At 71.6% G+C, this 57,113-nt stretch carries 48 protein-coding genes and 1 pseudogene (2 of these 49 cut by a window edge); 24 read left to right on the top strand and 25 right to left on the bottom strand.

The window, feature by feature from the left end; genetic code table 11:
* The 3 genes in view from ACZ7L0_RS33785 to ACZ7L0_RS33775 are tightly spaced (each overlapping or abutting the next) and all read right to left on the bottom strand, a layout consistent with a single transcriptional unit that may run on beyond the window.
* On the bottom strand, positions 1–1,586 hold the 5' portion of the coding sequence (locus ACZ7L0_RS33785) for an acyl-CoA carboxylase subunit beta (RefSeq protein WP_471246349.1). It extends 13 nt beyond the left edge of the window; the window shows 1,586 of its 1,599 coding nt (coding positions 1–1,586); it begins with the start codon at positions 1,584–1,586; its stop codon lies beyond the left edge, outside the window.
* Positions 1,583–3,262: an acyclic terpene utilization AtuA family protein gene (locus ACZ7L0_RS33780; protein ID WP_471246348.1), complete on the bottom strand. Its 1,680-nt coding sequence runs from the start codon at positions 3,260–3,262 to the stop codon at positions 1,583–1,585. Before ACZ7L0_RS33780 ends, ACZ7L0_RS33785 begins: the two co-directional genes overlap by 4 nt.
* On the bottom strand, positions 3,259–4,062 hold the full coding sequence (locus tag ACZ7L0_RS33775; RefSeq protein WP_471246347.1) for a TIGR03084 family metal-binding protein: 804 nt from the start codon (positions 4,060–4,062) through the stop codon (positions 3,259–3,261). Before ACZ7L0_RS33775 ends, ACZ7L0_RS33780 begins: the two co-directional genes overlap by 4 nt.
* A gap of 118 nt (positions 4,063–4,180) precedes the next feature.
* Between ACZ7L0_RS33775 and ACZ7L0_RS33770 the strand changes: the two genes are divergently transcribed.
* Together ACZ7L0_RS33770 and ACZ7L0_RS33765 are read left to right on the top strand one after the other, a co-directional pair.
* A complete protein-coding gene (locus ACZ7L0_RS33770; RefSeq protein ID WP_471246346.1) occupies positions 4,181–5,023 on the top strand; it encodes a helix-turn-helix domain-containing protein in 843 nt (280 codons plus the stop codon).
* Positions 4,986–5,186, top strand: coding sequence for a DUF397 domain-containing protein (locus tag ACZ7L0_RS33765; RefSeq protein ID WP_471246345.1), 201 nt, complete (start codon positions 4,986–4,988; stop codon positions 5,184–5,186). The genes ACZ7L0_RS33770 and ACZ7L0_RS33765 overlap by 38 nt, the downstream gene beginning before the upstream one ends.
* Here the strand turns inward: ACZ7L0_RS33765 and ACZ7L0_RS33760 are convergent.
* The 6 genes from ACZ7L0_RS33760 to ACZ7L0_RS33735 all read right to left on the bottom strand — a co-directional run bounded on the left by ACZ7L0_RS33760 (position 5,162) and on the right by ACZ7L0_RS33735 (position 14,551).
* The gene (locus ACZ7L0_RS33760; RefSeq protein ID WP_471246344.1) at positions 5,162–6,865 is read right to left on the bottom strand and encodes an NAD-dependent malic enzyme; all 1,704 of its coding nucleotides are present in this window, start codon (positions 6,863–6,865) and stop codon (positions 5,162–5,164) included. The two genes, ACZ7L0_RS33765 and ACZ7L0_RS33760, sit on opposite strands and share 25 nt — an antisense overlap.
* A 91-nt stretch (positions 6,866–6,956) precedes the next feature.
* Entirely contained in the window at positions 6,957–7,913 is a 957-nt protein-coding gene (locus tag ACZ7L0_RS33755; protein WP_471246343.1) for an EamA family transporter, read from the bottom strand.
* A 44-nt stretch (positions 7,914–7,957) separates the two neighbouring features.
* Positions 7,958–10,120: an ABC transporter ATP-binding protein gene (locus ACZ7L0_RS33750; protein ID WP_471246342.1), complete on the bottom strand. Its 2,163-nt coding sequence runs from the start codon at positions 10,118–10,120 to the stop codon at positions 7,958–7,960.
* Positions 10,121–10,240: 120 nt separating this feature from the next.
* A complete protein-coding gene (locus tag ACZ7L0_RS33745) occupies positions 10,241–10,369 on the bottom strand; it encodes a hypothetical protein (protein WP_471246341.1) in 129 nt (42 codons plus the stop codon).
* A gap of 190 nt (positions 10,370–10,559) precedes the next feature.
* Positions 10,560–11,681, bottom strand: coding sequence for a lipid II:glycine glycyltransferase FemX (locus tag ACZ7L0_RS33740; protein WP_471246340.1), 1,122 nt, complete (start codon positions 11,679–11,681; stop codon positions 10,560–10,562).
* 35 nt (positions 11,682–11,716) lie between these two features.
* On the bottom strand, positions 11,717–14,551 hold the full coding sequence (locus ACZ7L0_RS33735; RefSeq protein WP_471246339.1) for an FAD-binding and (Fe-S)-binding domain-containing protein: 2,835 nt from the start codon (positions 14,549–14,551) through the stop codon (positions 11,717–11,719).
* Between the two features lie 101 nt (positions 14,552–14,652).
* Between ACZ7L0_RS33735 and serC the strand changes: the two genes are divergently transcribed.
* Positions 14,653–15,771 (top strand): phosphoserine transaminase, encoded by a 1,119-nt coding sequence (gene serC / locus ACZ7L0_RS33730; protein ID WP_471246338.1) that lies wholly within the window; start codon positions 14,653–14,655, stop codon positions 15,769–15,771.
* Between the two features lie 10 nt (positions 15,772–15,781).
* Here serC and ACZ7L0_RS33725 read toward each other — a convergent pair whose 3' ends face one another.
* Complete coding sequence (locus tag ACZ7L0_RS33725) at positions 15,782–16,759, bottom strand: WD40 repeat domain-containing protein (RefSeq protein ID WP_471246337.1); 978 nt, start codon at positions 16,757–16,759, stop codon at positions 15,782–15,784.
* Between the two features lie 117 nt (positions 16,760–16,876).
* Between ACZ7L0_RS33725 and ACZ7L0_RS33720 the strand changes: the two genes are divergently transcribed.
* The 4 genes from ACZ7L0_RS33720 (at position 16,877) to ACZ7L0_RS33705 (ending at position 19,876) form a co-directional block, all read left to right on the top strand.
* Entirely contained in the window at positions 16,877–17,551 is a 675-nt protein-coding gene (locus ACZ7L0_RS33720; RefSeq protein WP_471246336.1) for an SGNH/GDSL hydrolase family protein, read from the top strand.
* 72 nt (positions 17,552–17,623) lie between these two features.
* Complete coding sequence (locus ACZ7L0_RS33715; protein ID WP_471246335.1) at positions 17,624–18,217, top strand: Uma2 family endonuclease; 594 nt, start codon at positions 17,624–17,626, stop codon at positions 18,215–18,217.
* Positions 18,218–18,244: 27 nt separating this feature from the next.
* Positions 18,245–18,832: a Uma2 family endonuclease gene (locus tag ACZ7L0_RS33710; RefSeq protein WP_471246334.1), complete on the top strand. Its 588-nt coding sequence runs from the start codon at positions 18,245–18,247 to the stop codon at positions 18,830–18,832.
* Between the two features lie 51 nt (positions 18,833–18,883).
* On the top strand, positions 18,884–19,876 hold the full coding sequence (locus ACZ7L0_RS33705; RefSeq protein WP_471246333.1) for an aldo/keto reductase: 993 nt from the start codon (positions 18,884–18,886) through the stop codon (positions 19,874–19,876).
* Between the two features lie 134 nt (positions 19,877–20,010).
* Here ACZ7L0_RS33705 and thpR read toward each other — a convergent pair whose 3' ends face one another.
* Positions 20,011–20,595 carry an RNA 2',3'-cyclic phosphodiesterase gene (thpR, locus tag ACZ7L0_RS33700; RefSeq protein ID WP_471246332.1) on the bottom strand — a complete coding sequence of 195 codons (585 nt, stop codon included), beginning with the start codon at positions 20,593–20,595 and terminating at the stop codon, positions 20,011–20,013.
* Positions 20,596–20,635: 40 nt separating this feature from the next.
* On the opposite strand from thpR, the gene ACZ7L0_RS33695 reads away from it, so the two are divergent.
* Positions 20,636–21,151 carry a GNAT family N-acetyltransferase gene (locus ACZ7L0_RS33695; protein ID WP_471246331.1) on the top strand — a complete coding sequence of 172 codons (516 nt, stop codon included), beginning with the start codon at positions 20,636–20,638 and terminating at the stop codon, positions 21,149–21,151.
* A gap of 35 nt (positions 21,152–21,186) precedes the next feature.
* Here the strand turns inward: ACZ7L0_RS33695 and ACZ7L0_RS33690 are convergent, their stop codons facing one another.
* Positions 21,187–22,542: an MFS transporter gene (locus tag ACZ7L0_RS33690; RefSeq protein WP_471246330.1), complete on the bottom strand. Its 1,356-nt coding sequence runs from the start codon at positions 22,540–22,542 to the stop codon at positions 21,187–21,189.
* A gap of 34 nt (positions 22,543–22,576) precedes the next feature.
* Complete coding sequence (locus ACZ7L0_RS33685; protein WP_471246329.1) at positions 22,577–23,014, bottom strand: MarR family winged helix-turn-helix transcriptional regulator; 438 nt, start codon at positions 23,012–23,014, stop codon at positions 22,577–22,579.
* A 154-nt stretch (positions 23,015–23,168) separates the two neighbouring features.
* Here ACZ7L0_RS33685 and ACZ7L0_RS33680 point away from each other — a divergent pair, with 154 nt between their 5' ends.
* Positions 23,169–23,351 carry a ribbon-helix-helix protein, CopG family gene (locus tag ACZ7L0_RS33680; protein ID WP_471246328.1) on the top strand — a complete coding sequence of 61 codons (183 nt, stop codon included), beginning with the start codon at positions 23,169–23,171 and terminating at the stop codon, positions 23,349–23,351.
* Positions 23,352–23,361: 10 nt separating this feature from the next.
* On the opposite strand, the gene ACZ7L0_RS33675 is transcribed toward ACZ7L0_RS33680, so the two are convergent.
* The gene (locus ACZ7L0_RS33675; RefSeq protein WP_471246327.1) at positions 23,362–24,813 is read right to left on the bottom strand and encodes an NCS2 family permease; all 1,452 of its coding nucleotides are present in this window, start codon (positions 24,811–24,813) and stop codon (positions 23,362–23,364) included.
* A 153-nt stretch (positions 24,814–24,966) separates the two neighbouring features.
* On the opposite strand from ACZ7L0_RS33675, the gene ACZ7L0_RS33670 reads away from it, so the two are divergent.
* Together ACZ7L0_RS33670 and ACZ7L0_RS33665 are read left to right on the top strand one after the other, a co-directional pair.
* Positions 24,967–25,233, top strand: coding sequence for a DUF2530 domain-containing protein (locus ACZ7L0_RS33670; protein ID WP_471246326.1), 267 nt, complete (start codon positions 24,967–24,969; stop codon positions 25,231–25,233).
* A 227-nt stretch (positions 25,234–25,460) separates the two neighbouring features.
* The gene (locus ACZ7L0_RS33665; RefSeq protein WP_471246325.1) at positions 25,461–27,836 is read left to right on the top strand and encodes an HAD-IC family P-type ATPase; all 2,376 of its coding nucleotides are present in this window, start codon (positions 25,461–25,463) and stop codon (positions 27,834–27,836) included.
* Between the two features lie 91 nt (positions 27,837–27,927).
* Here ACZ7L0_RS33665 and ACZ7L0_RS33660 read toward each other — a convergent pair whose 3' ends face one another.
* From ACZ7L0_RS33660 to ACZ7L0_RS33650, 3 genes are all read right to left on the bottom strand, one after another.
* The gene (locus tag ACZ7L0_RS33660; RefSeq protein WP_471246324.1) at positions 27,928–28,839 is read right to left on the bottom strand and encodes a hypothetical protein; all 912 of its coding nucleotides are present in this window, start codon (positions 28,837–28,839) and stop codon (positions 27,928–27,930) included.
* A gap of 188 nt (positions 28,840–29,027) precedes the next feature.
* Positions 29,028–32,189 (bottom strand): sacsin N-terminal ATP-binding-like domain-containing protein, encoded by a 3,162-nt coding sequence (locus tag ACZ7L0_RS33655; RefSeq protein ID WP_471246323.1) that lies wholly within the window; start codon positions 32,187–32,189, stop codon positions 29,028–29,030.
* A 76-nt stretch (positions 32,190–32,265) separates the two neighbouring features.
* Positions 32,266–33,192: a DUF3027 domain-containing protein gene (locus ACZ7L0_RS33650; RefSeq protein ID WP_471246322.1), complete on the bottom strand. Its 927-nt coding sequence runs from the start codon at positions 33,190–33,192 to the stop codon at positions 32,266–32,268.
* A 292-nt stretch (positions 33,193–33,484) separates the two neighbouring features.
* Here ACZ7L0_RS33650 and ACZ7L0_RS33645 point away from each other — a divergent pair, with 292 nt between their 5' ends.
* The 4 genes from ACZ7L0_RS33645 (at position 33,485) to ACZ7L0_RS33630 (ending at position 36,992) form a co-directional block, all read left to right on the top strand.
* Positions 33,485–34,909: an MFS transporter gene (locus tag ACZ7L0_RS33645; RefSeq protein WP_471246321.1), complete on the top strand. Its 1,425-nt coding sequence runs from the start codon at positions 33,485–33,487 to the stop codon at positions 34,907–34,909.
* Positions 34,910–34,970: 61 nt separating this feature from the next.
* Positions 34,971–35,471, top strand: coding sequence for a DUF2771 domain-containing protein (locus ACZ7L0_RS33640; RefSeq protein ID WP_471246320.1), 501 nt, complete (start codon positions 34,971–34,973; stop codon positions 35,469–35,471).
* Positions 35,441–36,154, top strand: a complete 714-nt coding sequence (locus ACZ7L0_RS33635) for a futalosine hydrolase (protein WP_471246319.1) — start codon at positions 35,441–35,443, stop codon at positions 36,152–36,154. The genes ACZ7L0_RS33640 and ACZ7L0_RS33635 overlap by 31 nt, the downstream gene beginning before the upstream one ends.
* Positions 36,135–36,992 carry a 1,4-dihydroxy-6-naphthoate synthase gene (locus ACZ7L0_RS33630; RefSeq protein ID WP_471246318.1) on the top strand — a complete coding sequence of 286 codons (858 nt, stop codon included), beginning with the start codon at positions 36,135–36,137 and terminating at the stop codon, positions 36,990–36,992. The genes ACZ7L0_RS33635 and ACZ7L0_RS33630 overlap by 20 nt, the downstream gene beginning before the upstream one ends.
* 9 nt (positions 36,993–37,001) lie before the next feature.
* Here the strand turns inward: ACZ7L0_RS33630 and ACZ7L0_RS33625 are convergent, their stop codons facing one another.
* Positions 37,002–37,385: a cold-shock protein gene (locus tag ACZ7L0_RS33625; protein WP_471246317.1), complete on the bottom strand. Its 384-nt coding sequence runs from the start codon at positions 37,383–37,385 to the stop codon at positions 37,002–37,004.
* A 176-nt stretch (positions 37,386–37,561) separates the two neighbouring features.
* Here ACZ7L0_RS33625 and ACZ7L0_RS33620 point away from each other — a divergent pair, with 176 nt between their 5' ends.
* Positions 37,562–37,816, top strand: coding sequence for a hypothetical protein (locus ACZ7L0_RS33620; protein WP_471246316.1), 255 nt, complete (start codon positions 37,562–37,564; stop codon positions 37,814–37,816).
* Positions 37,817–37,826: 10 nt separating this feature from the next.
* Here the strand turns inward: ACZ7L0_RS33620 and ACZ7L0_RS33615 are convergent, their stop codons facing one another.
* Complete coding sequence (locus ACZ7L0_RS33615) at positions 37,827–38,447, bottom strand: HAD family hydrolase (RefSeq protein ID WP_471246315.1); 621 nt, start codon at positions 38,445–38,447, stop codon at positions 37,827–37,829.
* A gap of 63 nt (positions 38,448–38,510) precedes the next feature.
* Entirely contained in the window at positions 38,511–39,491 is a 981-nt protein-coding gene (locus ACZ7L0_RS33610; protein ID WP_471246314.1) for a hypothetical protein, read from the bottom strand.
* 302 nt (positions 39,492–39,793) lie between these two features.
* On the opposite strand from ACZ7L0_RS33610, the gene ACZ7L0_RS33605 reads away from it, so the two are divergent.
* Positions 39,794–42,328 (top strand): helicase-associated domain-containing protein, encoded by a 2,535-nt coding sequence (locus ACZ7L0_RS33605; RefSeq protein WP_471246313.1) that lies wholly within the window; start codon positions 39,794–39,796, stop codon positions 42,326–42,328.
* A gap of 83 nt (positions 42,329–42,411) precedes the next feature.
* Positions 42,412–44,055: a DNA repair helicase XPB gene (locus ACZ7L0_RS33600; protein WP_471246312.1), complete on the top strand. Its 1,644-nt coding sequence runs from the start codon at positions 42,412–42,414 to the stop codon at positions 44,053–44,055.
* Between the two features lie 10 nt (positions 44,056–44,065).
* Here ACZ7L0_RS33600 and ACZ7L0_RS33595 read toward each other — a convergent pair.
* Together ACZ7L0_RS33595 and ACZ7L0_RS33590 are read right to left on the bottom strand one after the other, a co-directional pair.
* Positions 44,066–45,169: pseudogene (locus ACZ7L0_RS33595) on the bottom strand (glycosyltransferase 87 family protein); the annotation flags it as partial.
* Positions 45,170–45,187: 18 nt separating this feature from the next.
* Complete coding sequence (locus ACZ7L0_RS33590) at positions 45,188–45,367, bottom strand: hypothetical protein (RefSeq protein WP_471246311.1); 180 nt, start codon at positions 45,365–45,367, stop codon at positions 45,188–45,190.
* A gap of 280 nt (positions 45,368–45,647) precedes the next feature.
* Between ACZ7L0_RS33590 and ACZ7L0_RS33585 the strand changes: the two genes are divergently transcribed.
* Positions 45,648–47,687 (top strand): HelD family protein, encoded by a 2,040-nt coding sequence (locus ACZ7L0_RS33585; protein WP_471246310.1) that lies wholly within the window; start codon positions 45,648–45,650, stop codon positions 47,685–47,687.
* Here the strand turns inward: ACZ7L0_RS33585 and ACZ7L0_RS33580 are convergent.
* A complete protein-coding gene (locus ACZ7L0_RS33580) occupies positions 47,684–48,388 on the bottom strand; it encodes a copper homeostasis protein CutC (RefSeq protein ID WP_471246309.1) in 705 nt (234 codons plus the stop codon). The two genes, ACZ7L0_RS33585 and ACZ7L0_RS33580, sit on opposite strands and share 4 nt — an antisense overlap.
* A 130-nt stretch (positions 48,389–48,518) precedes the next feature.
* On the opposite strand from ACZ7L0_RS33580, the gene ACZ7L0_RS33575 reads away from it, so the two are divergent.
* Genes ACZ7L0_RS33575 through ACZ7L0_RS33555 form a run of 5 tightly spaced genes read left to right on the top strand, consistent with a single transcriptional unit; the run spans position 48,519 to position 56,566 of the window.
* Positions 48,519–50,030: a type I restriction-modification system subunit M gene (locus ACZ7L0_RS33575; RefSeq protein WP_471246308.1), complete on the top strand. Its 1,512-nt coding sequence runs from the start codon at positions 48,519–48,521 to the stop codon at positions 50,028–50,030.
* The gene (locus tag ACZ7L0_RS33570) at positions 50,027–51,205 is read left to right on the top strand and encodes a restriction endonuclease subunit S (RefSeq protein ID WP_471246307.1); all 1,179 of its coding nucleotides are present in this window, start codon (positions 50,027–50,029) and stop codon (positions 51,203–51,205) included. The genes ACZ7L0_RS33575 and ACZ7L0_RS33570 overlap by 4 nt, the downstream gene beginning before the upstream one ends.
* 32 nt (positions 51,206–51,237) lie before the next feature.
* Positions 51,238–54,753 (top strand): DEAD/DEAH box helicase family protein, encoded by a 3,516-nt coding sequence (locus ACZ7L0_RS33565; RefSeq protein ID WP_471246306.1) that lies wholly within the window; start codon positions 51,238–51,240, stop codon positions 54,751–54,753.
* Between the two features lie 36 nt (positions 54,754–54,789).
* Positions 54,790–55,434 carry an HD domain-containing protein gene (locus ACZ7L0_RS33560; RefSeq protein ID WP_471246305.1) on the top strand — a complete coding sequence of 215 codons (645 nt, stop codon included), beginning with the start codon at positions 54,790–54,792 and terminating at the stop codon, positions 55,432–55,434.
* A gap of 28 nt (positions 55,435–55,462) precedes the next feature.
* Positions 55,463–56,566, top strand: coding sequence for a GNAT family N-acetyltransferase (locus tag ACZ7L0_RS33555; RefSeq protein WP_471246304.1), 1,104 nt, complete (start codon positions 55,463–55,465; stop codon positions 56,564–56,566).
* Between the two features lie 12 nt (positions 56,567–56,578).
* Here ACZ7L0_RS33555 and ACZ7L0_RS33550 read toward each other — a convergent pair whose 3' ends face one another.
* On the bottom strand, positions 56,579–56,851 hold the full coding sequence (locus tag ACZ7L0_RS33550; RefSeq protein ID WP_471246303.1) for a DUF4031 domain-containing protein: 273 nt from the start codon (positions 56,849–56,851) through the stop codon (positions 56,579–56,581).
* Between the two features lie 7 nt (positions 56,852–56,858).
* A protein-coding gene (locus ACZ7L0_RS33545; protein WP_471246302.1) for a hypothetical protein crosses the window boundary here: on the bottom strand, positions 56,859–57,113 show its 3' portion. 129 nt of this gene lie beyond the right edge of the window; 255 of the gene's 384 nt are visible here — the last part of the coding sequence; its start codon lies beyond the right edge, outside the window — the gene reads right to left on this strand; the stop codon is at positions 56,859–56,861.

Below are 57,113 nucleotides of genomic sequence, written 5' to 3'. Positions count from 1 at the left end.
ACGCCGAACCCACCCCGCGCGCCCTCGTAGGGCGCCGTGTGGATCGCGGACAGGCAGAGGCCGAGGACGGTGCGGGTGTCGCGCGGGTCGATGACGCCGTCGTCGTACAGCCGCCCGGACAGGAACATCGGCAGCGACTCGGACTCGATCTGCTGCTCCACCATGGCGCGCAGGGCCGCGTCGGCGTCCTCGTCGTACGGCTGCCCCTTCGCGGCGGCCGACTGGCGGGCGACGATGGACAGCACGCCCGCGAGCTGCTGCGGGCCCATGACGGCCGACTTGGCGCTGGGCCAGGCGAAGAGGAAGCGCGGGTCGTAGGCGCGCCCGCACATGCCGTAGTGCCCGGCGCCGTACGAGGCCCCCATCAGCACGGAGAGATGGGGGACGCGGGAGTTGGAGACCGCGTTGATCATCATCGCGCCGTGCTTGATGATCCCGCCCTGCTCGTACTCCCGGCCGACCATGTAGCCGGTGGTGTTGTGCAGGAACAGCAGCGGGATGTCCCGCTGGTTGGCCAGCTGGATGAACTGGGCGGCCTTCTGCGACTCCTCGCTGAACAGCACGCCGCGCGCGTTGGCCAGGATGCCGACGGGGTAGCCGTGCAGCGCCGCCCAGCCGGTCGTCAGGCTCGTCCCGTACAGCGGCTTGAACTCGTCGAAGTCGGAGCCGTCGACGAGCCGGGCGACGACCTCGCGCGGATCGAAGGGGGTCTTGAGGTCGCCCGGGACGATGCCCAGCAGCTCCTCGGGGTCGTACTCGGGCGGCTCGGCGGGCCCGGGATCGGGCTGTGCCTTGCGGTGGTTGAGCCGGGCGACGACACGCCGGGCCTGGCGGAGCGCGTCGGGTTCGTCCACGGCGAGGTGGTCGGCCAGTCCCGACACGCGCGCGTGCATCTCCGCGCCGCCCAGGGACTCGTCGTCGCTCTCCTCCCCGGTCGCCATCTTCACCAGCGGCGGGCCGCCGAGGAACACCTTCGCCCGCTCCTTGACCATGATCACGTGGTCGGACATGCCGGGGATGTAGGCACCACCGGCGGTGGAATTGCCGAAGACGACGGCGACGGTGGGGATCCCGGCGGCGGAGAGGCGCGTGAGGTCGCGGAAGATCGCGCCGCCGGGGATGAAGATCTCCTTCTGGGAGGGCAGATCGGCGCCCCCGGACTCGACCAGGCTGATGCAGGGGAGCCGGTTGGCGAGCGCGATGTCGTTGGCGCGCAGGGCCTTCTTCAGGCTCCAGGGGTTGCTGGCGCCGCCGCGCACGGTCGGATCGTTGGCGGTGATCAGGCATTCCACCCCCTCGACGATCCCGATGCCGGTGACGAGGGAGGCGCCGACGGCGTAGTCGCTCCCCCACGCGGCCAGCGGCGACAGCTCCAGGAACGGCGTGTCCGGGTCCAGGAGCAGCTCGATCCGCTCCCGGGCGAGCAGCTTGCCGCGCCCCCGGTGCCGCTGCACGTACTTCTCGCCGCCGCCCGCGAGGGCCTTGGCGTGCTCTGCGTCCAGATCGGCGAGCTTGGCGAGCATGGCCTCGCGGTTCGCCGTGTAGTCGGGGTTGTCGGTGTCCAGGGCGGACGGGATGACCGTCACAGCAAGCCCTCCGGGATGTCCAGGTGCCGGGAGCGCAGCCACTCGCCGAGCGCCTTGGCCTGCGGATCGAAACGGTGCTGGGCGGCGACGCCCTCGCCGAGGAGTCCCTCGACGACGAAGTTCAGCGCGCGCAGACGGGGGAGCACGTGCCGGGTGACGGGCAGATCGCGGCTCTCGGGGATCAGCTCCCGGAACCGGTCGACCGTGAGCGTGTGCGCCAGCCAGCGCCAGGCGTCGTCCGTGCGCACCCACAGGCCGACGTTGGCGTTGCCGCCCTTGTCTCCGCTGCGGGCGCCGGCGACCTGCCCGAGGGGGGCGCGTCGGGTGGGGCTCGGTGGGAGGGGGGCAGGTGGGGGCGGGTGCGGTACGTCTTCGAGTACGAGGGTGTCGTGGGGCGGGGGCACAGGGACCCGGCGGCCGTCGTGGAGGACGGCCACATGGTCGACGGCGCCATGGGGGACGTACACATCCTCGAAGACCCCATACGGGGCGCCCTTTCCGGGTGGCGCGAGCACATGGAAGCCGGGGTAGCTGGCGAGGGCGAGCTCGATGGCGGCTCCGCTGAATGTCCGCCCGACGACCGCCTGGTCCGGGTCCCGTACGACGAGGCGGAGCAGCGCGCTGGCCGTCTCCTCGGTGTCGGCGTCAGGCCGGTCGGTGCGGACGAGATCCCACCGCACCTCGCCGGGCGGCGACTTGGCGAGCGCGTCGGTCATCTGCGCCCGCACGAGCTCGGCCTTGGCCTCGACATCGAGTCCCGTGAGCACGAAGACGACCTCGTTGCGGAAGCCGCCGAGCCGGTTGCGGCCGACCTTGAGGGCCGGGGGCGGGGCCTCCCCGCGCACGCCCTCGACACGGACGCGGTCGGGGCCGTCCTGGGTGAGCCGTACGGTGTCCAGCCGGGCGGTGACGTCGGGTCCCGCGTACCGGGCGCCGCCCGTCTCGTACAACAGCTGGGCGGTGACCGTGCCGACGTCGACGAAGCCGCCCGTGCCCGGGTGCTTGGTGATGACGCTGGTGCCGTCCGCGTGGATCTCGGCGAGCGGGAAACCGGGGCGGCGGACGTCCTTCCGGCCGTCCTGGAAGAAGGCGTAGTTCCCGCCGGTTGCCTGCGCCCCGCACTCCAGCACGTGTCCGGCGACCACGGCGCCCGCGAGACGGTCGTACTCCCCTGGCCCCCAGCCGAAGTGGGCGGCGGCGGGCCCGGTGACCAGCGCCGCGTCCGTCACCCGCCCGGTCACCACGATGTCCGCGCCCTCGCGCAGACAGGCGGCGATACCGAACCCGCCGAGGTAGGCGTGGGCGGCGAGGCTGCCCGGGTGGGCGGCGGTGAGGTCGTCGCCCTCGACGTGCGCGACACGGGCCGGGATGCCGAGCCGGTCGGCCAACGTCCGTATCACGTCCGCGAGTCCGGCCGGGTTGAGGCCGCCCGCGTTGGTGACGATCCGCACCCCACGCTCGTGGGCCAGGCCGAGGCAGTCCTCGAGCTGGCGGAGGAAGGTGCGGGCGTATCCGGCGGCGGGGTCCTTCAGGCGGTCCCGGCCGAGGATGAGCATGGTCAGCTCGGCGAGGTAGTCGCCGGTCAGGACGTCCACCTCACCGCCGGTGAGCATCTCGCGCAGGCCGTCGAAGCGGTCGCCGTAGAACCCGGAGAAGTTGCCGACACGCAGGGTCACTCCGCTGTTCCCTTCGGCGCGCGGCCCGTTCCGGGCGGGCCCGCGAAGGCCTGGGCGATGTCCAGCCAGCGGTCGGCCTCCGGCCCTTCGGCGTGCAGGGTGAGGTCGGCCCGGTGGGCGCGCTGGGTGACCAGGAGGCAGAAGTCGAGGGCCGGGCCGGTGACGCGTTGCGGGGCGTCTTCGGGGCCGTACGTCCAGGAGTCGCCCTCGCCTGAGGGCGGGGTCAGATCCACGCGGATGGCGTCCGCGGGAGGTGCGGGCAGCCCATGGATTCCGAACGCGAAGTCCCGTGCGCGCACACCGATGCGGACCACATGCTTCAGACGGTCGGTGGGGGTGCGGGCCACACCCAGGGTGTCGGCCACGTCCTGGCCGTGGGCCCAGGTCTCCATGAGCCTGCCGGTCGCCATGGAGGCGGCGGACATGGGCGGGCCGTACCAGGGGAAGCGGGCCCCGGGTCGCGCTTGGCGGAGGGTCCGGTCAAGGACGGTACGGCCCTCCCGCCACCGCTTCAGCAGCTCGGCGGGCGGGAGCCGCACCCACCCCTCCGCCGCCTCGTCCACGAACGACTCCGGTGCGGTGAGGGCCTTCTCCACCAGCACCCGGAAGGCATCCTCGTCCGTGGCCGCGAGCAGGGCGGAGTGATCCGTCCAGCTCAGATGGGCGATCTGGTGAGCGATGGTCCAGCGCGGTGCGGGGGTCGCGAGCGCCCACTGCTCTGGGCTCAACCCGGCCACCAGCCGGTCGAGTTCCTCGCTCTCCTCACGCAGGTCGTCGAACACGCGTGTCGGATCGGACATGGGGGGAGCATGGCAGCGGTGCCAGAAACAATCAAGCGTGCTTGCATTAATTAGTTTTCCACAACCTCAACACGCATGGCGCCCGCTTGGCTACTCTCGGTGATTGGAGGTGGTTGGTATGCGAAGCCGTGAACTGGACCCCAGCGCATCGCCCTTGGACTACTACGGCTACGAGCTGCGCCGCGCCCGGGAGGCGGCGGGACTCACCCTGGCGCAGCTCGGCTCGGTCCTCTTCTGTACCGGGTCACTGATCGGCCAGATCGAGACAGCCAGCAGAGTGCCGCAGAGAGACTTCTCCGAGCGGCTGGACGCGGCACTCAACACCGGCGGCGCATTTACACGGCTGGTCGGCTTGGTGTTGCGGAGCCAGTTGCCGAGTTGGTTCCAGCCGTTCGCCGAACTGGAGGCGCGGGCGACCGACATCGCCACCTACCAGACGCAGGTGATCTACGGCCTCCTCCAGACGCCCGAGTACGCACGCGCGGTGTTGACAGCAGGGTGGGCGGACAATCTTGAGGACCAGGTGCTGGCTCGGATGGATCGTCAGCGGATCTTCGCTCGGGACAAGCCGCCGCTGGCATGGGTGGTACTCGACGAGGCCGTACTGCACAGGCCGTTCGGAGGCCGTGAGGTCATGCACGCGCAACTCGGACACCTGTTGAGCCTCCAGGACCGGCGGGAGCTGCGTGTGCAGGTACTGCCGTTCGGGGTCGGCCAACACCCGGCGACGGTGGGGTCGTTCACCGTCTTGCGCTTCGACGATCATCCTTCGGTCACATACTCCGAGAACTACGCCTCGGGGTATATGACCGCAGATCCAGACATCGTCAGGGACTGTTCGCATCGTTACGATCATCTTCAGGCCGCAGCCCTCTCCGTGGAGGACTCGGCCGCGCTGATCGCCCGTCTACGGGAGGAACGCTATGCAGAACCAGACCCCGCCCGAAGTCCCGTGGCGTAAGTCGTCGTACAGCGGGGGCACCGGAGGAGAATGTGTCGAGGTCGCCGACCTCGCCCCCCACATAGCCATCCGCGACTCCAAGGCCCCCGGCGCCGGGATCCTCACCGTCACTGCAGGCGCGTTCGCCGTCTTCGTGCGTCACACCGCCTCGACCGGCGGATAGACCGGCGCCCACATCACCGCCCGTACCGCCGCGTGGACGTCCTCAAGGCGGGCCCGTGCGACGTCGTCCTCCGCCGCGGCCGTGGCCACCGCCGCGGCGACGGCGGCGGAGGTGGCGCGCAGGTCGTGGACGGGGGGCAGTACGGGCGCGCCCGGGTCGGTCACATCGGTCCGTCGGGCGACCGCGTCGGCCGCGGCCCGCAGCATGCGGTCGGTGACGTGGGAGGCCTGGGCGACGATGGCGCCAAGGCCGAGGCCGGGGAAGATCAGGGCGTTGTTGGCCTGGCCGATCTGGTACGTGGTGCCGTTGTGCTCCACCGGGTCGAAGGGGCTGCCGGTCGCGACCAGGGCCTTGCCGTCGGTCCAGGCGATCAGGTCGGCGGGCTTGGCCTCGGAGAGGTCGGTCGGGTTGGAGAGGGGGAGGATGATCGGGCGCGGGGTGTGCTGGGCCATGTCGCGGACGATCGACTCGGTGAAGGCGCCGCCCTGGCCGGAGGTGCCGATGAGGATGGTCGGGTGGGTCCGGCGGACGACCTCGTCGAGCGGGATGCCGGGCAGGTCGTCGTCGCGCCGCCAGTCGGAGACCTCGTCGGCGGGGCGGGCGTAGGGCACCTGGAAGTCGCGGAGCTTGTCGCCCTGGTCGTCGGTGAGGAGGCCGTAGCGGTCGACGCACCAGAAGCGGGCGGTGGCCTCGTCGGCGGAGAGGCCTTCGGCGACGAGGGCGTCATGGAGCTGGTCGGCGATACCGATGCCGGCGCTGCCCGCGCCGAGGACGACGATGCGGTGCTCGCGCAGGGGCAGGCCGCTGGCGTTGGCGCCGGAGAGGACGGCGGCGAGGTTGACGGCGCCGGTGCCCTGGATGTCGTCGTTGAAGGTGAAGACGTGGTCGCGGTAGTGGTTGAGGATGCGACGGGCGTTGGCGGGGCCGAAGTCCTCCCAGTGCAGCAGGGCGCGGGGGAAGAGCTTGCTCGCGGTGGTGACGTAGGCGTCGATGAAGGCGTCGTAGGTGTCGCGGTCGACGCGGGGGTGGCGGTTGCCGAGGTAGAGGGGGTTGTCGAGGAGTTCCTGGCGGTTGGTGCCGACGTCGAGCATGACGGGGAGGGTGCGGCGCGGGTCGACGCCGGCGGCGGCCGTGTAGACGGCGAGCTTGCCGACGGCGATGTCGATGCCGCCGACACCCCAGTCGCCGATGCCGAGGATGCCCTCGCCGTCGGTGGCGACGATCAGGTCGACGTCGTCGGCGCCGAGGCCCGCCGCGCGCAGGGAGCGTTCGATGTCGTCGGGGGCGTCGACGGAGAGGTACACCCCGCGGGGGCGCCGGTACTCGTAGCTGTAGCGCTTGATGGCGGTGCCCACGGTGGGGGTGTAGACGATCGGGAGCATCTCCTTGAGATGGTCGCCGACGAGCCGGTAGAACAGCACCTCGTTCCGGTCGTGCAGGGCGGTCAGGTAGACGCTCTTGGCCAGGTCGTTGGGCTGCTCGCGGAACTGGGCGTAGGCGCGGTCGGCCTGTTCGTCCTGGGTGAGGACGCGGGGCGGTATCAGGCCCACGAGGTCAAGGTCCCGGCGCTCCTCCTCGGTGAACGCGGTGCCCCGGTTGAGCCGGGGGTCGGCCAGGACGGTCCGGCCACGGGTCGTGATCTTCAGGGGTTTGTGCGTGGTGTCCCGCTCGGTCGTCATGGGGCCTCCTGACGGAAGGTGTGCGCCGATACCTGCACGTATCGACTTTCCGTCCCTCTGTGTCCCAATCCGAAGAGTGGCGGAAAAGCGCTCAGGCGCCCGACGCGCCCGTCTCGGCCCGCCTCCGCCCCACCTGCGTCCGCACCGCTCCCATGCTCGCCGCGATGACCAGGGCGATGGCGACCGCCTGGGAGGGCGCCAGGGTCTGGTCCAGGATCAGGAAACCCGCCGTGGCGGCGATCGCCGGTTCGAGGCTCATGAGGATGGCGAAGGTGGAGGCGGGGAGGCGGCGCAGGGCGAGGAGTTCGAGGGTGTAGGGGAGGACGGAGGAGAGGATCGCGACCGCCGAGCCCAGTGCGATGGTCACCGGGTCGAGGAGCTTGCCGCCCGACTCCGCGAGGCCCAGCGGCAGGAACAGCAGGGCCGCCACCGCCATGGCCAGCGCCAGCCCGTCCGCCTGCGGGAAGCGGCGGCCCGTACGGGCGCTGAAGACGATGTAGGCGGCCCACATGGCGCCCGCCCCCAGTGCGAAGGCGACGCCGGCCACGTCGAGGTCGCCGAAGCCTCCGCCGCCCAGCAGGAAGACCCCGAGGAGGGCCAGGCCCGCCCAGACCGCGTTGATCGCGCGGCGGGACGCCAGGACGGAGAGGGTGAGGGGGCCCAGGACCTCCAGGGTGACCGCGGCTCCCAGGGGGATGCGGGCCACCGCCTCGTAGAAGAGGCCGTTCATGGCGCCCATCGTGATGCCGAAGACGATCACCGTGCCCCAGTCGGTGCGCGAGTGGCCGCGCAGCCGGGGACGGCAGACCAGCAGCAGGACCAGTGCCGCCGCCAGCAACCGCAACGTCACCACACCGAGCGCCCCGGCCCGGGGCATCAGGGTCACCGCGAGGGCGCCGCCGAACTGCACCGAGATGCCGCCGGCCAGCACCAGCCCGACCGGCCCGAGAGAGCCGAACCCGCCGGACCCGCCGCCCGGAGCGGAACGGAGGCCTCCGGTGGGGGCGGCAGACGGGGAGGAGGTGGTGGTGGCGCGGGAGGTGCTCACGGGGCGGTCCTGGGGTGGCTCGGATCAGAGATCGCGATCGTCCATCACGATGTACTTCCGAGTCCAGGGTAATGGACTGCCTCGTCGCGGAACAGGGGGCGGCCGTCGGGAAGGGCGGTGGGCATCGCGGGCCCCGGCGCATACGGATCCCAGGTGCCGTGAGCGTCGTAGGCTCCGTACGCGGGCTGGGCCCAGACCCCGGCGGCGGCGTACGCGTCCTGGCCGTTTCCGTAGTCGTGGCCGTACCCGTTGCCGTACACGTCCCCGTTGCCGTAGCCGTGGCCGTTTCCGTGGTCGTGGCCGTTTCCGTGGTCGTGGCCGTACCCGCTCGCGCTCCCGCCCCCACCCCCGCCCTCATACGCGTTCGCCCCCTGCTGGGTGTCGTACGACAACGGCAGCCGCAGCTCCCCCGTGTCCATCACCGCGTTGTTCTGCGACCGGTGCAGTCGCGCGTACGCGCCACCCCGCGCGAGGAGTTCCTCGTGGCGGCCGGTCTCCACGATGCGGCCCCGGTCGACGACGAGGATGCGGTCGGCGTCGGGGGCGAGGTTGAGGTCGTGGGTGATCATGATGGTGGTGCGGCCGGTCATCAGACGGCGCAGGGGCTTCACCACGCGGCGGGCCGCCATCGCGTCGAGGCCGGTGGTGGGCTCGTCGAGGACAAGGACCGGGGCGTCGCGCAGGATCGCGCGGGCGATCGCCAGGCGCTGGAGCTGGCCGCCGGAGAGGCGGGCGGAGTTGGGGTCGACCTTGGTGTCGTAGCCGTCGGGGAGCCGCACGATGAAGTCGTGGGCGTCGGCCGCCTTCGCCGCCTCCTCGATCGCCTGGTCGCTGGCGCCGGACCGGCCGCAGGCGATGTTGGCGCGGACCGTGTCGTGCAGGACGAGGGTCTCCTGGGGCAGCAGCGTCACGTACTCGCGCAGGCGGGAGAGCGGGAAGTCCCGGAGCGGGACACCGTCCAGGAGCAGGTCGCCCGCGTCGGGGTCGTAGAAGCGGAGCAGGAGCTTGGAGACGGTGGACTTGCCCGCGCCGCTCGGGCCGGTGATGATCACCAGCTCGCCGGGGTTGACCGTGAAGGAGAGGCCGCGCAGGGCGGGCTTCTCCGTCTCCGGGTAGCCGAAGGAGACGTCGCGCACCTCGACCGTGCCGTAGGGGCGGCCGGTCTCCGTGCCCTGCCGGGGGTCGGTGACCGAGGGCTTCACGTCCAGGATCTCGATCAGCCGCTCGGCGCCCGCGGTGGCCGCGGTGACCGTGAGGCCGAGCTGGGCCAGGCCGCGTACGGGCGGGTAGAGGTAGCCGAGGAAGGCGGAGAAGGCGAGGAGCTGGCCGAGGGTCATACGGCCGGTGGAGATCTCCCAGGCGCCGATGCCGATGACGGCGAGGACGCAGACCGTCTCTATGACCTGCACCAGTTGCTCGTACGCCTCGTTCAGCCGGGTCGAACGGACCGAGGCGCGGAACCAGGCGGTCGCCTCCTCGTTCAGCCGGCGGCGTTCGGCGTCCCGGCGGTCGTAGGCCTGGGTGAGGACGATGTTGCCGAGGGACTCCTCCACCACCGAGGTGATGGCGCCGTCGGCGACCCGGCCCTCGCGTGAGACGTCCTTGATGGCGCCGGAGAAGCGGCGGGCCGCGAGCCAGAAGAGGGGGGCGAGGACGAAGGTGGCGGCGGCCAGGTCCCAGCGCAGCCAGAAGGCGGCGACCGCGTAGAACAGCGCGCTGAAGGCGGCGGACGCGGCGCCCACCAGCCCGGACACGACCATCGTCTCGATCGCCTCGACGTCGCTGGTCAGACGGGACAGCAGATCGCCCTGGCGGTGGCGTTGGAAGAAATGGGGCGGCAACTGCTGGACGTGGTCGAAGACATGCTCGCGCAGCCGCATCACGAAGCGTTCGGTCGCCCAGGCGGCGAGGGAGTTGCCCGCGTACGCGACGGCGGCGCCGACCGCCGCGATGCCGAGCCACTTCACGGCCGGGGACCAGAAGGCGCCGAGCGACCCCTTCTGCAGGGCGTTGTCGGTGAGGTCGCCGAAGAGCAGGATGGCCTCGGTCTCGGCGAGGGCGGCGGCCACCGTGCACAGCCAGACGATCAGCAGCCAGCGGCGCAGGCCTCTGGTCAGCGGCCAGAAGCGGCGGAATGCGGTGCGGGCCGGAATGGTGGGCGTGTCCTCGTATTCGAGCTCCTCGCCGTCTTCGTCATCCATATGCATTTCCCGCTCCCTTTTCGCTTTCCGCTTTCCGTCGCCAGAATTACCGGAATCAAGAAAAGGGGTCGACGGTGCACCATCGACCCCTTTTTCTTTATCGCTCCGTCAGCCGGGTCGGCCGGTTCAGCGGTCCTGGCCGGGCAGCGGCTTGGGGGCCGGGCGGTGCTTCTTCTTCGGCTTCGGCGGGGGCGGGGGCGGAAGCTGCTTCGACTTCGGCTTCGGGGGCAGCGGGGCCAGCTTCTTGAGGCTCATTTCCGACTCCTTTGTGTCGCGCTGTACTTGAGGTGCTGAATTCCGTCTCCGGAACCCGACACCGAGAAACTTACACGCTTCTCATGTTCCGCAACGGCAAAAATGGCAAAGGAGCGCTGTGAATACCCTTGGAGAAGCTGGGATTTGCTTTGAGAACCCGGACAATGCTGAGAGAATCCTGAGAACGGCCTCAGCGGCGGGCCATGTAGAGGTCGAGTGCCTTGTGCAGCAGGCGGTTCAGCGGGAAGTCCCACTCACCGAGGTACTCGACGGCCTCGCCGCCCGCGCCCACCTTGAAGCGGAGCAGGCCGAGGAGGTGGTTGGACTCCTCCAGGGTGTCGGTGATGCCCCGGAAGTCGTAGACGGCGGCGCCGAGTTCGTGGGCGTCGGTCATCATGCGCCACTGCATCGCGTTGTTGGGCTGCACCTCGCGCCTGCGGCTGGTGGAGGCGCCGTAGGAGTACCAGACATGGCTGCCCACGGTGAGCATGGTGGCGGCGGCGAGGACGTCGCCCTCGTGGTGGGCGAGGTACAGCCGCATACGGTCGGGGTGTTCGGCGGTGAGCGCGGTCCACATGCGCTGGAAGTAGGACAGCGGGCGCGGGATGAACCGGTCGCGCTCGGCGGTCTCGGAGTAGAGCTCGTAGAAGGCGGGCAGTTCCTCGTGGCCGCCGCGCACGACCTTCACACCGGCCTTCTCCGCCTTCTTGATGTTGCGCCGCCACTGCTGGTTGAGGCCGCGGTGGATGTCCTCCAACGAGCGTCCGGCGAAGGGCACTTGGAAGACGTAGCGGGGCTGTCCGGCCGCGAAGCCGTCCTCGCCGCCCGGCTCGGTCTGCTGCCAGCCCATACGGCGCAGCCGGTCGGCGAGGTCGAAGGCGGCCGGTTCGGACGTGGTCGCCTCCGCCTCCCGCAGCCGGCGCGCGCCCGGGTCGGCGATGGCCGCCTTCACCGCCTCCGCGCTCCAGCGGCGGACGGCGACGGGCGGGCCCATCTTCACTGAGAAGGCACCCCGCCCCTTCAGATACGCCAGCAGCGGATCCAGCCAGCGCTCCAGGTCGGGCGCGTGCCAGTCGATGACCGGCCCTTCCGGCAGGTACGCCAGGTATCTCTTCAGCTTCGGCAGTGGTCGCAGCAGCACCAGCCCCACCCCGGTGATCCGCCCCTCCACGTCGAACCAGCCCAGGCTCTCCGCCTGCCAGTCGGGCTTCACGTCACCCCAGGACGGCAGCTGCATATGGCTCACCGACGGCCGGGTAGCGACGAACGCCAGGTGCTCCGCACGGGTGATGGGCCGAAGGGTCAGGGTCATGCGCGTGGCTCCTCGGAGGGGAGTGGCTGGTCACCTCAGCCTACGAAGCCGTCCTGCCGTCCCGTGGGCCCCACGCCCCGCTCCTTCTCCAGCGCTTGTGCCAGCACCTCCGCCAGATGCCGCCCCCGTACCCCGGCCAGCTGTGCCAGCTGCGTGCGGCAGGAGTAACCGTCCGCCAGGACCACCGTGCCCTGCTCCGCCGCCCGGACCGACGGCAGCAGCTGTTCCTCCGCGCAGGCCTTCGACACCTCGAAGTGGCCCTTCGTGAAGCCGAAGTCGCCCGCGAGCCCGCAGCAGCCGCCGCTGAGTTCGCCGGTGAGGCCCGCTGCCGCGCGCAGGCGGCGTTCGGGGCCGTCGCCGAGGACCGCGTGCTGGTGGCAGTGGGTCTGGCCGGCGACCGGACGGTCCACGAACGGCGGGGTCCAGTCGGGCGCGTACCGCTCCAATGCCTCCGCGAAGGTGACCACCCGGTCCGCGAGGCGCGCGGCACGCGGGTCGTCGTGCAGCAGTTCGGGCAGGTCGCCGCGGAGGGTGGCGGCGCAGCTGGGTTCGAGGACGACGACGGGGGCGGAGGTCCCGAGGACCGGTGCCATCAGGTCGAGGGTGCGGCGCATGACCTTGCGGGCGTGGTCGAGCTGGCCCGTGGAGACGTACGTCAGCCCGCAGCAGACCGGGCCCCGGGGCGGCGGCGCCACCCTCAGCCCGGCCGTCTCCAGGACGCGTACGGCCGCCCGGCCGACGGAGGGTGAGAGGTGCTCGGTGAAGGTGTCCGGCCAGAGGGCGACCGGCTGCCCGGTGCCGGGGGCCGGCGTGCCCCTGCGTCGCCACCACCGGGTGAACGTCTCCCCCGCCACCCTCGGGATCTCCCGCTCCGGCGCGATCCCGCCCAGCCGCCGGGCCGCCCGGGCGAGGGGCCGTATGCGCGCGAGGGTGTTGAGCAGGGGCGCGGTGCGGGTACGGGCGACCCAGCGCAGCCACAGCGGGAGCCGGCCCATCGCGTAGTGGGCGGCCGGGCGGCGGCGCCCCCGGTAGTGGTGGTGCAGGAACTCCGCCTTGTAGGTGGCCATGTCGACCTCGACCGGGCAGTCGGAGCGGCAGCCCTTGCAGCCGAGGCACAGGTCCAACGCGTCCCGGACCTCGGTGGACCGCCAGCCGTCGGTGATCAGCTCGCCCGCGAGCATCTCGTGCAGCAGCCGGGCCCGCCCGCGCGTGGAGTGCGCCTCCTCACCGGTCGCGCGGAACGACGGGCACATGACGGCCGGGCCCGCCGTCACCGTCGTACGGCACTTCGCCACGCCGACGCACCGGCGCACCGCGGCGGTGAAGTCGCCGCCGTCGGCCGGATAGCCGAAGGCCACGTCGACGCTCTCGCGGGGCAGGGGCGAGAAGCGGAGGTTGGTGTCCAGCGGTGCCGGGCGCACCAGCATGCCGGGGTTGAGGAGGTCGTCGGGGTCCCAGACGCCCTTGGCGCGCTCGAAGAGGGCGACCAGTTCGGCGCCGTACATCCGGGGCAGCAGCTCGGCGCGGGCCTGCCCGTCGCCGTGCTCCCCGGAGAGCGAGCCGCCGTGCGCGACGACCAGGCCGGCGAGTTCCTCGGAGAAGCGGCGGAAGCGGCCGATACCCGCCTCGGTGAGCAGGTCGAAGTCGATGCGTACGTGGATGCAGCCGTCCCCGAAGTGGCCGTACGGGGTGCCGCGCAGGCCGTGGGCGGACAGCAGCGCCCGGAAGTCGCGCAGGTAGGCGCCGAGCCGGGCGGGCGGTACCGCGCAGTCCTCCCAGCCGGGCCAGGCCTCGCTGCCGTCCGGCATACGGGTCGCCGTGCCGGAGGCGTCCTCGCGGATGCGCCACAGGAGCCGCTGGGCGGCGTCCTCCGTGACCACCAGGGCGTCCAGGACGTCGGCGGCGCGGACGACGGCGTCCGCACGCGCGCGTGCCTCCCGCGGGGTGTCCCCGCCCATCTCGACGAAGAGCCAGGCGGTCCCCCGTGGCAGCCCGGTCGCCGTGGAGGGCACCAGGTCGGCGGCCATGCCCTCCACGGTGAGCGGGCGGTGCGGCAGCAGGCCCGCGGCCGCGTCGGCGGCGGCGCTCTCGTCGGGGTAGCCGAGCACCGCCAGGGCACGCGCGCGGGGTGCCTCGACCAGCCGTACGACCGCCTCCGTCAGCACGCCCAGCGTCCCCTCGGAGCCGCAGAAGGAGCGGGCGACGTCGGCGCCCTTCTCGGGGAGCAGGGCGTCCAGCGCGTACCCGGAGATACGGCGGGGCAGCTCGGGGAAGCCGGTGCGCAGACGGGCCAGCTCGCCGTCCACCAGGGCGCGCAGGCCGTCCGGGGCGCCGGACCAGCCCTTGCCGAGCCGCAGCCGCCGCCCGCGCGCGGTCAGCACCTCCAGTTCGTGGACGCTGTCCGCCGTCGTCCCCCAGGCCACCGAGTGCGAGCCGCAGGAGTTGTTGCCGATCATCCCGCCGAGGGTGCACCGGCTGTGCGTGGAGGGGTCCGGGCCGAACCGCAGGCCGTGCGGGGCCGCCGCCGCCTGCAGCCGGTCGAGGACCAGGCCCGGCTGCACGACCGCCGTACGGGAGCCCGGGTCCAGCTCCAGCAGCCGGTTCATGTGCCGGGTGAAGTCCAGCACCACGCCCGTCCCCGTCGCCTGCCCGGCGATCGACGTACCCCCGCCGCGCGCCACCACCGGTACTCCGTGCGCCCGGCACACCTCCAGCACCGCCGCCACGTCGTCGGCGTCCCTGGGGGCGACGACCCCCAGCGGGACACGCCGGTAGTTCGACGCGTCCATGGTGACCAGCGCGCGGGAGGTGACGTCGAACCCGACCTCGCCCCGGACGGCGGCACGCAGCTCCGCTTCGAGATCCCTCATGCCTCCAGCAAAGCAGCCCCTTGGTCCATGCCGGGAGAAACGCCGTCTCACCCGACGGACCACGTTTCGCCCAGGTTTCCCCAGCCGCTAACCTCCCCTTCGTGGCTGAGATCCAGATTCCTGCTGACATCAAGCCCGCCGACGGTCGATTCGGCGCGGGTCCCTCCAAGGTGCGGGTGGAGGCGCTGGACGCGCTGGCCGCCACCGGTACGTCCCTGCTGGGCACGTCCCACCGCCAGGCCCCGGTGAAGAACCTCGTGGGCAAGGTCCGCGAGGGCATCTCCGAGCTGTTCCAGCTCCCCGAGGGCTACGAGGTCGTCCTCGGCAACGGCGGCTCCACCGCCTTCTGGGACGTCGCCACCCACGGTCTGATCGAGAACAAGTCCCAGCACCTCAACTTCGGCGAGTTCTCCTCGAAGTTCGCCAAGGCCGCGAAGCTCGCCCCCTGGCTGGCCGAGCCCACCGTGATCGCCTCCGACCCCGGCACCCACCCCGAGGCCCGGGCCGAGGCGGGCGTCGACGTCTACGCCTTCACCCACAACGAGACCTCCACCGGCGTCGCCATGCCGATCAAGCGGGTGGCCGGTGCCGACGAGGGCGCCCTCGTCCTCGTGGACGCCACCTCCGGCGCGGGCGGCCTCCCGGTCGACATCGCCGAGACCGACGTCTACTACTTCGCCCCGCAGAAGTCCTTCGCCTCCGACGGCGGCCTGTGGATCGGCGTGTTCTCCCCGGCCGCGATCGAGCGCGCCGAGCGGATCCACGCGAGCGGCCGCCACGTCCCGGAGTTCTTCTCCCTGCCGACGGCGATCGACAACTCCCGCAAGAACCAGACGTACAACACCCCGGCGCTCGCCACCCTCTTCCTGCTCAACCAGCAGCTCGAGTGGCTCAACGGCCAGGGCGGTCTCGCCTTCTCCACGGCCCGTACGAAGGACTCCTCGACCCGCCTGTACGGCTGGGCGGAGGAGTCGAAGTACGCGACCCCGTTCGTCTCCGACCCGGCCAAGCGCTCCCAGGTCATCGGCACGATCGACTTCTCCGACGAGATCGACGCCGCGGCCGTCGCCAAGGTGCTGCGCGCCAACGGCGTCGTCGACACCGAGCCGTACCGCAAGCTCGGCCGCAACCAGCTGCGCGTCGCGATGTTCCCGGCGATCGACCCGGCCGACGTCGAGGCGCTGACGAAGTGCGTCGACTACGTGATCGAGAAGCTGTAGCCGGCCGGTCTCAGCCCCGTCGCCGCAGCCGCCGCAGTCCGAAGAGGGCGGCGGCTGCGGCGGCCACGGCGACGGCGCCGACCTTGAAGCCGTCGCTGGACGTGCCGCCGCCTCCGCTGTCGCCGGACGCGGAACTCCCGTTCTCGGACGGGGACTTGCCGGACGAGGCGCCGCTGGGCGCGTCCTCCGCCGTCACCGAGCTGTCGGCGCCCTCACTGCCGTACATCAGCTTGGTCCCGTCGGCGGAGTAGCTGACGGACTCGCCCTGCCCCTGCAACGGCACGTCCAGCCGCCCCCGGCGCTTGATCTTCCCGCCGTTCCAGTCGTAGTAGATGCCGCCGAAGTAGCCGCGTACGGCGAGCTGCCGGCCGTTGGGCGAGAGGGCGGCGTCCGTCGCCCACAGGTCGACGGTGGCGACGGGCTTGAAGATGTTGCTGCCGGAGGAGGAGAGCCGGGCCGGGCCCTCGTACAGATGCCCCCCGTCCTCCTTCTTGTCGATGATGTAGACGCGCCCGGTCTTGGGGTGGACGAGGAGGGACTCGGCGTCCCGGGGCCCGTTCGCGTACTTGACGACGTACTGCGTGGCCGTGACGGTCTGGTTCTTCAGCACCTTGGGCTCGGGTAGCCGGTAGATCCAGACGTAGGACCACGAGCCGCCGAGGTTGTCGCCGATGTCACCGATGTAGATCTGGTTCCCCGGCCCGATGGAGATGGCCTCGACGTCGCGCGGTGAGCCGATGCCCTTCAGGGTCAGCGTGGCGACGGTCTTCCCGGTCCGGCTGTCCACGGCGTAGATGTACGGCCCGTCGTCGCTGTCGTTGTGCGTCCAGTAGATCCCCGGGTGGAGACGGGAGGCGGCGAGGCCGCTGGACTCGGTGATCCTCGGGTCCTTGACGGTGAATCCCTGGTCGCCGTCGGCGGCGGAGGCGGGCGCGGTGAGCACACCCGTGAGCAGGACCCCGGCGAGCAGGGCGAACGGTCGGCGCATGGGTGCAAGCCTGCCATCCCAAAGGACGGTTGACCGGCGGACGGCCGACCGGAGCCAAGTGGGTGGCGTGGTGGGCCTCACACCCCACCCGGGCCCGTGATCGTCCATCATGAGCGGATGCTTAGGTTCATGCCCGTCGGTGACTCCATGACGATCGGCAGTGCGGGCGAGCACACATGGCGTTACCGGCTGTGGCAGCACCTGTGCGCCACCCACGGCGGCCCCTTCACCTTCGTCGGCCCCCGCGAGACGCTCTACGACAAGTCGACGGACGCCCCGACCTCGTACGCCTACGCCGACCCCGACTTCCCCCGCGCTCATCTGGCCGGCTGGGGCGAGGGCTGGGCGCACATGGCCCCGCTGATCGGCGAGGCGGTGCGCGACTCCCGGGCGGACGTGCTCCTGGTCTCGCTGGGCCTCATCGACCTCGGCTTCTACACGAACGCCGAGCAGACGGCGGAGAACGTCCGCCGCTTCGTGGCGCGGGCGCGGGAGGTGAAACCGCGGGTGCGAATGGTGCTGCTGCCGGTGATCCCCAACATCCGGGCGGAGGATGAGGCCTCCTTCGCGGACGAGGTGGCCCGGTTCAACGAGTCGCTGGCGAAGGCGGCGGCCGACCTGGACGAGCCGACGTCCTCGCTTCTGCTGGCCTCGGTCCCGGAGTCGTACGACATCCACAGCGACACCTACGACGGCACCCACCCCAACGAGAGCGGGGAGCGGAAGCTGGCGGGGGCGTTCGCGGAGGCGATGTGGCAGGGGTGGGGGGTGGGCGGGGAGTACCGCCCGTGACCCGGTGACCGTGCGTATCGTTGTACCGCGCGGCTGCATCGGTCCGTGGGGCAGCCGGGGAGGAGCGCCACGATGACCGTCCTTGAAGACAGGATCGAGATGGCCGACGCCGACGCCAACACCGAGCGTTTGGACGAGTGGTTCGAGCGTCTTGAGCGCATGCCCGTCCCCGAAGGATTCAGGGTCGAGATCGTCGGGGGCAACGTTTTCATGACGCCGCAGCGGAACACGCATTGGCAGATCATCCGCCGGTTCCTGTGGGCCGTCGAGGACAGGTTCGGGCGAGACGTCATGGTGTTCTCCGACGTCCGCATCGATTTCCCGGGCCACCAGAACGGTTTCTGCCCGGACGTCGCCATGCTCAGAGACTCGGCGAAGCCGGATGACAAGGGCCACTGGCGGTACCAGGACGTCGAGTTCGTCGCAGAGGTCATCTCCCAGGGAACGGCTGCCAACGACTACGGCCCGAAGAAGACCGCCTACGCGGACGCCGAGGTCCCCGTCTATATCGTCGCCGATCCCTACCAGGGGCGGTGCTACGTCTACACCGACCCCAAGGACGGCGACTACGAGAACAGGACTCCGGTGGACTTCGGCGCCGACATCGACCTGACCGGCACAGTGGTCGACCTCGTCCTCAAGACCGACGACTTCCCCCGCGACTGACTACCGTCGGCGGGGAGGAGCGCCACGATGACCGTCCTTGAAGACAGGATCGCGATGGCCGAGAGCGACAACACGAGCACGCTCGACGAGATGTTCGAGCGACTCGAGACGATGCCCGTCCCCGAGGGATACAAGGTCGAGATCGTCGAGGGGACCGTCTTCATGTCGCCACAGCGGGACACCCACTGGGAGATCATCGCGGACATCTACGAGCAGCTGCGGACCAAGTACCCCCGCAAGCGCGTGAAGTCCGACGTGCGTGTCGACTACCCGGGGCACCTCAACGGATTCGCGACCGATGTGACGGTGATGGCCGAGGGCGCCGCCAAGACGGAGGACGGCCGCTGGCGGTACGAGGACGTGGAGTTCGTCGCCGAGGTCATCTCCAAGGGCACCGCCCCCAACGACTACGGCCCGAAGAAGAGCGCCTACGCCAAGGCCGAGGTGCCCGTCTACCTCGTGGCCGACCCGTATCAGCGCCGCTGCCACGTCTACACCCACCCCAAGGGCGACGACTACGCGACCGAGACGAAGGTCGACTTCGGAGACGACGTGGACCTCACCGACACCGTGGTCGGGCTGACGCGCACCACCGGCGAGTTCCCCCGCGACTGACCCCTTCGGTCGCTTGCATAGAGCGCACTCCAAGCCGTTGGCTAGGACCCCATGGAGTACACGCAGCTCGGACGTACCGGACTCAAGGTCAGCCGACTCGTCCTCGGCACCATGAACTTCGGCCCGCAGACCGATGAAGCGGACAGTCACGCGATCATGGACGCGGCACTGGACGCGGGTATCAACTTCTTCGACACCGCCAATGTGTACGGGTGGGGCGAGAACAAGGGCCGTACGGAATCGATCATCGGCAACTGGTTCGCCAAGGGTGGTGAGCGGCGGGACAAGGTCGTGCTCGCCACCAAGGTGTACGGCAACATGGCCGCCGACGGCGAGGCGTGGCCCAACCACGACAAGCTGTCGGCGCTGAACATCCGGCGGGCGGTCGACGCCAGCCTGAAGCGGCTGCAGACCGACCACATCGACGTCTACCAGTTCCATCACGTCGACCGCAGCACCCCGTTCGAGGAGATCTGGCAGGCCATCGACGTCCTCGTCCAGCAGGGAAAGATCCTCTACGTCGGGTCCAGCAACTTCCCCGGGTACAAGATCGCCCAGGCGAACGAGATCGCCGCCCGGCGCGGTGGCACGATCGGCCTGGTCAGCGAGCAGTGCCTGTACAACCTCGCCGAGCGCCGAGCCGAGATGGAGGTCATCCCGGCCGCGCAGGAGTACGGGCTCGGGGTCATCCCCTGGTCGCCGCTGCACGGCGGACTGCTGGGCGGGGTCATCAAGAAGACGGCCGAGGGTGGACGCAGGGCGAGCGGCCGGGCCGCCGACTCCCTCACCGACACCGCCGTCCGCGACCAGATCCAGGCCTACGAGGACCTCCTCGACAAGCACGGCCTCCAGCCCGGCGAGGTCGCGCTCGCGTGGCTGCTCACCCGGCCCGGTGTGACCGGTCCGATCGTGGGTCCGCGCACGGCCGAGCAGCTGGAGTCCGCCGTGCGGGCCGTGGAGCTGGAGCTGAGCGAGGAGCTGCTGAGCGGTCTCGACGAGATCTTCCCGGGGCCGGGGCCCTCCCCGGAGGCCTTCGCCTGGTAGCGGACGGCACGACGAGGGCGGCGGCGGCGCGGGGCTACCTCCCGACCGCCGCCGCCACCGCCACCACCACGAACATCAGCACAAGCGCACCGGCCATGATCCGGTTCCGGGTTTTCGGGTCCACGTACCCGAGCCTAACCGGCCCCGCCGGGGAGCCGTCCGAGTGCCCAGCGGTCGACGGCCTCGTAGCGGGGCTGCTCCCCGGGCACCCCGGACGTCGGCAGGTTGCTGCGCACCAGCACCAGCTCGCCGACCGTCCAGGTGCTGCTCGCGAATCCAGTGAGCAACTCCACATACGGTCCCACGTCCACCGCGTCCCGGCTCCTGGCCACCGTCAGATGGGCCTTGTACCGACGGTGCTCCCCCATCGGCACGCCCGCCTTCCGCGCCGCCGCCTCCGCGCGTTCGGCCAGCAGCCGCAGGGTCGGCAGATCACCCCCGGCCCCGGCCCACAGTGCCCGGCCGTGACCGAAGTGGCCGCCGCCGCGCAGTGCCAGCGGGAAGGACGGCGTACGGCCGGCCGCGCGCTCCAGACGGGCCGACAGCTCCGGTACGAGTTCCTCGTCGACCTCCCCGTAGAAGGCGAGGGTGAAGTGCCAGCCGGGGCGGCCGGTCCAGCGCAGCGCATCCGCGCCGGGGAGCTTCTTCAATTCGGCCACTTCGGCGGCGAGTTGCTCGGTCACGTCCCTCGGGGGCAGCACAGCGGCGAAGAGTCTCATAAGCACCAGAGTGTCATCGGCGGGCTGCCATCATGAGGCGATGGAGATCGACATCAGAGAAGGCGGCCCCGACGACATCCCCGTGATACTCGGCATGCTCGACAGCTCGGTGGAGTGGCTCGTCGCGCAGGGGCGGACGCGGCAGTGGGGCACCACACCGTGGTCGGAGAACCCCAGGGCCGTGGCGATGGTCCACCGGTACGTCGCGGAGAGCTCGCCCTTCATCGCCGAGGTCGGCGGTGTCCCGGCGGCCACCCTCACGCTCAGCAAGGCGCCGGGCCCGTACCTGGAGCCCGCCGACGAGCCCGAGCGGTACATCCATCTGCTCGCCTCCGACCGCCGCTTCAAGGGCCACGGCGCCGGCGCCGCGCTGCTCGCGCACGCCGTCGAGGAGACCCGTCGCGCCGGGGTCTCCCTGCTGCGGGTGGACTGCTACGCGGGCGACGACCGCAAGCTGGTCGCCTACTACGAGAGCAACGGCTTCACGCCGACGGAGGCCTTCACCTACGGCGAGGACGACTGGCCGGGGCAGGTGCTGGCCCGGAGGGTCCTGTAAGGGCGCTGAAGGCCCAGGACCCTCCGGGGGGTGGCTCAGGCCACCGCCGCGAGCTCCTCGGGCCGCTCACGGGGGACGAACCGCACCTGCGGATGACCGTGGTGCCAGCCCACCGACAGGCGCAGGCCGCCGATGCGGGCCAGGACCAGGCCGATGGTGACGGCGGCGGCGGCCGAGACGACACCGCCGAGGGCGAAGCCGACCCGGGGGCCGTAGGTGTCGGTGATCCAGCCGACGACCGGGGCGCCCAGCGGCGTACCGCCCATGAAGACCATCATGAACAGGGCCATCACCCGGCCGCGCATGGCCGGGTCTGTGGCCATCTGGACCGCGGTGTTCGCGGTGACGTTGACCGTCAGCCCGAAGATCCCTATCGGGACCATGAGCACCGCGAACAGCCAGTACGACGGGGCCAGCGCGGCCACGATCTCCAGCGCGCCGAATGCCGCGGCGGCGGCGATCAGCACGCGCAGCCGGGCCGTGCCGCGCCGGGCGGCGAGCAGGGCGCCCACCAGGGAGCCGACCGCCATGAGCGTGTTGAAGAGGCTGTAGGCGCCGGCTCCGGCGTCGAAGACGTCGTCGGCGTAGGCGGAGAGCCAGACGGGGAAGTTGAAGCCGAAGGTGCCGATGAAGCCGACCAGGACGATCGGCCAGATCAGGTCGGGGCGGCCGGCGACATAGCGCAGGCCCTCCCGCAACTGGCCCTTCCCCCGCGGCGCGCGCTCGACGACGTGCAGTTCGCGGGCGCGCATGAGGAGCAGGCCGGCGATGGGCGCGACGAAGGACAGGCCGTTGAAGAGGAACGCCCAGCCGGTACCGACACCGGTGATCATGACGCCCGCGACGGCGGGGCCGACCAGGCGGGCGGACTGGAAGTTGGCCGAGTTCAGGCTGACCGCGTTCTGCAGCTGCTCCGGGCCGACCATCTCGGAGACGAAGGACTGGCGGGCCGGGTTGTCGACGACCGTGGCGAGACCGACGGCGAAGGCGGCGACGTAGACGTGCCAGATCTGGACGTGGCCGGTCAGGGTCAGGGCGGCGAGCGCGAGGCCGGTGACGGCCATCGACGCCTGCGTGACCAGCAGCGCGGGGCGCTTGGGCAGGCGGTCGACGAGGACGCCGCCGTACAGGCCGAAGAGCAGCATCGGCAGGAACTGCAGGGCGGTGGTGATGCCGACGGCCGCGGAGGAGCCGGTGAGGCTGAGCACCAGCCAGTCCTGGGCGATGCGCTGCATCCAGGTGCCGGTGTTGGAGACGACCTGGCCGATGAAGAAGAGACGGTAGTTCCGGATCCTCAGCGAACTGAACATCGAGGACTTGCGCCTGGGGGTGGACGGGGAGTCGAGGGTGGTCGGTGCGGGGGCGGAAGCTGCTCCGGATCCCGTACTCAAAAGGGTCGCCTCCTAGCGAAACGGACTCAGGTGGTCAGAGGTGTGCGAGCTTCTCCAGCACGGGGGCGGCGGCGCGCAGCTTGGCCCACTCGTCCTCGTCGAGGCCGTCCACCAGGCCGGCCAGGAACGCGTTGCGCTTGCGGCGGCTCTCCTCGAGCATCGCCTCGGCCTGCTCGGTCCTGGTCACGACCTTCTGGCGCCGGTCCTCGGGGTGCGGCTCCAGCCGGACCAGCCCCTTGGCCTCGAGCAGCGCCACGATGCGGGTCATCGACGGCGGCTGCACGTGCTCCTTGCGGGCGAGTTCGCCCGGGGTGGCGCTGCCGCACAGGGACAGGGTGCCCAGCACCGACATCTCGGTGGGGCTCAGCGACTCGTCGACACGCTGGTGCTTGAGTCGACGGGACAGGCGCATCACGGCGGAGCGCAGGGCGTTCACGGCGGCAGCGTCGTCGCCATGGGTAAGGTCCGGCATGTTCTTTAGCGTAACTCATTACTCTCGCTAAAGACCACCGGGACACGCCCAGATGACCGTGACCCTGGCCACTGAACCCCAACATCACTCATATGGGTGATCCCTGTGCGGAACGTGACGCACCGCACCGAAGGGTGCCGCGACCCTCTTACCCATGGGGACCAGCGTGCTCAGCCTGCGGATAGAACACGAGCTGCTCGAACGGCTCCGCCTCCACGCCGCCAAAAGAGGAATGAGCGTCCAGGACTACGTGGTCCGGACGCTCATTCGGGACGACTTCGACGAGCGGTTCCAGACCGCCGTCGAGGAGACGGAGAGGTTCTACGGGGTCACGTGACCCCCTGCCGTCAGGTGAGGCCGAGGGCCGGCATCAGGTAGTAGAAGGCGAACACGGCGGAGACCACGTACATCGGTACGGGGATCTCGCGACCGCGGCCGGCCGCCAGGCGCAGCACCACGAAGGTGATGAAGCCCATACCGATGCCGTTGGTGATCGAGTAGGTGAACGGCATCATCACCATGGTCACGAAGGCCGGCATGGCGAGGGTGTAGTCGGCCCAGTCGATCTCCGTGACCGAGCCCGCCAGGATCAGGAAGCCGACCGCGAGCAGCGCCGGGGTGGCCGCCTGGGACGGGACCATGGTGGCGACCGGGGTCAGGAACAGGGCCACCGCGAACAGCGCACCGGTGACGATGTTGGCGAAGCCGGTGCGGGCGCCCTCGCCGACGCCGGCGGTGGACTCGACGAAGCAGGTCGTGGCCGAGGAGGAGCTGGCGCCGCCCGCGGCGACCGCGATGCCGTCCACGAAGAGCACCTTGTTGATGCCGGGCATCTGGCCCTGCCCATCCGTCAGCTTGGCCTCGTCGCTGACGCCCATGATCGTGCCCATGGCGTCGAAGAAGCAGGACAGCAGCACGGTGAAGACGAACAGGATGCCGGTCAGCACGCCGACCTTGCCGAAGCCGCCGAACAGGCTGACCTTGCCGATCAGCCCGAAGTCGGGGGTGGCGACCGGGTTGCCGGGCCACTTCGGGGTGGTGAGTCCCCAGGTCGGCACCTTGGCGACGGCGTCGACGACGAGCGCCAGTACGGTCATCGACACGATCGAGATGAGGATCGCCCCGGAGACCTTGCGCACGATCAGCGCGAGGGTGAGCAGGGTGCCCAGGATGAAGACCAGCACCGGCCAGCCGGTGAGGTGACCGCCGACGCCGAGCTGGAGCGGGACGGTGGTCTGGGCGACGTCCGGGATACGGGTGATGAAGCCCGAGTCGACGAGCCCGATCAGCATGATGAACAGGCCGATGCCGATGGAGATGGCCTTGCGCAGGCTGTAGGGCACGGCGTTCATGACACGCTCGCGCAGTCCGGTCGCGACCAGCAGCATCACGACGAACCCGGCGAGCACGACCATGCCCATCGCGTCGGGCCAGGACATCCGCGGCGCGAGCTGGAGGGCGACCACGGAGTTGACGCCGAGGCCCGCGGCGAGGGCGATGGGCACATTGCCGATCACACCCATCAGCAGCGTGGTGAAGGCGGCGGTCACGGCGGTGGCGGTGACCAGCTGGCCGTTGTCGAGCTGATGCCCGTACATGTCCTTCGCGCTGCCCAGAATGATCGGGTTCAGCACGATGATGTACGCCATCGCGAAGAAGGTGGCGAAACCGCCCCGGATCTCGCGCGACAGCGTGCTGCCCCGCTCGGAGATCCTGAAGTAGCGGTCGAGCGCCCCGTACGCGGGCGACTTGCCCGGCTGTTCCGGGGCGGGGACCTTGGCGGGGGCCGAGGTGGGCATGCGGGACCTTTCATCACCAGTGGACGTCCCCCGAGCCCGGTTGGTGTTTTCCTACGAACAGAAGCTGCCAAAGACAAACGGTTTCAGTATGAAGATATAACTCCCCGAGCGCCATCTCCGCGCGTAGACCTGACCGCCTCGTAAGCTGTGCCCATGACGAAGTGGACCCCCAAGCACGAGGCACCGGAGCCCCTGGAAGGCCCCGTGGTCGCCACCATCACCGGCGGCACCATCCTCTGGTTCGTCCTCTTCCTCGTCCAGCTCCCCTTCTACCGCTGGTACGACGACCACGGCCACACCTGGTGGCTCTGGACCTGCCTCGCCGGCGCCGCCCTCGGCCTGATCGGCATCTGGTACGTCCGCAAACGAGACACCGCCCTCAAGAGGGCGGCGGCGGTCCAGCCGACGCCCACTGAATAGCTCCCGCAAGCTGCAGTCGCCCCGCCGGGGTCTGGGGCGGAGCCCCAGGGCGCGGCAACCTCTTGACCCACCGAGTCGGGTTGGTGGGTGGGTGGGAAACGGGGTCCAGAGGCGGAGCCCAGCGGCAGCGGCACCGTACGACCGACGCAGGACCCCCCTCATCCCCAGGTCGGAGATTGCCCCCACTCGGCAGGTGAAGCCATAAATCCGCACGTACCGTCGATTGCATGACGCATATCGACGCGGGCGCCGAACTGGACGCGCCGACGCGGGCCCGCGGCCTGACCGCGGCCGAGGTGGCGGAGCGCACCGCGCGCGGGGAGGTCAACGACGTCCCCGCCCGCAGCAGCCGCTCCCTCCCCGACATCGTCCGCGCGAACGTCCTCACCCGCTTCAACGCGATCATCGGCGTCCTCTGGCTGATCATGCTGTTCGTCGCACCGATCCAGGACAGCCTCTTCGGTTTCGTCATCCTCGCCAACACCGGCATCGGCATCCTCCAGGAGTGGCGCGCGAAGCAGACCCTGGACTCGCTGGCCGTCATAGGCGAGGCCAGGCCGACCGTCCGCCGCGACGGCGTCGCCACCGAGGTCGGCACCTCCGAGATCGTGCTGGACGACCTCATCGAGATCGGCCCGGGCGACAAGGTCGTCGTGGACGGGGAGTGCGTCGAGGCCGACGGCCTGGAGATCGACGAGTCACTGCTCACCGGCGAAGCCGATCCCGTGGTGAAGGCCCCCGGCGACCAGGTGATGTCCGGCAGCTTCGTCGTCGCGGGCGGCGGCGCGTTCCGGGCGACCAAGGTCGGCCGCGAGGCGTACGCCGCCCAGCTCGCCGAGGAGGCCTCCCGGTTCACGCTGGTCCACTCCGAGCTGCGCTCCGGCATCTCGACCATCCTGAAGTACGTCACCTGGATGATGGTCCCGACCGCCGTCGGCCTCGTGATCAGCCAGCTCGTGGTCAAGCAGCACGGCTTCAAGGACTCCATCGCCCGCACCGTGGGCGGCATCGTCCCCATGGTCCCGGAGGGGCTGGTGCTGCTCACCTCCGTCGCCTTCGCGATAGGCGTCATCCGGCTCGGCCGCAAGCAGTGCCTGGTCCAGGAACTCCCCGCCATCGAGGGCCTCGCCCGCGTCGACACCGTCTGCCTGGACAAGACGGGCACGCTCACCGAGGGCGGCATGGACGTCACCGAGCTGCGTTTCGTCAACGGCAGCGACGAGACGTACGTACGGCAGGCCCTCGGCGCCCTCGGTGAGTCCGACCCCCGCCCCAACGCCTCCCTCAAGGCGATCATCGACGCCTACCCGGACAGCGAGGAGTGGCGGTGCGTGGAGTCGCTGCCCTTCTCCTCCGCCCGCAAGTACAGCGGCGCCACCTTCAGCGAGGGCGACGGCGAGACCAGCACCTGGCTGCTGGGCGCCCCCGACGTCCTCCTCCCGCCCGACGACCCGGCGCTGGCCGAGACCGAGCGCCTGAACGAGGCGGGTCTGCGCGTCCTGCTCCTGTCCCGCGCGGCCGGCGACCTGGACGATCCCGAGGTCACCGCGCAGGCCACGCCCACCGCCCTGGTCGTACTGGAGCAGCGGCTGCGCCGCGACGCCGCCGAAACCCTGCGCTACTTCGCCGATCAGGACGTGCGCGCCAAGGTCATCTCGGGCGACAACGCGGTCTCCGTCGGCGCCGTCGCCGCCAAGCTCGGCCTGGACGGCACGGCGGTCGACGCGCGCCGGCTGCCCGCCGAGCGGCACGAGATGGCGAACGCCCTCGACGAGGCCACCGTCTTCGGCCGGGTCAGCCCGCAGCAGAAGCGGGACATGGTCGGCGCGCTCCAGAGGAACGGGCACACGGTCGCGATGACCGGCGACGGCGTGAACGACGTACTGGCCCTGAAGGACGCCGACATCGGCGTGTCGATGGGGTCGGGCTCCGAGGCCACCCGCGCGGTCGCGCAGATCGTGCTGCTGAACAACAGCTTCGCCACGCTGCCGTCGGTGGTCGCGGAGGGCCGGCGCGTCATCGGCAACATCACCCGGGTCGCGACCCTGTTCCTGGTGAAGACGGTCTACTCGGTGCTGCTGGCCGTCCTGGTGGTGTGCTGGGGAGTCGAATACCCCTTCCTCCCCCGGCATCTGACCCTGCTGTCCACCCTCACCATCGGCATCCCCGCCTTCTTCCTCGCCCTCGCGCCCAACAAGGAACGCGCCCGCCCCCATTTCGTACGGCGTGTGATGCGGTACTCGGTCCCGGGCGGGCTGGTGGCCGGGGTGGCGACCTTCGTGATGTATCTGATCGCCCGGCACCACTACACCGGCGAGGGCGCCCTGGACGCGGAGACGAGCGCGGCCACACTGACGCTCTTCCTGATCTCCATGTGGGTCCTGGCCGTCATCGCCCGCCCCTACACCTGGTGGCGGGTGGTGCTGGTGGCCTCGATGGGGGTGGCGTTCCTGTTCGTCCTCGCCGTACCCGCCCTGCAGACCTTCTTCGCCCTGAAGCTGGTGGGCATGACGATGCCGTGGACGGCGGTGGCCGTTGCCGCGGTGGCGTCGGTCGCCCTGGAGTTCCTGTGGAAGTGGGTCGACCGGCGCTTTCCCGCCTAGCGGTCTCCCAGGAAACGCCCGGAAGCAGACGGAACGCTTCGACCCCAGGACGCCGGGGGCGTCCTGGGGCCGAATGCGTCATACCGAATGCTTACTGCACGTCGACGTAGTCACCCGTGGCGTTGACCGCCGGGGTCGTCGTGGTGCCCGCGAAGCTGTAGCGGTAGTAACCGTCGACCGACGCGGTGGTCGTGGTCTTCAGGCTGCCGGTGGAGTCCGACGTGATGGTCTTCAGCGTGGTGTAGGTGCTGGAGCCCTTCTTGCGGAACTGGAGCTTGACGGACTGGCTGGTGTAGCCCGCGTACTTGGCGGTGTCCCAGTTGGCGCGGGACAGCTTGCCGGTGACCGTGATGGTCTTGCCCTTCTGCACCGGCTCCGGCGCGGCGTTGACCGTCAGCTTGGAGTAGCGCTGCAGCTTGAAGGCGCCGACCGGGTCCTGGACGACGACACCGACGTTGTCCAGGTTCGGGTCGCTCTGGTCCTCGCCGTTGAAGGCGACCGCGAAGCCGGCGACCTTCCAGGAGCCGGCGTCCTCGTTCAGCAGCTGCGCCGGGTCGATCTCGACCGTGGTCGTGCAGGAGGCGACGGTGGCGGAGGAGGCGGTGCAGGTGGCGTCGTCGCTGACGAAGTCCCAGTCGGACTCCTCGAACGACGTGCCGCGGTACAGGTCGACGGCCGCGAAGAAGTCGGAGGCGGTGATGTCGACGTCCGCGCCGTGGGTCAGCGTGAACGAGGCCGGGACCTTGACCACGTTGGTGGTGCCGACGGCGATGTTCTTGCCGTTGTTGACCTTCACGTTCGAGAAGGAGGCGTCGAGGACGTACGGCTCACCGTCCACGGTGCCGGTGTACGTCGTGTTGCCGGAGGCGGAGTGGGCGGCCTTGAAGGCGCCGGCGACATCCGCGGGAACCTTCGGGGCGTCAGCGGCCTGGGCGGCCGGCACGGCGAAGGCGGAAAGGGCCAGGGCGCCGGAGACGGCGGCCACGGTGGCACGAATGCGCATTGCGTTCCCCTGATGGAGAAAGGTGGGCGCGGGGCCCAAGTGATCGTGGAGTCTGTTGACTCGGGTGATGAGATCCACGACGTGGGGGAATGGTTGTACGAAGGTTGAACAATTTGTGAGGGGACTTCGAACCCCCGCGCGACCCCCGCCCGCGCGAACCCCCGCCCGCACGCCCCGCGCCCGCGCCCTCAGTCGAACCAGCGGTCCCGCGCCAGCTCCTCCGTGCGCGAGGGGTCCTCCAGCAGCGCCGCCACCTCGAAGCGGCGCGGCCACTGCCCCGCCGCCCACGCCAGCCCCGCCGCGACGCCCTCCAGGGTGGCGGCGTGCAGGGCGCCGTCGTCGGTCAGGCGCCAGTCGATCTCCACGCCGTCGACGACGAGTTCGTCGTGCTCGACGTAGGTGTCCGGGGTGCGCGGGCCGAGCAGCACCCGGACCGGCTCCGGTACGTCGTGCTCGGTGCCCTCGGAGTCCACCTCGCCGGTCACGGACTCGCTCAGCCGCCGCACCTGGAACAGCTCGGCCAGCTCGGCGGCCCGGGACGGCCGTACCGGCAGCAGCGGGACACCCGCGGTGAAGGGCAGCAGGTCGGGCGAGTCGACGACCACGGCATCGGCGGCGTCCACCACCGTGACCCGCCCGTCCACGACGGCCCGCAGCTCGTCCGGCAGGGTCACCTGGTCGGGGTCGAGGTCGGCCAGCGCGGTGTACAGGCCGTGCAGCTGGGCGGCGGTGACCGGGCGCTCCGGGTCGGCGAGGCGGTCCAGCAGTTCGGCGGCGCCGCCGGGTTCGTCCAGCAGGGCGGCGACGGACGTGCGGACCCCGAGGGCCTTGAGTACCTGCTCGTCCTCGAAGCCGGTGGCGTCGGCCTCGTCATACAGACCGCGCAGCAGCGGGTCGCCGCCGGCCGCCAGCAGCCCGGCCGGGCGGCGGCCGTCGAGCACCGGGTGCCCGCGCAGCCACCATGCGGTGTACGGCCGTACGACCTCGTGGGTGCCGTCGGGCAGCAGGATCCGCACGGGCTGGACGATCGCGTCGCGCAAGGGGGGCTGGGCGAGGAGGGCGAGCGCCCGGGGCCAGTGGGCGTCGTCGACGAGGTCGAGGTCGCGGACGGCGACCAGCTCGGTGGCGACCGGGGGCACGGGGGTGTCCGGGAAGCGGTCGAGGATGTCCTCGCACCACACGTCGACGGCGTCCAGCAGACCGGCGTCGTCCGGCTCGGCGAAGTCGCCTTCGCGCGGGTCGAGTTCGTCCGGGTCGAGGACGACGTCCGTGGCCCGGACGAGAGCGAAGTCGGCCAGCACGCCACAGGCGGCCAGCGGCTGCCCGCCCCACTTCTCCGCCAACTCCGCTTCCACGGCCGCAAGTTCACCCTCGCGGATGACCTGGGCGAAAGGGCTGCCGGGGAGGACGAGCTCACCGGCGGGGGCGAGTTCGCCGTCCTCGTCGGGGAGGGCGAGGGCGCCCAGCCACGGCTCGTCACCGGGTTCGAGCCCCGCGTCGCGGACCAGGGCGAGGACGGTGTCGGCCAGTTCCTCCGCGTCGAGGGCGTCCTCCTCCCAGGCCACGGCGCCCTCGTCGTCCAGGGAGGCGGCGACGGCGGCCCGCACCTGCGGGGTGGTCAGGACGGCACGCGGGGTCGCGGGCAGGGCGCCGAGCTTCTCCAGGAGCGGGTGCGCGGCGTCCGGGTGGGCGACCTTCAGCCCGAGCCGGGCGAGCACCTCCGGGTCCAGGGCCGCCGCGTCCGGGGTGGGCAGGAGGACCTGGCGGGGGCCGAGGGTCGTACGGCCGTCGGCCAGCGGCACCGGCAGCCCGGAGAGCCGGTCGGGGTCGACGCCGGCGAGGCTGTCGTACAGCCGCCACCACCAGTCGGGGGACTTCTCCAGCCCGGCCAGCCGGTCGATCGCGTCGGCGAGCGGGAGACGGGCGACGCCGAGCGTGCGCAGCTCCACGCGGCGTTCCAGGCCGGCGGGCAGCAGGGTGGGCAGGACTTCGGCGAGGACCCGGACGGTGTCGGCGCCGGCGCCTTCGACGATCTCGGCGTCGCGGGCGCGCAGGGCCTCCGGGAGCTCGACTGCGGCCCCGTGGTCCTCGCCGTCGGCGTGGTGCTTCGGGGGCGCGGCCGGGGGCAGGAAGGCGGTGCGCGGCAGGCGGTCGAGGATGGCCTGGCGCAGGGCGCCGTCGAGGGCGCCCTTGCCCAGGGGGCCGGGTACGAGGTCGATGATGCCCTCGGTCACCGGGCGCCAGTCGGCGAGGAGTCCGGCGTACGCGTCCGCCGCGCGCTGCACCAGGAAGTCGGTCAGCGGGCCGGGGGCCGCGTGCCGGCGGGTGGTGTCCAGCGGGAAGGAGGCGATGAGCAGGGCGGGGACGCCGAGGGGCTCGTCGCTGGGGGTGGGGGCGTGCACCACGGGGGTGGTGCGGGGGCGTGCCGGGGTGCCGTCGGGGTCGGGCACGGCCCAGGTGACCGACCAGTGCGGGCGCAGGCGCTCCTCGACCGGGCGGTCGACGAGGAGGTCCGGGGTGAGGGGGCCGTGCGCGGTGGTCGTGCGCCAGCGGGTCGTGCCGTCGCGGGAGTCGGTGACGACGGTGTGGGCGCCCTCGGTGCGGCGGCGCAGGGTGCGCGGGGCGTCGTCGCCCACCTCGACGACCACTTCCTCGAGGCCGGGGAGGGCGAGGAGGAGGGCGTCGTCGACGGCGTGCAGGAGGCGTTCGGCGAGGTCGGTGGCGGCCGTGTCGCGCAGCGGGAGGATGACGGCGGTGTCGTACGGGTCCGGGGCGGTGCCCTCGGCGGGGAACGGCAGGCGCAGCAGCGGGACGTGTCCGTCGCGGCGGCGGATCTCGTCCCCCAGGCCGGGGCTGTGGCGGGCGGTGTCGGCGGCGAGCTGGCGGGCCTCGGCCAGGGACCAGCGGACGCCGCCGTGCCGGCCGACGACCGCGGGCTCGTCGGTGACGGCGAGTACGGCGGCGAAGCCGACGCCGAAGCGGCCCACGGTGGCGTGGCCTTCGGGGGCCTCCTGGGCCTCGCGCTTGGCGGAGGCGCGGAGCGTGGAGAGCGACTCGACGCCGGCCGCGTCCAGGGGGGCGCCGGTGTTGGCGGCGACCAGGACGCCGTCGCGGAGGGTGAGGCGGAGGCGGCCGGGTACGTGGGCGCGGGCGGCGGCGTCGGCGGCGTTCTGGGCGAGCTCGACGACGAGGCGGTCCCGGTAGCCCCCGAGGACCAGGTCCTCCTCGGCGTTGGCGTCCTCACGGAAGCGGGCGGGGCTGGTGGCCCAGGCGTCGAGAACGCCCCGGCGGAGACGGACGGTGCCGAAGGGGTCGGCGCCCTCGGCGGCCGGGCGCACGTACTTGCTCACGTTCACTCTCCATCTTCGGGGCGTGATGATGAAGGTACCGTGCCGCCGCCGCTGGGCTCGGCCGGTGCTCGGCCGCTTACGAGTGCCCCAGTTCCGCCGTCTCCTCGTCCCCGACCGGCGGTACCGAGCCCGAATCCGGGGCCGGTCGCAGCGGGAAGGGGTCCACCCTCGTCTCGTCGATCACCGGTGGGGCCGGCTGGGGGGCCTTGGGCATGACCGCCGCCTCGGAGTGGCCGCCGCAGCCGTAGGCGAGGGAGACCACGCGGCCGTCGGCCGGCGAGAACTCGTTGGCGCAGACGCCGAAGGCCTGGCCGAGGGAGCCGCCGATGCGGACGAGGAAGCCGCAGCTGGCGCAGGAGGCGGGGGCCGCCTGGGCCATGGGGGTCTGGGGACCGAAGCCGTCCTCCCAGCGGTCGGCGGCGACGTGCAGGCCGTAGCGGGACAGGACGCGGGCGCGGCGCAGGCCGAGTTCCTCGGCGACCGCGGCGATGGTGCCGCGGGCGGGGGTCACCGGCTGCGCGGCCGGGGTGCCGGCCGTGACCTCCGCGTCCTCGGCCTCCGCCAGTGCCGCCATCTCCTCGGAGACCACGGAGTTCGGCGGGGGCTCCTCCTCGCCGGTGTAGCCGGGCTCCAGCCGCAGGTCCTCGGCGTCGGTGGGCAGCAGGTCGCCGGGGCCCATGTCGCCGGGGCGGAGGCGTTCGCTCCACGGGACCCACTCGGGGGCGAGCAGCGCGTCGGGGCCGGGGAGGAGGACCACCTCGTCCAGCGTGACGATCTTCGCGCGGGACGCGCGGGCCACGGTCGCGGCCCAGCGCCAGCCCCGGTACCCGAGTTCCTTGCACTCGAAGAAGTGCGTGACAACACGGTCACCCTCGGCCACCAGGCCCGCGTGCTCGCCGACCACGCCTGGCGCGGCGGCCTCCTCGGCTGCGGCTCGGGCGAGGTCGACGGCCTCGGCGCACAGGCGGTCGGGGGTGCGGCTTCGCGTTGTCGCTGCGCTCACGGGTATCGCTTCTCTCCTACGCCGTCTCACGGGTGCGCGGGCCTGAGGGCGATGGAGCGGACGGAGCGGACCTGTGGGCCGCATCGACGTCCGCGTCCGATCGCGCTCGGGCGCACCTCTGTCATCCATTCTGCGGGATGGCTGAGATACGCACGCTACCTGTTCGCGTGCGCTCGGCCTACACCGACGGTTGTAGTTCGGCGCTTCGCGCCGATGTTTCCCGGCCCGCCCGCGCGACTCGCTCGGTTGTAAACGGCACTATGAGGCGCCTTCTCGGGGCACTATGAACGACGTGGCAGCCACGAAGCCGCCCCACGGCGCCACCGAGACCGGTGGGCCCGGGGGGAGCAGTCGCAGTGGCGGTGCGGGTCCGGTGCGCGGGGCCGCCCGCGCGGTCGGTCGTGCCCTGCACTTCCCGGTGACCGGGCCGGCCAGGGGCATCCGCAGGGCCACGCACGCGCACGGCGCCGGCGAGTCCGGGCTCGGCAAGCTGATCGAGCTGCACGGGGTCAACGGCGCGGGCGATGTCATGATCACCGTCGCGCTCGCCTCCACCGTGTTCTTCTCCGTGCCCACGGACGAGGCCCGGGGGCGCGTGGCGCTCTACCTCGCCATCACCATGGCCCCGTTCACGGTCCTGGCACCGGTGATCGGCCCGCTCCTCGACAAGCTGCCGCACGGCCGGCGGGCCGCGATGGCCGGTGCCATGCTCGCGCGCGCCCTGCTCGCGCTGATCATCTCGGGGGCCGTGGCCGGCGGCAGCCTGGAGCTGTATCCGGCCGCGCTGGGGGTGCTGGTGGCCTCCAAGGCGTACGGGGTCGTCAGAAGCGCCGTGGTGCCCCGGCTGCTGCCGCCCAGGTTCTCGCTGGTGAAGGCGAACTCGCGGGTGACGCTGGGCGGGCTGCTGGCCACCGGGATCGCCGCGCCGATCGGGGCGGGGCTGCAGACGGTCGGCTCCGGCTGGCCGCTCTACGGCGCCTTCGTGATCTTCATGGCGGGAACGTTCCTGTCCTTCTCGCTGCCCGCGAAGGTCGACTCGGCCAAGGGCGAGGACATCGCGCTGCTCGCCGCCGACGAAAAGCATCTGCACGGCCCGCGCAAGGAGCAGCTGAGACGGCCGGGGCTGCGTACGGTCGGCCCGGCCGTCACCCACGCCCTGGGCGCCAACGCCGCCCTGCGCTGTCTGTCCGGCTTCCTGATCTTCTTCCTCGCGTTCCTGCTGCGCGAGCACCCGCTGACCGGCGAGAGCGCGGCGGTGTCGCTGGGGATAGTGGGTGTCTCGGCCGGTGCGGGCAACGCGCTCGGTACGGCGGTCGGGGCGTGGCTGCGGTCCCGGGCGCCGGAGATCATCATCGTGACCGTGGTCGCGGTGGTGCTGGGCACGGCGATCGTCGCGGCGGTGTTCTTCGGGGCGTTCCTGGTGGCGTGCCTGGCCGCGGTCGCCGGGTTCGCGCAGGCGCTGGCCAAGCTGTCGCTGGACGCGCTGATCCAGCGGGACGTGCCGGAGCTGGTGCGCACCTCGGCGTTCGCCCGCTCGGAGACGCTGCTGCAGATGGCCTGGGTGTTCGGCGGGGCGGTGGGCATCGTGATGCCGCTCAACGGCACCCTCGGCCTGGCGGTGGGCGCCGCCTTCGTGGCCGTGGGCTGGCTGGCCACGGTGCGCGGCCTGCTGGGCTCGGCCCGGCAGGGCGGCCGGGCGCGACCGCGTGTGGCGTAACGAACCGGGCACGCCGACCCCACGTGGGGAGCGGGCCGGACGTGCCAGATAGCCTTCGGTCATGACCACGCTGCCCCGCGGCGAAGCCGCTGATGTACGCCGCGCTGTTGTGCGACGCCGCCGCGCCGTCGCCGCCGCCGGCGCCGTTTCCGCCGGACTGCTCCTGCTGTCGGCCTGCGACAAGCCGACGCCGATGTCGACGATCACCGTCGGCACGAGCTCGGTCAGCTCCGAGGCCACCTGCTACAACGACGGCGACGCCCTGGACACGGCGGCGCTGACGAAGTGCCTCAAGGACACCGACATCAAGTCCATCAAGGTGGACCCGGACGAGACCGTGCGCTTCGGTGTCGACCCGGACGTGTCCAAGAACGGCTGGACGATCCTGATGAACGGTCAGCCGCTCACCGACTCCAGCAAGAAGACGTACCGCACCATCCCCGGCAGCGTGTTCTTCAACGCCCAGTACGGCGCCCAGGGCAACTCGACCCTGGTCTCCATCAAGGAGGGCGACAAGACCGTCAAGGGTCTGTGGTCCTTCAAGCTGAAGAAGGACTCCTGACCACGTCACCCGTACGTGACCTCCGCGTCCTGGTAGCCACCGCGGTGCCCGCCGAACGGGACGCGGTGGCCGGGGCGTTTCCCGGTGCCGATGTCATCGCCGCCGGTGTGGGCCCCGCCCTCGCCGCCGCGTCCACCGCCACCGCCCTCACCACCGCCGCCCTCGGAGGCGTTCCCTACGATCTGGTCGTCTCGGCCGGGATCGCCGGCGGCTTCCTGCCCGAGGCGCCCCCCGGCTCCCTCGTCGTCGCCGACGAGATCACCGCGGCCGATCTGGGCGCCGAGACGCCGGAGGGGTTCCTTCCGGTCACCGAGCTCGGCTTCGGGACCGTCACCCACCGTCCGCCTGAATCACTCGTACGAGAGGTGACCACGGCGACCGGCGCGCTCGCCGGGACCGTCCTCACCGTCTCCACCGTGACCGGGACCGCCGCCCGCGCCGCCGGGCTGCGCGCCCGCCACCCCCGGGCCCTCGCCGAGGCCATGGAGGGGTTCGGGGTCGCCGAGGCGTCGGCGGCGCACGGCACGCCCGTGCTGGAGATCCGCGCGGTCTCCAATCCCGTCGGCCCGCGCGACCGCGCCGCCTGGCGCATCGGCGACGCCCTCGCGGCCCTGGCCGAGGGGTTCGGGAAGCTCGCGCCCGCACTGGAGAGTTGGAGCAAGCATGAGCCCGCAGATTCCTGAAGCGCTGCAGATCGCCTACTCCCCCTGTCCCAACGACACCTTCGTCTTCGACGCCCTCGCCCACGGCCGCGTCCCGGGCGCGCCCGCCCTCGACGTCACCTTCGCGGACATCGACGTCACCAACGCCATGGCCGAGCGTGGCGAGTTCGATGTCCTGAAGGTGTCGTACGCGGTGCTGCCCTACGTCCTCGACGAGTACGCGCTGCTGCCCTGCGGAGGCGCTCTGGGCCGGGGCTGCGGGCCGCTGGTGCTCACCCGGGAGGACGGGGTCGACCTGACGGGCCGTACGGTCGCGGTGCCGAGCGAGAGGTCGACGGCGTACCTGCTGTTCCGGCTCTGGGCCGCCGACACGCTGCCCGGAGGCGTCGGCGAGATCGTGGTCATGCCGTTCCACGAGATCATGCCGGCCGTGCGGGACGGGAAGGTCGACGCGGGACTCGTGATCCACGAGGCGCGCTTCACGTACCGGAACTACGGGCTGCACAAGCTCGCGGACATGGGCGAGCACTGGGAGGACACCACGGGGCTGCCCATCCCGCTGGGCGCGATCATCGCCAAGCGGTCGCTGGGCGCGCGGACGCTGACCCTGCTGGCCGACTCGATCCGCACCTCCGTACGGGCCGCCTGGGACGACCCGGAGGCCTCCCGCCCCTACGTGATGGAACACGCCCAGGAGATGGACCCGGCCGTCGCCGACCAGCACATCGGTCTGTACGTCAACGAGTTCACCGCGGGACTCGGCGAGGACGGCTATGCGGCGGTGCGGGGCCTGCTCACGCGTGCGGCGGCCGAGGGGCTCGTTCCGCCCCTCGGCCCTGACTCGCTCGACTTTCCCTGACGGACGCGGTCACACGTCCAACTGGTCGGCGACCGCTCGCAGCAGGCCGGCGATCTTCTTGCCGGAGGTCTTCTCGGGGTAGCGGCCCTTCTCGAGCATCGGGGTGATGTTCTCGAGAAGGGTCGTCAGATCCTGCACGATGGAGGCCAGCTCGTCCGGCTTCTTGCGCTGCGCGGCCGCCACCGAGGGCGTCGGGTCCAGGATGACCACGGAGAGCGCCTGGTCACCGCGCTGCCCGGCGACCACGCCGAACTCCACGCGCTGTCCCGGCTTGAGTACGTCGACTCCGGCGGGCAGGACCGAGGAATGGACGAAGACGTCACCGCCGTCGTCGCGGGAGAGAAAGCCGAAGCCCTTCTCGCTGTTGAACCACTTGACCTTGCCGGTAGGCACGTCTGTCCTCGTCCTCGTACTCGTCGGAAAACTGCTTCGGAAAACAGCTCTGGAACGGCTCTTGATAGCACTCGGGCGGGTCGACCATGACCCGCCGGTACCAAGGCTAATGGTCTTCGGGCGGCTGACAAGACGTCGCCCAGTTGTTCCTTCGCGCTGGGAACTACCCTGGTCCGGTGCGTGACAAAACCCAAACGAATTCCGCCGCGCCCGGTGACGGACTGATCCGTGCCGGTGCCGTCGTGTTCTTCATCGGTGCCGTGGCCACTCTGGTCACCGTGGCACCGCTCTTCCTCGGCGCGAAGCCATTTCCGACCTACATGTTCGGACTGAGCATGCTGATGGGCGTCGGCTTCCTCGTCGCGGGCGCGGGCGTGCTGCGGTCGGTCGCGGCGGGGCGGCGGCGGGCGCGTCAGGCGGCCTCGCGGTAGCGGCCTCGCGTCAGGCGGCTTCGCGGTACGTGCTGAGCCACCGCGGGAGTTCGGTGAGGTCCGTGAGGACCACGTCCGCGCCCGCCTCGCGCAGTTCCTCCGCGCTGCACGGGCCGGTCGCCACGGCCACGGACAGGGCGCCGGCCGTGCGCGCCCCGCGTACGTCACCCACGTGGTCGCCGACGTAGACCGTCGCCCCGTGTGCGCGCAGCGCCTCCGCCTTCCGCTCGGCCCACAGGTCGCCGACGACCGCGTCCGGCTCGATACCGAGGTGGGTGAGGTGCAGCTTGGCGTTCGGCTCGTACTTGGCGGTGACGACCACGGCCCGCCCGCCCGCGTCCTGGACCGCCGTGATCGCCTCGTGGGCACCCGGCAGCGCGGGCGTCGCGGCGATGGCGATCGCGGGGTACATCTCCCGGTACAGGTCGCTCATCGGCGCCACCTGCTCGGCCGGGAACCAGTTGATCAACTCCTCCGCCAGCGGCGGACCCAGCCGGGTGACCGCCAGGTCGGCGTCGATGTACGTCCCCGTCCGCTCCGACAGCGCCCGGTAGCAGGCGCGGATGCCGGGGCGGGAGTCGATCAGGGTCATGTCGAGGTCGAAGCCGACGGTCAGCGGGCGCGAGGTCATGGGGGCCATTCTGCCCAGCGGGTACGGCACCCAGGCTCGCCGGGACTGTGAGCTCGGCAACCGTCACCGTCGCTGGGAGCGCCACGCCAGGTACAGCGCCGAGCCCACGGCCGCGCCGCGCACCACCCAGGGCCAGGTCTGGGTGAGGGCGTCGTTCATATGGCCCTGGACGATCGGGTCGCCCCAGCGGCCGTCGTTGCGGCCCCAGAGCCAGACCACCCCGGCCACGACCGCCAGGCCGGGCATGCCCATGACGGCCCACTTGGTCTCCGCCGGGGTGAGGCGGCGGGAGCCGTACGCGATGAGCCAGCCGAGGAGCAGCGCGAACCAGTTGCCGAGGACGGCCCCGGCGACGAGGGCGGCGGCGGCCAGCAGCAGCAGGGGGTTGGTCCAGCCGGCGGCGGGGCGGGGCAGCGGGAGCCTGCGGCGCCGGACGGGGGCGGCCGGGTCCGGGGCGGTGGCGTCGTCCCCGGCGGCCTCGACGACGGGCTCGGCCTCCTCGGCCGGGGCCTTCTCCCGCCGCGGCGGCTGCTTGAGCAGCTCCGGGATCTCCACCCCGCCGACGAACCCCGGCACGCTGTCGCCGCCCCCGAAGGGACCGCTGTCCACCCGCCACCAGTCGGGCTGCGCCGCGCTGTCGCCGAGTTCGTGCTCGCCCGCCAGATGGGGCGGGGACGGCGCGTGGGAGGGCGGGGCGGGGGCCGGCTCGGCCGGGCGCGGGCGCGGTACGACCCGGCGCAGCCCCTTCGGCCGGGCGGCGCCGTCGTCGTCCCGCTGTACGGGCACCGCGGCGGGCGGCGCCTCCGGTGCGCCGGTGCCGTTGCCCGCCGCCGCGACGACCTCGTCCGGGGTGCCGAGGCGGTCCAGGATGCGGCGGACCGCGGCGGGGCTGTCCACCGTGGTCCGCGCCCGGTGCCGGTCGATCTCGTTGCGCAGGTCCGCGACGAGGCGCATCCGCGCGGACGACGGCAACTGCCGTTGCTGGGCCACGTCACCTACGCGGCTCAGGTACTCGTAGACGACCTGGTCGCTCTCGATCCCCACGAAGTCCCTCCGGGGGGTTGGCCGTTGTTGTCCCCGTTGGTCACGGTACCGCGCTGGGGGGCTGCCGCCCCCCAGACCCCCCGCATCGGCCTGGACGGCCTCGTCCTCGAACGCCGGACGGGCTGGATGATGCTGACGTACCTGCGTAGCTGCGGGCAGTCGTGCCGCTTGGGGCGGCACGGGTGGGCGCAGCGGCACCCCGCAAGCGCCGGGCCGCGCGACCCCCGCCCCGGCAGCGACCCCGGGTACCTGCGAAACGCACGCCCACCTCCCCGTCGTACCCACCCGCTACCGTGGGGCAGATGAGCACCGAGGACCGGCCCCGCTCCCTCGCGGAAGCGCTCCGCGCACGCGACGACGCCTCCCTTGCCGCGCTCCTGCGCAGCCGCCCCGACCTCATCACGCCCGTTCCCACCGACCTCACGCAGCTGGCGACCCGCGCGGGGACCCGGGCCTCGGTCCTGCGGGCCCTGGAGCGGCTGGACCGGTTCGCGTTGCAGACGGCGGAGGCGCTGGCGGTGGCGGCGGAACCGGCGACGTACGACGAGGTGCTGGGGCTGATGGCGGGGGACGCCGGTGATCCGGTGATCGCCGCGGCGCTGCCCCGCGCGCTGGGGGCCCTTCGCGAGCAGGCGCTCGTGTGGGGCGGCGACGACCGGCCGCGTCTGGTGCGCACCGCTCGTGAGCTGCTGGCGCCATCCCCTCAGCACCCGTCGCCGACGGGGCTGGGCCCGGCCGTGCAGGAGGCTACGGCGGGGATGTCGCCGGGGCGGATCCAGGAGATCGTCAGCACCGCGGGGCTGCCCTCGACCCATGACTCCGTGTCCGCCGCGGCCGCGCTGGCCTCCCTGTTCACGGACCGGAAGCGGATGGCGGCGCTGCTCGGCCGGGCGCCCGAGGAGTCGCTGGAGGTGCTGTCGCGGCTCGTGTGGGGGCCGCCGTACGGGCAGGTCACCGCCGACCCGGCCGCGCACCTGCGCTGGCTGCTCGACCGCGGCCTGCTGCTGCCGACGGCGCCCGGCACGGTCGTACTGCCCCGGGAGGTGGCCCTGCATCTGCGTGGAGGCCGCGCCCACCGGGCGCCGGAGCCGGTGCCGCCGGGGGTCGAGCCCGCCGCGACGTACCGGCCCGAGGTGGTGGACGCCACGGCGGCCGGGCAGGCGTACACCGCGCTGGCCACCGTCGAGGAGCTGCTGAAGGAGTGGGACGAGGGCGGGCCCGCCGTGCTGCGGGCCGGCGGGCTGAGCGTGCGGGACCTGAAGCGGACGGCGGTCGCCCTGGACGTGGCCGAGCCGGTCGCCGCGTTCTGGGTCGAGCTGGCCTACGCGGCCGGGCTGCTGGCCTCCGACGGCGAGGCCGACGAGCGGTACGCGCCGACCCCGGCCTACGACGAGTGGCTGGAGCAGCCCGCCGCCGAGCGCTGGGCGCGGCTGGCCCAGACGTGGCTCACGGCGACCCGGACGTCGGGGCTGGTCGGCGGGCGGGACGCGAAGGACCGTACGTTGTCGGCGCTGGGGCCGGGGCTCGACCGTTCCGCCGCGCCCGAGGTACGGCACCGGGTGCTCGCCCTGCTGGCCGGGGTGCCGACGGGTGGCGCCCCGGCCGCCGAGGCCGTGCTGGAGCGGCTGCGCTGGGAACGCCCCTTGCGCGGGCCCCAGCGGGAGGACGATCTGCGCGCCCGGCTCGCCCGGTGGACCCTGTCGGAGGCCGAGCAGCTCGGGGTGACCGGGCGCGGGGCGCTGTCGGCGCACGGGCGGGCGCTGGTCGGTGCGCCGCCACCGCCCGGTCCGGCCGGAGGGCCTCCCGCCGGGCCCGGTGACAAGCTGCCCGTGCATCACCGCCATCACGAGCCCCCCGTCCGCGAGCCCCTGTCCCCCGCCGAGCAGGCCGTCGCCACGGCCGCCGCCGCCCGGCTGCTCGCCCCGCTGCTGCCGGAGCCGCTGGACCACGTGCTGCTCCAGGCCGATCTGACGGCGGTGGCGCCGGGCCCGCTGCGGCGCCCGCTCGCCGACACGCTGGGCGTCCTCGCGGACGTGGAGTCCAAGGGCGGCGCGACGGTCTACCGGTTCACGCCCGCCTCGGTGCGCCGTGCCCTGGACGCCGGCCGGGCCGCCTCCGACCTGCACGCCTTCCTCACCGCCCACTCCCGGACCCCGGTGCCGCAACCGCTCGCGTATCTCATCGACGACGTGGCCCGCAGACACGGCCATCTGCGAGTGGGCGCCGCCTCGGCGTATGTGCGCTGCGACGACGACGCGCTGCTCAGCGAGATCCTCGCCGACAAGCGGGCGGCGGCGCTGCGGCTGCGCCGGCTGGCACCGACGGTGCTGGCGGCCCAGGCCGACCCGGCGACCCTCCTCGACGGCCTGCGCGGGATGGGGTACGCCCCGGCCGCCGAGTCCGCCGAGGGGGATGTGCTGATCACCCGCGCCCACGCCCACCGCACCCCGCCCCGCACCGCCCCCGAACCGGTCCCGGACGGTCCGCCGACGCCCGACGCCACGCTCCTGTCGGCCGCGGTCCGGGCGATCCGCGCGGGCGACCTCGCCGCCACCGCCCCGCGCAAGCCCGCCGCCGGGACCCCGGTCTCAGACGGTGACCTGCCCCGCACCAGCTCCGCCGAAACCCTCGCCACCATGCAGGCCGCCGTCCTGACCGGCGAGGCCCTGTGGATCGGCTACGTCAACGCCGAGGGCGCCGCCAGCCAGCGCGTCATCGCCCCGATCCGCGTCGAGGGCGGCTTCGTGACGGCCTACGACCACACGGCGGACGAGGTCCGGACGTATCCGCTGCACCGGGTGACGGGGGTGGCGGAGCTGGCGGACGACCAGACGTGATCGCCCGCCCGTGATCGTCCGCGGGTAGGGCACACTGGACGTTTGGCCGTATGGAATGGCCGTGTGGAAAGGGTGTGCCGCGCGTGAATGGTCCGCTGATCGTCCAGTCCGACAAGACCCTGCTCCTGGAAGTCGACCACGAGCGGGCTGATGACTGCCGTCGGGCCATCGCGCCGTTCGCGGAGCTGGAGCGGGCGCCGGAGCACATCCACACCTACCGGCTGACGCCGCTCGGCCTGTGGAACGCGCGGGCGGCCGGGCACGACGCCGAGCAGGTCGTGGACGCGCTCGTGCAGTACAGCCGCTACCCCGTGCCGCACGCGCTGCTCGTCGACATCGCCGAGACGATGGACCGGTACGGACGGCTGACCCTCACCAAGCACCCCGCCCACGGACTCGTCCTCACCACCACCGACCGGCCGGTGCTGGAGGAGGTGCTGAAGTCCAAGCGGATCGCCCCGCTCGTCGGCGCCCGGATCGACCCGGACAGCGTCGCCGTGCACCCCTCCGAGCGCGGGCAGATCAAGCAGACGCTGCTGAAGCTGGGCTGGCCGGCCGAGGACCTCGCGGGGTACGTGGACGGCGAGGCGCACCCGATCGAGCTGGCCGAGGACGGGTGGGCGCTTCGGCCCTACCAGAGGCAGGCCGTGGAGAACTTCTGGCACGGCGGCAGCGGTGTGGTCGTCCTGCCCTGTGGCGCGGGGAAGACGCTGGTCGGGGCCGGGGCGATGTCCGAGGCCAAGTCGACGACGCTGATCCTGGTCACCAACACCGTCTCCGCCCGGCAGTGGAAGCACGAGCTGGTGAAGCGGACCTCGCTGACCGAGGACGAGATCGGCGAGTACAGCGGTACGCGCAAGGAGATCCGGCCGGTCACCATCGCGACCTACCAGGTGCTGACCACCAGGCGGAAGGGTGTCTACCCCCACCTGGAGCTGTTCGACTCCCGGGACTGGGGGCTCATCGTCTACGACGAGGTGCACCTGCTGCCCGCGCCGGTCTTCAAGTTCACCGCCGACCTCCAGGCACGGCGGCGGCTGGGGCTGACGGCGACGCTGGTGCGTGAGGACGGCCGGGAGTCGGACGTCTTCTCACTGATCGGGCCCAAGCGGTTCGACGCGCCGTGGAAGGAGATCGAGGCGCAGGGCTACATCGCGCCCGCCGACTGCGTCGAGGTCCGGGTCAATCTGACGGACTCCGAGCGGCTGGCGTACGCCACCGCCGAGACGGAGGAGAAGTACCGCTTCTGCGCCACCACCGCGACCAAGCGGAAGGTGACGGAGGCGATCGTGCGGCGGTTCGCCGGGCAGCAGATCCTCGTCATCGGGCAGTACATCGACCAGCTCGACGAGCTGGGCGAGCACCTGAACGCCCCGGTGATCAAGGGGGAGACGTCGAACGCCCAGCGCGAGAAGCTGTTCGACGCCTTCCGGCAGGGCGAGATCAGCGTCCTGGTGGTGTCGAAGGTGGCGAACTTCTCCATCGACCTGCCCGAGGCGACCGTCGCCGTCCAGGTGTCGGGGACGTTCGGGTCCCGGCAGGAGGAGGCACAGCGGCTGGGCCGGGTGCTGCGCCCCAAGGCCGACGGCCACCAGGCCCACTTCTACTCCGTGGTCGCCCGGGACACCATCGACCAGGACTTCGCCGCCCACCGCCAGCGGTTCCTGGCGGAACAGGGATACGCGTACCGGATCGTGGACGCGGACGAGATCCTGGCGGAGGGCTGAGAACCCGCCCCGCCAGCGCCAGCCCCGCCAGCCCCAGCATCGGATAGGGCGCCGCCAACGGCTGCTGCCACCACGGCAGTTCCAGGTCCAGGTCCCCCTGGTGGGGCAGCAGCCACATGGTGCGGGCGGTGAAGACGGCGGCCACCAATGCAGCCGTGCGGACGCGGTCCTCCGCGAGGAGTACGGCGAGCAGCGGGACGCACCAGACCCAGTGGTGGGACCAGCTGATCGGTGAGACGAGCAGCGCGGTGAAGGCGGTGAGCAGGATGCCGTGCCGGTCCTCGGTGGCCCGCGCGGCCAGCCACAGGCCGGTGACCGCGACCGCGGCGGCCGGGAGCGCCCAGGCGAGGCCTGGGGCCGGGTCGTGGAGGGTGCGGGCGACCAGGCCCTGGAGGGACTGGTTGTCGACGATCCAGGGTTTGCCGACGCGAGCGGTGTCGTAGAGGCGGCGGGTCCAGAAGTCGGTGCTGGCGGCGGGCAGGGCGAGGGCGGTCAGGGCGACGGTGGCGGCGAAGGCGGCCGCCGCCGTCGCCGCCTCCCGTCTGCGCCCCGTGAGCAGCAGGTACAGCGCGAACACGGCGGGGGTGAGCTTGATCCCGGCCGCGATGCCCACGGCGGCGCCCCGGGCCCGGGCGCGGGGTGGGCGGGTGAGGTCCCACAGGATCAGACAGGCGATGACGAGGTTGATCTGGCCGAACAGAAGCGTCTGGAAGACCGGTTCGAGCCAGAGGGCGAGGGCGGTGGCCGCGCAGCGGGCGGGCAGGGGCGGGGTGCGGCCCGCCAGACGGGCGGAGAGGGCGACGAGGCAGGCGAGCAGGAGCGCGTTGCCCGCGAGGAAGAGGGGTTTCAGGGCCGGGACGGGGATCCAGGTCGTGGGGACGAACAGGACCGCCGCGAAGGGCGGATACGTCGCCGGCAGCTGCCACTCGGTGACCGTGAAGCCGTACAGATCGCCGCCGTGGGCGACGGCCTCGCCCTCGGCCCGGTAGACCAGCGCGTCGGCCATCGGCACGTGCCGCAGGACGCAGAGGGCGGCGAAGGCGGTGAGGGAAACCGCCAGGAGGAACAGGGGGGTTGCTGCATGTGCCCTTGCCGTCACCTTCCGCTTTGCCACGGAGGCGACGATATGCGGTTACTTACGGAGTATGCCTGCTTCCTCGCCGTACTCGCCGAGGACGACGACGCCGAACGCGGCGCCCGCGAACACCTTGATGGCGCGCAGGGCGTCGCCCAGGCGATGGTGGTGGCTGCCGGTCACGGCCGTGGCGCCGGCCGGACGGGCGGGGGCTGGAGTGATGGTTGCTGCGCTCATGTCTCCATGGTGGAACGCGGGGCAGGAGGATGCATCGGTCCCGAGAGGCAATTCCGGGCGCCCCTGCGTCCACCCACGGACGGACCCCCTCCCCCTACACCGGAAGGGCGCGACCCCTAGGGGACGGAAAATCGGTTGGCCCCCGCGCACCCGGCATCACTAAAATCTCCGCTCTTGCCCGCCTCCCTCCCCGGAGCGCCGCCGCCCGGCCGGAAACCGGACGGCACCATCACCGCGTCCACCGCCGCGCCCGCCCTGTAGGCCCTCCGGAGGCACCCCCGTGTCCACGCCCACCGACGATCCCCTCGCCCGGGAACGCTCCCACCTCGCCGAGTCCCGCGCCGCCCTGCGCGCCATGCGGGAGGACGTCGAGTCGCTCGACATCCGCGACGTCACCGCGAACTGGGTCAACGCCGAGGTGCTCGCCCGCCAGATCGACGAGCGCATCAAGGCGCTGGCCGACCTCAGCCACACCCCGCTGTTCTTCGGCCGCCTCGACTACCTGCACGCTCCCGGCGCCGAGCAGGCCGAGGGCGCGGAGGGCGAGCGCTTCTACATCGGGCGGCGGCATGTGCACGACGCCGACGGCGACCCGATGGTCATCGACTGGCGCGCGCCGGTCTCGCAGCCGTTCTACCGGGCCTCCAAGAAAGACCCGATGGACATCGCGCTGCGCCGCCGCTTCGGATACACCGGCGGCGCGCTCACGGCGTACGAGGACGAGCACCTCTCCGACCCGGCCGAGGCGTCCACCACCAGCAAGCTGCTCCAGCAGGAGATCGAGCGCCCGCGCGTCGGCCCGATGCGGGACATCGTCGCCACCATCCAGCCCGAGCAGGACGAGATCGTGCGCAGCGGGCTGGGCGGGACCGTGTGCGTGCAGGGAGGGCCCGGCACCGGGAAGACCGCCGTGGGCCTGCACCGGGTCGCGTACCTCCTCTACGCCCACCGCGAGCGGCTCGCCCGCACCGGCACCCTGGTGATCGGGCCGAACAAGTCCTTCCTGCACTACATCGAGCAAGTGCTGCCCGCGCTGGGCGAGCTGACCGTCCGCCAGGCCACCGTCGACGACCTCGTCGGCCATGTGGAGGTGCGCGGCGCCGACGACGCGGCGGCGGCGATCGTCAAGGGCGACGCGCGGATGGCGGAGGTGCTCAGACGGGCCCTCTACTCGCACGTCACCATGCCCACGGAGCCCGTCGTCGTGGTGCGCGGCTCACGGCGCTGGCGCGTACCGGCGTACGAACTGGAGGACGTCGTGCGGGAGTTGCTGGAGCGGGACATCCGCTACGGCGCCGCCCGCGAGGCCCTGCCGCAGCGCATCGCGCACGCGGTGCTGGTGCAGATGGAGCGCTCGGGCGAGGCCCCGGACGACCGGGTGCAGGACGCCGTGGCCCGCAATACGGCGGTGAAGGCGGCGGTGAAGGAGGTCTGGCCGGCCGTCGACCCGGCGAAGCTCGTGCTGCGCCTGCTGACCGACGCCGACTTCCTCGCCGTACACGCCGAGGGGATCCTCGACGAGGAGGAGCAGAAGACGGTCCTGTGGGCGAAGCCGGTGCGCAGCGTGAAATCGGCCAGGTGGTCGGCGGCGGACGCGGTGCTGATCGACGAGGCGACGGACCTGGTGCAGCGCACGCACTCGCTCGGGCACGTCGTCCTCGACGAGGCGCAGGACCTCTCCCCCATGCAGTACCGGGCCGTCGGCCGCCGCTGCACCACCGGCTCCGCCACCGTCCTCGGCGACCTGGCGCAGGGCACCACCCCCTGGGCCACCCGGAGCTGGGACGAGGCGCTGGCCCATCTCGGGAAGACGGACGGGGTGGTGGAGGAGCTGACCGCCGGTTTCCGTGTCCCGACGGACGTCATCACCTACGCCTCCCGGCTGCTGCCGCACATCGCACCCGGCCTCGCCCCGGTCGCCTCGGTCCGTGAGAACCCGGGCTCCTTCGAGATCCGCACGGTCTCCGCCGCCGCCGAGGTGGTCGCCGCCTGCGAGGAGTCGCTGCGGAGCGAGGGTTCCACCGGCCTGATCGCCGCCGACGCCCGCGTCCCCGCCCTCGCCGAGGCGCTGACGGCGGCCGGGATCACCTACCTCTCCCCCGGTGAGGAGACCACTCAGGAGACCCGGCTGACCCTGGTCCCGGCCTCGCTCGCCAAGGGCCTGGAGTACGACTACGTGGTCCTCGACGAGCCCCAGGCCGTGGTCGACGGCGAACCGGACGAGCGAACCGGCCTGCGACGCCTGTACGTGACCCTGACCCGAGCGGTCTCGGGCCTGATCATCACCCACACGGCCCCCCTGCCACCGCAGCTGGTCTAAGCCCCGTCACCAGGTGTGTCCAGTGCCCGCCGCCACTGCGCCACCGCCGTCGCCGACACCGGGCCCGTCCAGCCTGCCGGGCGGGCCGCGCCGCCGATGTGGAAGCCGTCGATGCCGGCGGCGCGCAGGGGCGGGACGTGGTCGAGGCGGAGGCCGCCGCCGACGAGGAGGCGCTGTTCGTAGCCGGGCTCGCCGCGCCGGCGGGCCTCGGCGAGCAGCGTGGGCAGGCCGTCGTCGACGCCGGAGGCCGAGCCGGCGGTGAGGTAGCAGTCCAGGCCGGGCAGGTCGGCCAGTTGCTTGCGCAGGGCGTCGCGGTCGGCGGCCCGGTCGATCGCCCGGTGGAAGGTCCACCGGCAGCCCTCCAGCTCGGCGACGATCCGCTCGACCGCGCCCAGGTCCACCCCGCCGTCGGTGTCGAGGAAGCCGAGCACGAACTGGTCGGCGCCGGCGTCCCGCATCTCCCGGGCGGCCCCGGCCAGCCGCTCGACGTCCCCGGCCGCGAATCCGGCCGCGAGCCGCAGCATCACGCGCAGATCGAGGTCGACGGCGGCGCGGATCCCGGCGAAGGTCTCGACCGGCGGGGTGAGCCCGTCGGCCGCGATGTCGGTGACCAGTTCGAGGCGGTCCGCGCCTCCGGCCTGGGCGGCGACCGCGTCCTCGGGGCCGAGGGCGATCACCTCCAGGACTGCACGCGTGCTCATAGGACCCCTTCCGTCGGTGTTTCCCTGCAGCGACTACAGGTCTAGTCCAATCTCAGGGTACGTCGGGAGGGCACGGGTCCGCGAGATCGCCCCGGCAGGGCTGTCACCGCCGGGTCGTAGGATCCCCCGTGTGATTACGGGTGAGCTGAAGAGCAAGGTGGACCGCGTCTGGGACGCGTTCTGGTCCGGTGGGATCTCGAACCCGCTGGAAGTGATGGAGCAGATCACGTACCTGCTCTTCATCCGCCGCCTCGACGAGCTGCAGACGGTCAAGGACAGGATGGCCCGGCGCGGCATCGAGGACACCGACCCGTTCTTCGGCCCCGACCAGCAGGACCTGCGCTGGCAGAACCTCAAGGACGACGAGCCGGCGCGGATGTACCAGACGGTCGCCGAGCAGGTGTTCCCCTATCTGCGCAGGCTGGGGGGCGAGAACTCCACCTACTCGCACCATATGAAGGACGCCCGCTTCACGATCCCGACGCCCAACCTGCTGTCCAAGGTCGTCCTCCTCCTGGAGGGCATCCCCATGCAGGACAAGGACACCAACGGCGACCTGTACGAGTACATGCTCGGCAAGATCGCCACAGCGGGTCAGAACGGCCAGTTCCGCACGCCTCGGCACATCATCGAGCTGATGGTCGAGATGACCGAGCCGAACCCCCGGGACGAGATCTGCGACCCGGCCTGCGGTACGGCCGGCTTCCTGGTGAACGCGTCGGAGTACGTGCAGCGTGTACACAAGGACGACCTGTTCGAGGCGGACCACCAGCACCACTTCAACAACAGCATGTTCCACGGGTTCGACTTCGACTCGACCATGCTCCGCATCGGCTCGATGAACATGCTGATGCACGACGTCGCGAGCCCGGACATCCGCTACCGCGACTCGCTCTCGCAGAGCGCGGGCGAAGAGACCGACCGGTATTCGCTGATCCTCGCGAACCCGCCCTTCGCCGGCAGCCTCGACTACGAGACGACGTCCTCGGACCTGCTGAAGATCGTCAAGACCAGGAAGACGGAACTCCTCTTCCTGGCCCTCTTCCTCAAGCTCCTCAAGCCCGGCGGCCGGGCCGCGGTGATCGTCCCCGACGGTGTGCTGTTCGGTTCCACGAAGGCGCACAGGGAACTTCGCCGCATGCTGGTGGAGGACCAGAAGCTCGACGCGGTGGTGAAGCTTCCGTCCGGCGTCTTCAAGCCGTACGCCGGCGTCTCCACCGCCGTACTCTTCTTCACGAAGACGGACTCCGGCGGCACCGACGACGTCTGGTTCTACGACGTCCAGGCGGACGGTTTCAGCCTGGACGACAAGCGGACCCCGCTGCTCGCGGAAGACCGGCTGGGCGCCCGCGCCACCGCCCTCACGGCCGCGGAGCACGCGAAGAACAACCTCCCGGACGTCCTGACCCGCTGGAAGCGCCGCACCACCGACGAACGCACCCGCACCCGCAGGGACCAGAGCTTCTGCGTCCCCAAGGCCGACATCGCCGCCCAGGGGTACGACCTCTCCCTCAACCGCTACAAGGAGATCGTCCAGGAAGACGTCCAGACCCGGCCGCCCCTGGAGATCCTGACCGACCTGGTGTTCCTGAACGAGGAGATCGAGGCGGGCACGGCAAAGCTGAAGGAGATGCTGACGTGACCACCCCGGTCAGGCTGGACGAGGTGTGCGACATCACGATGGGGCAGGCCCCTCCCGGCGACGCCTACAACCATGACGGCGCCGGATGGCCGTTGATCGCCGGAGCGGGCGACTTCTCGGGACATCAGCCGGCACCGAAGAAGTGGACGACGAAGGCCAGCAAGATTTCCCGCGCCGGGGACATCATCCTGGGGATCCGCGCCTCCATCGGGGAGAAGGTGCTGGCAGACACGGAATACTGCCTGGGGCGCGGAGTAGCCGGCCTGAGGCCGCACGAGAATCTCGACCCCCGCTTTCTGTGGCACTGGCTGACCCAGGTCAAGGGCGAGCTCGCGGCCAAGGGGCGAGGTGCCACGTTCTTGCAGGTGAACCGGAACGACATCGGTGAGCTGGTCGTGGACCTCCCCTCCCTCCAGGAGCAGAAGCGCATCGCCGCCGCCCTGGACCAGGTGGACCTCCTGCGCGCCAAGCGCCGCCGCGCCCTCGCTCTCCTCGAAGACCTCACCCAGTCCGTCTTCCTCGACATGTTCGGGGATCCGGCCGCACCGAACCCGGGCTTTCCGTTGGTCCCGCTGGCGGACGCCGTGTCCAAACCCCTGCAGAACGGCGCCTACTTCCCCAGCGAGGCGTACACCGAGAACGGCGTCGCCATGGTGCACATGAGCGACGCCTTCTACGGCACGGTAAAAGCCGAAGGGCTGAAACGAGTGGCGTGTTCGGAGAAGGACATCGCCAAATACTCGTTGACCGACCGCGACCTCCTGGTGGCCCGGCGCTCACTCAATTACGAGGGATCGGTGAAGCCCTGCCGCATCACCGAACTCGCCGAGCCGCTCATCTTCGAGTCCTCGCTCATTCGCGTCACTCCCGACCCGGAACTCCTCACCGCAAGGTACCTCTACACCTATCTGTCCAATGAGCGGGTCCGCGCCGCCTACGTCTTCCCCCGGGTCACGGGAGCGACCATCACCGGCATCAGCCAGCAGAACCTGGCCAAGGTTCCGGTACTCGTGCCGCCGCTCCCCGCGCAGCGGGACTTCGAGCAGCGTCTGGAACAGATCGACCGGGTCAGGGACACCCACCGAGCCCACCTAGCCGTCCTCGGCGAACTCTTCACCTCGCTCCAACTGCGTGCCTTCTCCGGCACCCTCTGGGATCATGAAGCCGCCGCATAGGGCATGACCAGGGGAAGGGGCTCGGTTCCGGCATGGGCACAGAGGGGCAGGGGAACAGCCAGGGGGACCTCGGGCAACCGCGGAGCAACTTCCACTTCCTGCGCGCGCAGTGGCCGTCCCTCTACGACGAAGCCCTCCGCGCCGAGCGTCTCGCCCACGCGGACCCCCGCACCTCCTGCTTCTACGCCCGCCGGGTTCTCGAGCTCGCGGTGCACTGGATGTACGACAACGACTCCGCGCTGCGCCCCCCGTACCGCAACGACCTGAGCGCGATGCTGAACGAGCCGGCCCTCAGGAATCTGGCCGGGCCGACCCTGAGCGCGAAGATGGACCTGATCAGGCGCCAGGGGAACCACGCCGTGCACCGCCCGACCCCCGTCCCGGCCAGGGACTCGGTGCGAACGGTCGCCGAGCTGTTCCACGTCTTCTACTGGTTCGCCCGCACCTACGCGCCGGACCCGGCCGCGGCCCCCGCCCCCGGCGCACGGTTCGACACCCAGCGCATCCCGCGTCCCGTCCCCGCCGACGTCCGGCTGCGCCGGCAGGCCGAGCTCAAGAAGCAGGCGGAAGAGGACCAGGCCCGCTGGGACGCCCAGGCGGAGGAGCTGGCCGCGGAACGCGCCAAGGGTGCGCGGCTGGCCTCCGAGGTGGCCGAGTTGCGCGCCCGCGTCACCGCGCTCCGCAAGGCCAACGAGGGCCGCCCGGACACCCACGACTACGACGAGGCGGCCACCCGCGACCTGTTCATCGACCTGCTCCTGAAGGAGTCGGGCTGGGATCTGGCCGATGAACGCGACCGCGAGTTCCCCGTCGCCGGTGAGCCCGGAGTGATCAGCAGGTCCGGCAAGGGCTACGTGGACTACGTGCTGTGGGGTGACGACGACCGGCCCCTCGCCGTCGTCGAGGCCAAGCGCACCCGGGCCGACGCCCGGGCCGGCCGTCAGCAGGCCGCGCTGTACGCGGACGCGCTCGAAGCCGCGTACCACCAGCGGCCGGTGATCTTCTACACCAACGGTTACGAGACCTATCTGTGGGACGAGGGCAACGGCTACCCGCCCCGCAAGGTCCAGGGCTTCCGCACCAAGGACGAACTCCACTGGCTCATCCGCCAGCGTGCCGGCCGTCTCGCCCTGAAGTCGTCCAACGTGAACCAGGGCATCGCGGGCCGCCCCTACCAACTGCACGCCATCCAGCGCGTGAGCGAGGGCTTCGAGAAGGACAGGCGCCGCCGCGCCCTGCTCGTCATGGCGACCGGCACCGGCAAGACCCGCACCACCGTGGCCTTCGCCGAGTTGTTGCAGCGGGCGGGCTGGGCGCGTCGCATCCTGTTCCTGGCCGACCGGCAGGCTCTGGTCAACCAGGCCGTGCGGGCGTTCAAGGAGCACCTGCCGAACAGCGTGACGGTCAACCTCCTCACCGAGAAGACGACCGACGCGCATGTCTACGTCTCGACGTACCCGACCATGATGAACCTGGTCAACGAGGTCACGGAGGACGGCCGCCGGCGCTTCGGACCGGGCTTCTTCGACCTGGTCGTCATCGACGAGGCCCACCGCTCGGTCTACGACAAGTACGGCGAGCTCTTCGAGTACTTCGACAGCCTCCTTCTGGGGCTGACCGCCACCCCCAAGGACGACGTCGACCACAACACGTACCAGCTGTTCCAGCTGGAGGACGGCGTCCCCACCGACTCCTACAGCCTCGACCAGGCGGCCGCGGACCACTTCCTGGTGAAGCCCAACGTCGTCGACGTCCCCTTCGACTCCCTCCGGCGCGGCTTCCGCTACGACGACCTCACCGAGGAGCAGAAGGAGGCGTGGGACAACCTGGAATGGACCGAGGACGGTCAGGTCCCGGACGAGGTCTCCGCCGACGAGGTCAATCGCTTCCTGTTCAACCGCCCGACCGTGGACAAAGCACTTGAGGTGCTGATGCGGCACGGTCTGCGCGTCGAGGGCGGCGACCGGCTCGGCAAGACGATCATCTTCGCGAAGAACAACAAGCACGCGCTGTTCATCGAGGAGCGCTACAACCTGCACTACCCCCGGGGCGCGGGCAACGACGCCCGCGTCATCACCTACCAGGAGAAGAACCCCCAGCAGCTCATCGACGACTTCTCCGACCCGGCCAAGGCCCCGGACATCGCGATCTCCGTCGACATGCTGGACACCGGCATCGACGTGCCCGAGGTACTCAACCTGGTCCTGTTCAAGCCGGTGTACTCCCGCACCAAGTTCTGGCAGATGATCGGCCGGGGCACCCGTCTGTGCGAGAACGTCCACGGGCCCGGCCGTGACAAGGACGGCTTCCACGTCTTCGACCTGTGCGGCAACGCCGAGTTCTTCAACCAGGAGCTCGACCGCGCACCGGCCCGTCAGGCTCCGACGCTCACCGAGAAGCTCCTGCAGCGGCAGCTCGACCTCATCCGCACGCTCGACCGGCGCCAGGCACCCGACCCGGCGCAGGACGGCGGCCCCGAGGCCTTCGAGACGGAGGCGTCGCTGCGCTGGGCGGCCGCGCACCGGCTCCACGCGACCGTGCGGGGCATGAACCTCGACAACTTCCTCGTACGACCGCACCGCCGCCATGTCGAACGGTTCGGCGCAGACTTCGCCGCCTGGCACCGCATCGACGACGACGCGGCCCACGCGCTGAGCGAGGACGTCCTCGGACTGCCCTCCGACTACTGGCCCGAGGGCGAGGACAGGGGCGAGGAGGCCAAGCGCTTCGACCTCCTCGCCTACCGCCTGCAGCTCTCGGCCCTGGAGGGCGGCTCCGACTACGTCCGCCTGCGCGGCCAGGTGCAGGAGATCGCCCGCGACCTGCTCGGCCGGACCAACATTCCCGCCGTCCGCGGCCGGGCCGAACTGCTCGAAGCCGTCGCCGGCGACGCGTGGTGGCAGAACGTGACCGTCCCGATGCTGGAGCACGTACGCCGCCGTGTACGCGGTCTGGCCCACCTGATCGAGACCCCGGCCGCCCGGAAGATCGTCTACACCGACATAGCGGAGGAACCCGGAACGCTGTCGGAGGTCGAGCTCAGGGGACTGCCCGTCGGCACGGACGAGGAGCGCTTCAAGCAGAAGGCCCGCGCCTACCTCCAGACCCACCGCGAGCAGGAAGCCGTCCGCAAACTGCGCGAGAACGAGCAGATCACGGCCGAGGACCTGGCCGCACTCGAAGAGGTCTTCCTGTCCGAAGGAGTCGCCTCCGCCGAGGACCTGGAGCAGAGAAACGCCGCCGAGGGAGGCCTCGGTGTGTTCCTGCGCCGCATCGGCGGCCTGGACAAGGCCGCAGCGCAGGAGGCGTTCTCCGGTTTCATCGCCGAGCACGACCTCTCCGCCGACCAGATCGACCTCGTCGGCCTGATGGTCCGCTATGCGGCGGCGAACGGCCTCATCGGCATCCGCGACCTGTACGAGAACAACTTCTTCAGAAGCCGCGGGCTCATCGACGACTACTTCACCGACGACGAGATCGATGAGCTGGACGTCGTCTTCCGCACGCTGCGCTCCCGCGCGATCCCCGACACGGACCTCGCCGCGTGAGGCGCGGCTCGGTACCGGCGAAGGGAGAATGAGCCCATGCCCGACCTCGACGCCCTGCGTGCCCGCTTCGCCCGCGCCCTGGAAGGAGCCCGCGGTCCCGGCGCCGGCCCCGACCCGGTGCCGTACGCCGACAACCTGCTCGCCCGCTGGCAGGAGCCGCAGCGCCACTACCACACGCTCGATCACCTCACCGCCGTCCTCGACCACGTGGACGTACTGGAGGAGTACGCCGCCGACCCGGACGTCGTACGGCTGGCCGCCTGGTTCCACGACGCCGTCTACCTCCCCGACCGCTCCGAGAACGAGGAACGCTCCGCCCACCTAGCCGAGCGCGCGCTGACCGAGGCCGGGGTGGGGCGGGAGAGGACCGCCGAGGTCGCCCGTCTGGTCCGGCTCACCGTGACCCACGACCCCGCCGGCGACGACCGCGACGGCCAGGTGCTGTGCGACGCCGATCTGGCGATCCTGGCCGCGCCGCCGTCCGCGTACGCCGCCTACACCGCCGCCGTCCGGGAGGAGTACCACTTCGTGCCGAACGACGCCTTCCGTGCGGGCCGTGCCGCGATCCTGCGCCAACTCCTCGCTCTGGACCGGCTGTTCAGAACGCCGTACGGCCAGGAGAAGTGGGAGGCGACGGCCCGCTACAACCTCGCCGGCGAGCTGGAAATGCTGTCGACCTGAGCGGCCCGGCCCACCTAGTGTGCGGACCATGCGTGCCATAGGTGGGGATCAGGTGGAAGAGGCCGTCGCGGGCTGTGTGACGGCACTGCGGACGGCCGTGCACCGGGACTGGACGGAAGTGAAGGCCGGCCGGCTGGAGTGGAGTTGCCACAAGACGGCGTTCCACATCGCCGAGGACCTCATCGCGTACGCCGCCAACCTGGCGGGCCGCGCCCAGGACGCCTACGTCCCCTTCGAGATCACCCTCGACGAGGGCACCGACAACACCGGCCTGCTGCACGTGATCACGACGACCGGCGCCCTGCTCGCCGCCGCCGTCCGCACCGCCCCGCGTGACGTCCGCGCCTTCCATCCGTACCCCTTCCGCAGCGCCGACCGCGAGGGCTTCGCCGCGATGGGCATCGCCGAGGTGCTGCTGCACACGCACGACATCGCCGAGGGCCTCGGGCTGGTCCACGAACCCTCTGAGGAGCTGGCCGAGTCCGTACTGACCTGGCTCTTCCCGCACGTCCAGCCCGGTCCGGCCGCCTGGCCGACGCTGCTGTGGGCCACCGGCCGCGGCGAACTGCCCGGCCGTGCCCCGGTCACCGAGTGGCGCTGGCGCAACAACCTGGTCATCCCCGCCGAACGCCTCACCCTGGTCGGCGTCCGCCCCGCCGCCGCCCGCGATCTGCGCCTCGGCGGCGACGGCGGCTTCGAGTGGGCCGAGGGCGGCCCGTTCCAGGGCACGCGGGACGCGGCCGGGATGGTGGTCAAGTCGTACGAGGCGGGCGTGCACCGGCCGGAGTTCGGGCTGTTCGTGCTCGTCCGGCGCGAGGACGGCCGCGCGGTCGGCGGCATGGGCTTCCACGGCGCCCCGGACGAGGAGGGCGGCGCGGAGGTCGGCTACGACCTCGTCGAGACCGCCCGCGGCCAGGGCTACGCCACCGAGGCCCTGCGCGCGCTGTCGGAATGGGCGCTGGCCCGGGACGACGTCAACCTGCTGATGGCGGCCGTCGACCGGGACAACCTCCCCTCACAGGGCGTGGTGACACGCGCCGGCTACACCCGGGCCACCATGGAGGAGGAGCGGACCGCGCACGAGGAGCAGGACATGGACGGCGTGCTGCAGTTGTACCTCCGCCGGGCCTAGGTCGGACACGGCCTAGCCGTCAGTCCCCCGGCGCTTGCGTCTGCGCAGTCCGGACTTGTGCAGCAGCCGCACCACCTCGCGGCTGCTGACCTCCACCGCTCCGGCGGCCACCGCGTCCGCGTACCGGTGCGACGGGATGTCGTAGTGGTCGCGCTCGAAGGCCCGCCGGGGCACGCCGAGTTCCCCGGCGAAGAGGTGCAGTTCGTCGTACGACACATCGCTGACCAGGTGCGACCACAGGCGGCCGTGTCCGGGCCAGGCCGGCGGGTCGATGTACACCGTCACGGGAGCCTCACGAGGACGACATCCCGCCCGTCACCGGCCCCAGCGCCCCCACCGCCGCGACCTTCACGCCCGCCTTGTGGCACACCCAGTGCGGGTCGGGCCCGAGTTCCGGCTCGACGTCCAGGGCGTGCGGGTCGCCGGAGCCGCACACCGGGCACAGCGGCCAGCGCCCGTACCGGTCCAGGAGCGCGTCCTGCACGTCCTGGGCGATCAGCCCGGCCACATAGCCCTGCCCCTCCGGCCACTGCTCGACCCACCACCG

This window comes from Streptomyces sp. NPDC039424, assembly GCF_055639495.1.
Note: the sequence above shows the minus strand (reverse complement) of the source record. Positions and strands in the feature narration are given on the sequence as shown.

Bases quoted from the DNA above. Each gene is read 5' to 3' on its own strand.
- ACZ7L0_RS33775 (WP_471246347.1), bottom strand. From the start codon at position 4,062: ATGTCCGATCCGACACGCGTGTTCGACGACCTGCGTGAGGAGAGCGAG.
- ACZ7L0_RS33770 (WP_471246346.1), top strand. From the start codon at position 4,181: ATGCGAAGCCGTGAACTGGACCCCAGCGCATCGCCCTTGGACTACTAC.
- ACZ7L0_RS33765 (WP_471246345.1), top strand. From the start codon at position 4,986: ATGCAGAACCAGACCCCGCCCGAAGTCCCGTGGCGTAAGTCGTCGTAC.
- ACZ7L0_RS33760 (WP_471246344.1), bottom strand. From the start codon at position 6,865: ATGACGACCGAGCGGGACACCACGCACAAACCCCTGAAGATCACGACC.
- ACZ7L0_RS33750 (WP_471246342.1), bottom strand. From the start codon at position 10,120: ATGCATATGGATGACGAAGACGGCGAGGAGCTCGAATACGAGGACACG.
- ACZ7L0_RS33745 (WP_471246341.1), bottom strand. From the start codon at position 10,369: ATGAGCCTCAAGAAGCTGGCCCCGCTGCCCCCGAAGCCGAAGTCGAAG.
- ACZ7L0_RS33740 (WP_471246340.1), bottom strand. From the start codon at position 11,681: ATGACCCTGACCCTTCGGCCCATCACCCGTGCGGAGCACCTGGCGTTC.
- ACZ7L0_RS33735 (WP_471246339.1), bottom strand. From the start codon at position 14,551: ATGAGGGATCTCGAAGCGGAGCTGCGTGCCGCCGTCCGGGGCGAGGTC.
- ACZ7L0_RS33725 (WP_471246337.1), bottom strand. From the start codon at position 16,759: ATGCGCCGACCGTTCGCCCTGCTCGCCGGGGTCCTGCTCACGGGTGTG.
- ACZ7L0_RS33720 (WP_471246336.1), top strand. From the start codon at position 16,877: ATGCTTAGGTTCATGCCCGTCGGTGACTCCATGACGATCGGCAGTGCG.
- ACZ7L0_RS33715 (WP_471246335.1), top strand. From the start codon at position 17,624: ATGACCGTCCTTGAAGACAGGATCGAGATGGCCGACGCCGACGCCAAC.
- ACZ7L0_RS33710 (WP_471246334.1), top strand. From the start codon at position 18,245: ATGACCGTCCTTGAAGACAGGATCGCGATGGCCGAGAGCGACAACACG.
- ACZ7L0_RS33705 (WP_471246333.1), top strand. From the start codon at position 18,884: ATGGAGTACACGCAGCTCGGACGTACCGGACTCAAGGTCAGCCGACTC.
- thpR (WP_471246332.1), bottom strand. From the start codon at position 20,595: ATGAGACTCTTCGCCGCTGTGCTGCCCCCGAGGGACGTGACCGAGCAA.
- ACZ7L0_RS33695 (WP_471246331.1), top strand. From the start codon at position 20,636: ATGGAGATCGACATCAGAGAAGGCGGCCCCGACGACATCCCCGTGATA.
- ACZ7L0_RS33685 (WP_471246329.1), bottom strand. From the start codon at position 23,014: ATGCCGGACCTTACCCATGGCGACGACGCTGCCGCCGTGAACGCCCTG.
- ACZ7L0_RS33680 (WP_471246328.1), top strand. From the start codon at position 23,169: ATGGGGACCAGCGTGCTCAGCCTGCGGATAGAACACGAGCTGCTCGAA.
- ACZ7L0_RS33675 (WP_471246327.1), bottom strand. From the start codon at position 24,813: ATGCCCACCTCGGCCCCCGCCAAGGTCCCCGCCCCGGAACAGCCGGGC.
- ACZ7L0_RS33670 (WP_471246326.1), top strand. From the start codon at position 24,967: ATGACGAAGTGGACCCCCAAGCACGAGGCACCGGAGCCCCTGGAAGGC.
- ACZ7L0_RS33665 (WP_471246325.1), top strand. From the start codon at position 25,461: ATGACGCATATCGACGCGGGCGCCGAACTGGACGCGCCGACGCGGGCC.
- ACZ7L0_RS33660 (WP_471246324.1), bottom strand. From the start codon at position 28,839: ATGCGCATTCGTGCCACCGTGGCCGCCGTCTCCGGCGCCCTGGCCCTT.
- ACZ7L0_RS33640 (WP_471246320.1), top strand. From the start codon at position 34,971: ATGACCACGCTGCCCCGCGGCGAAGCCGCTGATGTACGCCGCGCTGTT.
- ACZ7L0_RS33630 (WP_471246318.1), top strand. From the start codon at position 36,135: ATGAGCCCGCAGATTCCTGAAGCGCTGCAGATCGCCTACTCCCCCTGT.
- ACZ7L0_RS33615 (WP_471246315.1), bottom strand. From the start codon at position 38,447: ATGACCTCGCGCCCGCTGACCGTCGGCTTCGACCTCGACATGACCCTG.
- ACZ7L0_RS33605 (WP_471246313.1), top strand. From the start codon at position 39,794: ATGAGCACCGAGGACCGGCCCCGCTCCCTCGCGGAAGCGCTCCGCGCA.
- ACZ7L0_RS33590 (WP_471246311.1), bottom strand. From the start codon at position 45,367: ATGAGCGCAGCAACCATCACTCCAGCCCCCGCCCGTCCGGCCGGCGCC.
- ACZ7L0_RS33580 (WP_471246309.1), bottom strand. From the start codon at position 48,388: ATGAGCACGCGTGCAGTCCTGGAGGTGATCGCCCTCGGCCCCGAGGAC.
- ACZ7L0_RS33565 (WP_471246306.1), top strand. From the start codon at position 51,238: ATGGGCACAGAGGGGCAGGGGAACAGCCAGGGGGACCTCGGGCAACCG.
- ACZ7L0_RS33560 (WP_471246305.1), top strand. From the start codon at position 54,790: ATGCCCGACCTCGACGCCCTGCGTGCCCGCTTCGCCCGCGCCCTGGAA.
- ACZ7L0_RS33555 (WP_471246304.1), top strand. From the start codon at position 55,463: ATGCGTGCCATAGGTGGGGATCAGGTGGAAGAGGCCGTCGCGGGCTGT.